Genomic DNA, 56910 nt, shown 5'->3' with positions numbered 1-56910 from the left:
CGAGGGCATCGGCCTAGCCGACCTCAGCAAGCTGGTGGGCCTGCACAACTCCACCACCTTCCACCTCGCCAAGACGCTGGTCTCGCTTGGCTATCTCCGGCAGGAGCGGGATTCGAAGCGCTATCGCGTCGGCCGGCCGCTGTTTGCGCTGGCGGCAAGCGCGCTCGATGAGATCGAGATGGTGAATCTCGCCACCCCGATCCTGGAAGACCTGTCGCGGGAAACTGGCGAAAGCGGCCATTTTGCCGTGCGCATGGGCGATTCCGTGGTCGTCATTGCCCGCACCAGCGGAGCCGGTGCGTTCCAGTTGACCGATCGCGTCGGCGTGGTGCGCCCGGCGCATTGCACCGCGCTCGGCAAGATCATGCTGGCCTCGCTGCGCCCCGACCAGTTGAAGCGCTTTCTCGAACGGGTGGAACTGAAGCCCTCGACAAAAAAGTCGATCACCGATCCCGCCGTGCTGCTGCGCGAGATCGCCGAAATCCGCCGCAGTGCAATCGCCTTCGATGACGGCGAATTCAACGCGGAAGTCCGCTGCGTCGCCGTGCCGGTCTATCATTTCACCGGCGAGGTGATCGGCGCGCTCGGCATTTCCGGCCCGATCTGGCGCATGACCGACCAGGCGGTGCAGAGCCGCGCCAAGCTGGTGCAATCGGCCGCCAGCCGGCTGTCGATCGAATTCGGCGCGCGGGGTCTGGCGAAATTCTCCTGACCCGACCGATCTAAATCCTCCCCACACCGCGAGAAGCGCGCCTGCGACGCATTTGGCGTTGACAGGAACGACTGTGTCCGGAAATATCCTACAATAATAAAAGAACGTCTCTCACATTGTCGCATAAGCTGACATCGACGGGGAGAACGTCAGGGCGAACTCTCGGGAGGAGATCAGTCATGACCCGCTACAGCCGACGCACTCTGTTGAAAGCCGGCGCCGCCTTTGCCGGCGCATCCGCCATCGGATCGCCGGCCATCCTCCGCGCACAGGCCGCGCGGATAAAGATTGGCCATCTGGTGCCGCTGACCGGCTTCCTCGGCGCGATCGGCAGCTACGCGCAGTTAGGGGTGAAGATGGCGGCGGAAGAAATCAACGCTTCCGGCGGCATCATGGGCAAGCAGATCGACCTGATGTCGGAAGACTCGGTCAATCCCGCCACCGCCTCGACCAAGGCGCAACGCATGATCGAGCAGGACGGCGCGGTGCTGCTGTTCGGCGAAATCTCATCCGCCTCGTCGCTGACCATCATGCAGGTCGCCGAGCGCAACAAGAAGGTGTTCTTCTCGACCGGCGCGCGCTCGGACGCGCTGCGCGGCAAGGACTGCAACCGTTACTCCTTCCACTGCGATATCCCGAACACCGTGATGGTCAATGCCGTCGGCACCGCGCTGAACCAGAAGGGCATGGTGAAGGGCAAGAAGTTCGTTACCCTGACCGCGGATTATATTTTCGGCCACGACCTGTTGAAGGCCGCGAAAGCGTTCTTCAGCGCCAACGACGCGACGCTGATCGGCGACGAACTGATCGCGACAGACGTCACCGACTTCAGCCCGTATCTTCTGAAGGTGCGGCAGGCCAAGCCCGACGTCGTCTGCTGCAACCTTGCCGGCAACCAGGTCACCAATCTCGTCAAGCAGTATGCCGAGTTCGGCTTCCCCTACCCGCTGGTCGGTTTCAATCTCAACACCGGCGATGCCTGGGCGATGGGCGAAGGTAATCTCTCCGGCACCTGGCCGACGGTCTGGTACCACACGCTCGATAATCCGGCGTCGAAGGCCTTCGTCGAGGCCTTCAGCAAGAAATACGGCAAACCGCCGGAGAACCATGCCTGGATCGAATACATCACGCTGAAGATGATCGCGCAGGCGATCACCGATACCAAGTCGACCGAGAGCGACGCCCTGATCGCCTATTTCGAGAAGCAGACACAGTTCGACATCATGAAGTCGCGCAAGGGCTACTTCCGCTCCTGGGACCATCAGCTCGTGCAGGAGGCCTATCCGTTCACCGTAAAACCGAAAGGCGAGATGAAGGACAAGTGGGACATGCTCGTGCTCGGCGAGGCCGTGCCGGCCGCGGGCGCGGAGCTTGAAGCCATCTACCCGACGAAGACGCAAAATCCCTGCAACATGAAGGCATAGAAGCCCGATACGGGCGTCGGGCCCACTGGCGCTAGCGGCGCCGGCATACAACAGCCGGCGCCGTCTCTTTTTCAAGGCGCGTTCTAACGTCGCGGATCGCACATGCAGTTCGGTTTTCTGCTCGAACAGGTGGTGAATGGCCTCGTGCTTGGAGGCTATTACCTCCTGATTGCGCTTGGCCTGTCGCTGATCTTCAGCGTCGGCGGCATCGTCAATCTCGCGCATGGCGCGTTCTATGCGCTCGGCGCCTATGTCTCCGTCGAGATCACGAAATATCTCGGCTTCGGCTCGGCGATAGTGCTGTCGCCGATCGCCGTGGCGCTGCTCGGGATTCTCTTCGAACGCTTCATCCTGCGAAGGTTCTACGACGCCGATCCGATCCTGAGCCTCTTGGTGACGTTCGGCCTCGCCATGGTCACCGAGCAGGCGATCCGGATCATCTGGGGCGCGCCGCCGATCTCGGCGGCGATCCCGCAGAGCTTTCGCGGCTCGGTCTTCCTCGGCGACTTCCTGTTTTCGCGCTATCGCCTCCTGATCCTCGCCGTTGTTGCCGCGGTGCTGCTCGGCGTCTGGCTGTTGCTGCACAAAACGTCCTTTGGCCGCGTCGTGCGCGCCGGCATCCAGCGGCCGGACATGGTCGCAGCACTCGGCATTCGCCTGCAGCCCTACATGACCGCGATCGTGATGCTCGGCGTCGGCATGGCAGCCCTTGGCGGTGCGTTCTTTGCCCCGATCACGATCGTGCATCCGGCGATGGGCGCCGAGATCATCACGGTCGCCTTTGTCGTCGTCGTGATCGGCGGCCTCGGCAGTTTCTGGGGCGTGGTGCTTGCGGCGATGCTGGTCGGCGTCGTCAGGGGCATCACCATTCATTTTGCGCCCGCCGCCGGTGAAGCCTCGATCTATGTGCTGATGTTCCTGGTGCTGATGGTGCGGCCGCGAGGGTTGCTTGGCGAGCGGATCGAGAAATTCGAATGACAACCAATTTCGCCAAATACCGCCCCCTGTTGATGGCGACGCTTGCCGTCATCGTGCTGCCGTTCGGCCTCTATCTGCTCGGGCTCTCGCTCAACACCGGCACCATGGTCGTGGCGCTTGCGATAGCTGCGATGGGGCTCAACCTCTGCATCGGCTACACCGGGCTGGTGTCGTTCGGCCACGGCGCCTGGTTCGGCATCGGCGCCTATGCGGCGGGGCTGATCCAGCGCAACTGGTTCAACAACGACATCTTCCTGCCGCTTGCGCTGGCTGCGATCGTCGTCGCTGTCATCGCGACCTTCGTCGGCTTCGTCATCCTGCGACGCCGCGGCGTCTACTTTTCGCTGCTGACGCTGGCGCTGTCGGCGCTGACCTACACCATCGCCTTCCGCTGGACCGCGGTCACCGGCGGCGAGGACGGGCTCGGCGGATTGAAGCGCGGTCACCTCGGCCCGTTCAGCCTCGATAGCGCACTGAGCTACTACATCGTCGTCTCCGTGCTCTGCCTTGGCGTGCTCTATCTGCTGCTGCGCCTGGTCCGCTCGCCATTCGGCCACGTGCTGATGGCGATCCGCGAGAACCAGTTGCGCGCCACGTTCCAGGGCTATCCGGTCGAACGCTACAAGCTCGGCGTGTTCGTGATCTCGGCCGTCGTCACCGGCTTCGCTGGCGGTCTGATCGGCTTCCAGAACTATCTCGTGTCAGCCGAAGCGGTCTCCGTCCCCTTCTCCGGCGAGTTGCTCGCCATCGTTGTGATCGGCGGCATGCGCAGCATGCTGGGACCCGCGATCGGCGCGCTGTTCTTCATCCTGTTCCGCGAATTGTTTTCGATCTGGACGCCGAATTGGCTGCTCTGGTTCGGCCTCGTCTTCGTCGCCTTCGTCCTGTATTCGCCGGGCGGCCTCGTCGGCATCTGGGCGACGCTGTCAAAGCGCTGGTGGCCTCCGCCGGAAGAGACCGCCGCGATGAGCCGGCGCAAGATCTACGAAGGCCTGCCGCTGCCGGCCTTCCTGCGCCCGCAAGCGCTCGACGGCACCGTGCTCGCTGTGCAAGGCGTCTCGAAGAGCTTCGGCGGCATCCGCGCCGTCACCGACGCAAGCCTCACAGTCGGCGCCGGCGAAATCCACGCATTGATCGGGCCGAATGGCGCAGGAAAGACCACGCTGTTCAATCTGGTCTCCGGTCTCTATCCGACCGATGGCGGCACCATCAAGCTGAACGGCCGCGAGATTCAGGGCGTGCCTTCCGACCTGATCTGCCATCAGGGTCTGGCCCGCTCGTTCCAGATCACCAATTTGTTCAAAGGCCTCTCGATCTACGAGAACCTGCGACTGTCGCTGCAGGCGCAAAGCCCCGGCCGCTTCAACCTGTGGCGCGATATCGACCATTACAGCGATATCCACGCCGAGACCGCGGAGCTGATCAAATTCCTCGGCCTTGAAGGCATTGAGACCATCGAAGGCGGTGAACTCTCCTATGGCGGGCAGCGGCTGGTCGACCTCGGTATCGCGCTCGGCTCCAAGCCGCAGGTGCTGCTGCTCGACGAACCGCTGGCCGGGCTTGCCGCCGCCGAGCGCGAGCGCGTGTCGAACCTCGTCAAGAACATCGCCGCCAACATTCCGGTCCTGATCGTCGAGCACGATATCGATCGCGTGCTCGGCTTCTCCCGCGCCGTCACCGTGATGAACCAGGGCGAGGTGCTGATGACCGGCACGCCCGAGGCCGTGCGCGCCGACCGCAGGGTGCAGGAGATCTACACCGGCACCGGCGTGCCCGAGGTCGAGCATCTCAGCAGCGAATATGCGAAGGCGAGTGTAGCGCCGGTCCTGCGCTTCGAGCGCGTCAACACGTTTTACGGCAAGAGCCATATCCTGCACGACGCCACGCTCGACGTGCGCGAGGGCGAGATCGTCGCTCTCCTCGGCCGCAACGGCGCGGGGAAGTCGACGCTACTGAAGACGCTCGCCGGTCTCGTGCCGCTGTCGTCGGGCAACATCGAATATGCCGGCGTCGACATCTCCCGCCTGCCCGCCCCCGATATCGCGCGCGCCGGCATCGGTTACGTACCGCAGGGCCGCGGCCTGTTCGCCGGCATGACGGTGCGCGAAAATCTTTCGCTCGGCCGTCTGGCGCGTAAGACCGACGGCAGCACCGGCGTGGTGTGGACCGAAGAACAGATCCTCGACTATTTCCCGCGCCTGCGCGAGCGCATGGATGTCGCCGCCGACTATCTCTCCGGCGGCGAGCAGCAGATGGTCGCGGTCGCGCGCGCGATGTCGGGGAACGTCAAACTGCTGCTGCTCGACGAGCCGTTCGAGGGACTGGCGCCGGCAGTGATCCTCGAACTGTTCAGGGTGTTCGACCGGCTGCGGCAGCACATCTCCATCGTCATCGTCGAGCACAACCTCGACCTCGTGCTGGCGCTTGCCGACCGCGTCTTCGCGCTGGAGCGCGGCGCGGTATTCCATGAGGGACCGGCACAGCCGCTGCTGACCGATCTGGAATACCGGAAGAAGATTTTGTGGCTGTAGCAACATGCACGGCCGTCATTGCGAGCGAAGCGAAGTAATCCATCGGGCCACAAGAAAGTATGGATTTCTTCGTCGCTTCGCTCCCTTGCGCAAACGCTTCGCGTTTGTCGCAGGCAACGACGGCCCCGTAAGGAGGCAGTGATGCGAAGTCTGATGACAGCGGTGATATCGAGCGCAATAGCCCTGTGCACATTGCGCGCCAGCGCAGCCGACAACCCCATGACCATCGCCGTCTTCACCAAGAACCGCACCAACCCGGCCTACGAAGCTTTCCGCATTGCTTCCGACCAGATCGCCCGCACGTCGGGCGTAAGGGTGATCCACCTCGTCCCGGACAAGCCCGACAACGTCGACGAACAGAAGGCGATGGTGGAACAGGTGCTGAAGGAGCGACCCGATGCCATCATCTTCATTCCCGTCGACGACGTCGCCATGATCGATTCCGTCAGGAAGCTCAACGACGCCAAAATCCCGATCGTGCTGGTTTCCAATCCGCTGCCCGGCAGCTTCGTCACCTATGTCGGCGCCGACGATTTCGAGATCGGCTACCGCGAGGCGCGCTATCTCTTCGAAAAGCTCGGCGGCAAGGGAAAGATCGTCGTGATCGAGGGCACGCCGGCCGCGCCGACCAACCGCGAGCGCGTGCGCGGCTATCAGCGCGCCTTCGCCGAGTTTCCCGGCATCCAGGTTTTAGGATCGGGGATCGGCAATTATCAGCAGCCGGATGCACGGCGCGTGATGGAGAAGTTTCTCAGCGAGCACAAGGAGATCGACGCGGTGCTGTCGGCGAACGACAGCATGGCGCTCGGCGTACTGGAGGCGCTGAAGGCCGCCAACCGGACGGCGACCGTAATCGGCATCAACGGCATTCTCCCCGCCGTGAAGCAGATCGAAGCCGGCGGCATGCTCGCCACCGTCGACTTCAACATGTTCAAGATCGGCTGCACGGCAACAAGGGCCGCGGTGCGTCACCTCAGGAAGGAGCCGCTGCCAGAAAAGGTGATGCTGCCCGCGGAAGTGATCGACAAGACCAACTACAAGGCGTGGCTGGTTCCGGTCGACCAGCGTGCGTGCCCCGAATGGTCGGACGTCGCGCGCTGATGCGGTTCGGAACAGTGACCGACTAGCGGTACGACCGCAGCCGCAAGAGAAGGTTGCCGCTGCCGGGCGCGGGCGTATATTGGAGCGATGGCTGTCAGCTCACCCGATCTGAAAGCATTCTTGCTCGCCACGCCTTTCTTCGGCGGCCTCTCCGACGCCAGCCTCGACCGCCTGATCTCCATGCTGGTCGAACGCCGCTTCGACGCCGGCGCCACGATCGTCGCCGAGGGCGAACCGGGACGCTCGATGTTCATCGTTCTCTCGGGCGAGCTCGTGGTGAGCAAGCTCGGTGAGGCTGGGCGCTCGATCCGGATGTCGGGCCTCGAGCCCGGCGATTTCTTCGGCGAAATGACGCTGATCGAAATGCAGAACCGATCGGCCACCGTGGTCGCGGAGAGCGAAACCGTGCTGTACGAACTGACGGCCGGAAACCTCTACAGCTACTACAAGGCCGACATCCACGGCTATGTCATCGTGATGCAGAATATCAACCGCGAACTGTGCCGGCGGCTACGCCGCGCCGACCGTCGCATTGCCGAGCTGATTCACGGGCAGTAGGTGATGCCGATACATCCCGCAGCGGCCCGTAGCGTGACTGACGCCTAGACCGTCATCAATCTGTAGCATCCCTTAATTAGCATTTTTTCAGGTTGTTTAAAAAATGGTAAGTGAGGGAATTGAAGGAATGCGTATTCTAAAGGTGCAAGCGCTAAGCTGCGCGGTTTTATTGTCTGTGATTACCGCGGGAGCCTCAAACGCCGCCACGATCCAGAACTTCGATAGCGGTTGGTATACGAACAGTGGTTTCACCGCTGGCGTCACCAACATCAACGTCGGCTCAAGCAATCTCAGCGGCGCAGTATATCATAACTGGCTTGCCTTCAACCTCGCGGGTTTGGCCAACCAGAACGTAACATCAGCGACGCTCACGTTCTATGGCGGGAATGGAGTCAATACCTCTGCGACCAGCGAGACCTTGGGGCTTTTCGATTATACCGGCAGCATCAATGCCCTCATCAGCAATTCACAGAACAATGTCGGCATCTACAATGATCTGGGCAACGGCAACAGCTACGGCACGGCAGTCGTCTCTGGCGGGCCCATACAGCAGTTCTCGGTAACGCTTTCACAGGCGGCAATTGCCGCCTTGAATGCTGCTGCGCATAATCAAAGCGACAACAGGTTTGTGATCGGCGGTTCGCTGCTTTCCATCAGTGGTCCATTTGCCAATGAGCAGTTGTTCGCGATTTTCGGACCGCAATCCGCACTGGCTCCGGCCGCGGTCCTGAACCTCGAAACGTCTGTGGCGGCTGTCCCTGAACCATCGACCTGGGCCATGATGATCCTCGGCTTCGCTGGCGTGGGCTTCATGGCCTATCGCCGCAGGCAGAATGGGCCTAAGCGTCGTTTCGCCCGATCGTGGCGTACTTCGAATTTGGAAAGCCGCCTTCGGGCGGCTTTTCGTTTGGCTCACAAGCAACTCGATGTCTCATGTTGGCCCTTGGCGTCGTTCCGCCGCGATACGGAATTGGGTCCACCATCGGCGCATATCGGACATCGAGTGGCGATCGAACTGCTTTATGGGTATGCGCCCTAATGTTCGTCCGGCCGTGTCCGCGCGATGATCTCGGCCGCGCCCTTGTCCAGCAACTCTAGGCCGACCGCGCGGCCGAGTTCGCGCGGCCGATCCGCCGCGCCCTGCCGCGACACCTCGATGAAACGGTCGCCGGCTTCATCCAGCACCGCCGCCGTCAGCGTCATCTCGCGGCCATCAAGGGTGGCGTGGCCGGCGATCGGCGAATTGCAGTGGCCGTTGAGCACCCACAGCACCTCGCGCTCGGCTTCCGCACAGAGCCGCGATGAAACATCCTCGATCTTCGCTAGCCGCCCGCGCGTCAGCCAGTCCTTCTCGACGCATTCCACCGCGACGATGCCCTGCCCCACCGCGGGCAGCATCTCGCGGACCGAAAAATCATGGACGATGCGGGAAGCCATTCCGATCCGCTCGAGGCCCGATCGCGCCATGACCAGCGCATCGGCCGGACCCACCTCGCCGCCGTCGGGCAATCGCTGCTTGTCGCCGCGATCGAGCTTTGCCACGCGCGTATCCGCCGCGCCGCGGAAATGAATCACAGTCACGTCCGGAAACAGCCGGCGTAGATAGGCCGCGCGGCGCACCGCATTGGTGCCGATCTTGAAGCCCTTGCCTTTTGCTGCACGAAACTCATCGAGCGAAAGGCCGGGGCGCAGCACCAGCGCATCGTTGGCGGCGTCGCGCGGCAGCGTCGCGGCGATGATCAGGCCCGGCGTTTCCTCATTGCCGGGCACGTCCTTCAGCGAATGCATCGCCGCCTGCAATTGCCCGGCCCGCATCGCCTCGCGAATTTCAGCGACGAAGGCGCCGCCCTTGCCGCCATGGCGCAGCAGCTTGCTGGTCTGGTCCTGGTCGCCGCGGGTTTCGAACTTGACGATCTCGACGTCGAGCGCGGGATCGGCCGCGCGCAACAGCCGCGCAATCCCTTCCGTCTGCGCCAGCGCCATCGCGCTCTTGCGCGTGCCGATCTTCAAGCTCTGTCCTGACACCCTGTCTCCGTTCCGGCGAATTGCGGCTGTTTCGAGCCTTACGGGATAGAGCAAGCAGCCTGTCAGAACAATGATTTTGGCGCGTGCACATGACGGTGCTTACTGCCGCCTGCGGACCGCTGTCGCCACCGTCAAGGCGAACGCGCCGAAGCAACGCATTCGTTGAGCTACGTCAATATCGGCCTTTCCCCCTCGCCAAGGGTGGTTCCGGCAATGCGGCGAGGCGAGAGACCAAACCATGAACATGCTGCTCAAGGAAATCCGCCACAGCCCGCTGCTGTGGCTATTGGTCTTCGTGCCGATCGTGCTGGCAGTAGAAGTGCTGGCGCCGTCGGCCCACACCGCTTTGTTCGTGCTCGCCGTCCTCGCCATCGTACCGCTGGCCGCCCTGCTCAGTCATGCCACCGAAAGCGTCGCCGAGAAAACCGGCGATGCCATCGGCGGCTTGCTCAACGCGACATTGGGGAATCTGACCGAGTTGATCATCGCGATCGCGGCGCTTTATGCCGGCGAATACATGCTGGTGAAGGCGTCGATTGCCGGCGTGATCGTCGCCAATGCGCTGTTCATGCTGGGCGCGTCGTTCCTGCTCGGCGGGCTGCGTTACCGCACCCAGGAATTCAACCGCGCCGGCGGAAGGCTGCATGCGGCGCTACTGTTGATGGCGACCGTTGCCCTGCTCACGCCCGCCGCAGTCGCAAACCTCGATCTGGCCCAAGGCACGGCGGTGACGCAAAAGCTCTCGACCGGCCTCGCCATTCTCCTGATTGCGGCCTACGCGCTCAGCCTGCTGTTCTCCCTGAAGACACACAAGGATCTGTTCGCCGGCGAAGACCACGCCGAGAAGGACGAGGAAATGCTGCCGATCGGCGTCGCCGTCGGCACGCTGATCGCAGTGACGGTGCTGGTGGCGCTGGTCAGCCACATCTTCGTCGGTTCGGTGCAAAAGGCCGGCGAGACACTGGGAATGAGTCCGGCATTTGTCGGCTTCATCGTCGTTGCGCTGGTCGGCGGCGCCGCCGAAATGGCGGTGGCGTTCTCCGCCGCGCGCAAAGACCGCCTCGACATGAGCGTCGGCATTGCGCTCGGCAGCGCCTCGCAGATCGCGCTGTTCGTTGCGCCGGTGCTGGTGCTGCTCAGTTACGTCATCGGACCGAAGCCGATGGACCTGCAGTTCTGGCCGGGCGCGGTCGTCATGGTGATGATCGCGACCGTCACCGCATGCTTCATCACCAACAGCGGACGCTCGGCCTGGTTCATCGGCGCGCTGCTGCTGTTCATCTACGCCATCTTCGCCATGACGCTCTACGTGGTCCCGCCGGGAGCGCACGTCGCTTCATGAGCGGTCAGGTTGGGTGGCTGCACCGTTGACCAGCCATTCCAAAACGCCGATTGTGCGCTGCAGCACCGTGAATAGATTGCCCCGTGCAAGAGGATTTTTCGTTGTCCGATACCAGTGCCGATGCCTTGGCCGCTTCAGGCCACCGCCCGATGGGCTTTCCCGAATTCGTCATCGTGATCGCCTCGATCATGGCGCTGAATCCGCTTGCAATGGACATGATGCTGCCGGCGCTGCCGAACATCGCATCCGCCTTCCACATCACGTCAGTCAACCGGCCGCAGATGGTGCTGTCGATCTTCCTGGTCGGCTTCGGCGTCGGCCAGTTCGTGATGGGCCCCTTGTCCGACCGGTTCGGACGGCGGCCGGTCCTGCTCGGCGGCATGGCCGTCTATTGTGCCGCCAGCCTGCTCGCGATCGCCGCGCCTTCGTTCGAAACGCTGCTGCTGGCCCGCGCGCTGCAGGGCCTCAGCACCTCGGCCACCCGCGTGATCGCGACCTCGATCGTGCGCGACTGCTATGCGGGGCGGCGCATGGCGAGCGTGATGTCGCTGACGATGATGATCTTCATCGCCGTACCCGTCGTCGCTCCGGCATTCGGCCAGGCTGTGCTCTTGGTGTCGCACTGGCGCGGCATCTTCATCGTGCTGATGCTGTATGGCGTGGTGGCGCTGATCTGGAGCGCGCTGCGCCTGCCGGAGACGCTGGCTCCCGAGCGGCGCCGCTCGCTCGCCGTCGGCGAGGTGCTCGATGCCTTCCGCCAGACCGTGACCAACCGCCAGACGCTGGGTTATGCGTTGGCCGCCGGCGGCGTATTGGGCTCGCTGTTCGCCTTCGTCTTCATCTCGCAGCAGGTCTTCACCGGCATCTATCAGCTCGGGCATTATTTTCCGGTGGCGTTTGCCGGCGTCGCCGTCGGCACCGCCATCGCCGGCTTCGTCAACTCCCGCCTCGTCGGCCGCCTCGGCATGCGCGTGATCTCCCACGCCGCGCTGATCGGCTTCGTGGTCATCGCCGCGACCATGCTGGTCGCGGCAAAACTGCAGATGCTGCCGTTGCCGCTGTTCATGGCGCTCTCGGCTGCGATGATGTTTGCGTTCGGGCTGATGATCGCCAATTTCACCGCGCTCGCCATGGAGCCGCAGGGCCATATCGCCGGCACTGCCGCGTCGCTGTACGGCTCGATCACCACGCTGCTTGCCATCGGCATCGGCGCCAGCATCGGTCAGGGCTATGACGGCACGCTGGTGCCGTTCGCGACCGGCTTCCTGCTCTGCACGCTGGCCGCGCTCGCCGTGGTGCTGGTGGTGGAGAAAGGCCGGCTGTTCAGGCCCTACGGCTTGAAGGTGTGACCCGTCGCATACGCGTTCGCGCCCGTCTTGCGATCGCTCCCTTCGTTCCGCCCCGGCCGCATGGCTGATTTCCGCTCCACGCTGGGCGCGCTATCCGCCGAAGCTGATAAATTCCCCGCTCACATCGCCTTCAGGATCGGAAATAAAAATGGATAACCGCAGCACTATCTGGCGTGGCGTCGACACCATCAAGCCGCGCTTTGTCGCCTTGAGCGACCGGGTCTGGGCGATGCCCGAAGTCTGCTACACCGAGGCGCGCTCGTCCGCCGAGCATCTCGCCGAACTGCGCCATCAGGGTTTCCGCATCACCGAGAACGTCGCGGGCATTCCGACCGCCCTGATGGGTGAATGGGGCGAAGGCGGACCCGTGATCGCTTTCCTCGGCGAGTACGACGCGCTGCCCGGCCTCAGCCAGGAGGCCGGTGTGGCGGAGCCGAAACCAATCGAGACCGGTGGTCACGGCCATGGCTGCGGCCACAATCTGCTCGGCTCGGCCGCACTGCTGGCCGCCACCGCCGTGAAGGATTGGCTCGCCGAGCACAAGGTGCCCGGGCGCGTGCGCTATTACGGCTGCCCCGCGGAGGAAGGCGGCGCCGCCAAGACCTTCATGGTGCGATCGGGCGCCTTCGACGACGCCGACATCGCGATCACCTGGCACCCCAACAGTTTCTGGGAGGTGGCGGTGACGCCATCGCTCGCCAACACCCGCGCCGATTTCATCTTCACCGGCCGCACATCGCATGCCGCGGCCTCGCCGCATCTCGGCCGCAGCGCGCTCGATGCGGTCGAACTGATGAATGTCGGCGTCAACTACATGCGCGAGCACATGCCGAGCGACGCGCGCGTTCACTATGCGTTGCTCGATACCGGCGGCATCGCCCCCAACGTGGTGCAGGCCCATGCCCGCGTGCGCTATTCGATCCGCGCCCGCGACCTGCCCGGCATGAACGAGCTGGTGGAGCGCGTCCACAAGATCGCGCAGGGCGCGGCGCTGATGACGGAGACCAAAGTGGAGATGAAGATCATTTCCGCCGTCTCCAATTTGTTGCCGAACACCCCGCTCGAAGCGGCGCTGCACAGCATCATGGAGGACCTCGGCCCGCCGCATTTCGACGACGCCGACAAGGACTTTGCGCAAAAGATCCGCGCGACGCTGACCGAGAAGGACATCGCCAGCGTTTATTATGCGATCGGGATGGAGCCGACCGACCGGCCGCTGGCGGATTTCATCGTGCCGATGGACGCCAAGCGTAATCCCCTGATCGGCTCGACCGATGTCGGCGACGTGAGCTGGGTCGTGCCAACGGTTCAGGTCCACGCCCCGACGGTCGCGATCGGAACCCCCTTCCACACCTGGCAGGTGGTGGCGCAGGGCAAGAGCCCGCACGCCCACAAGGCCATGGTGCAGGCCGCCAAGGCGATGGCGGGCCTCGGCGTCAGGGCGCTGACGGAACCGGACTTGATCGCCGCCGCCCAGGCCGACCTGAAGAAGCGCACCGCCCGCACCCCCTACGTCAACCCGCTGCCGGAGAGCGTCGCGCCACCGCTGGACATGTCGCTGACCTGACCTGGTCCGGGCGAACAAATTTTTTGCAGTGCGGGGCGCGATTTCGCGCGGTTTTGACGCGCCCCGGCCGCCGGATTGCCAAAGCGATGTGCGCCGCAGCGTGTTTCTGCCCAAGCAAAAATCACAGCCGCCTTCCATTCTGCCAATTGTCGACAGCCAGCCGTTGACCTCCGGCGCATTTAATGTGCCTCTTACCGCCGAACTTTCAGGCCGCCGCCTCCGGCGCGCCTCAAACACAAAGAACCGGACGGGGACAACGATGCTGGATACCGAACTGCGAACCATGATCGACGAGGTGAAGGACGGGCGCATGGACCGCCGCGGCTTCATCCAGCGTATGCTTGCTGTCGGTCTCACCGCGCCGATGGCTACGCAGCTTCTGGCGATCGGCGGCGTCGCCATGGCCGAAGGTCCTTCCGTCTACAAGCCGACCAAGCGCGGCGGCGGCGGCGCGCTCAAGCTGCTCTGGTGGCAGGGACCGACCCTGCTCAATCCGCATTTCGCCACCGGCACCAAGGACCAGGACGGCTCCCGCCTGTTCTATGAGCCGCTCGCCTGCTGGGATCCGGACGGCAACATGAAGCTGGTTCTGGCCGCCGAGATTCCCTCGCTGCAGAACGGCGGCCTGTCCGCCGACGGCATGTCGGTGATCTGGAAACTCAAGCCCGGCGTGAAATGGCACGATGGCAAGCCCTTCACCGCCGATGACGTGGTGTTCAACTGGGAATACGCCCGCGATCCCGCCACCGCCACCGTGACAATCGGCGTCCACCGCGACATCACCGTCGAGAAGGTCGACGACCTCACCGTCCGCATCAAGTTCAAGAAGCCGACGCCGTTCTGGGCCGACGCCTTTGTCGGCGCCCCCGGCAGCATCATCCCGAAACATCTGTTCGCGGATTATAAAGGCGCCAAGTCACGCGAGGCGCCGAACAATCTGTCGCCGGTCGGCACCGGCCCCTACAAATTCGTCGAGTTCAAGCCGGGCGACGTGATCCGCGGCGAGATCAATCCAGACTACCACATGCCGAACCGTCCGCACTTCGACACCATCGAGATGAAGGGCGGCGGCGATGCCGTCTCGGCTGCGCGCGCCGTCATCCAGACCGGCGAATATGATTTCGGCTGGAACATCCAGGTAGAAGACGACGTCCTGCTGCGGCTGGAAAAGGGCGGCAAGGGCAAGACCGTCTATGCGGTCGGCGGCGACACCGAATTCATCGCGCTGAACTTCACCGATCCCAACACCGAGGTCGACGGCGAGCGGTCCTCGATGAAGACCAAGCATCCGCTGCTCTCCGATCCGGCGGTGCGCAAGGCGCTCTCGATGCTGGTCGATCGCGAGGCCGTCAAGAAAGTCATCTACGGCCGCGCCGGGCGCGTCACGCCCAATTTCCTCAACGGCCCGGAGAAATTCGTCTCCAAGAATACGACCTGGGAATTCAGCATCGAGAAGGCGTCCAAGCTGCTGGATGAGGCCGGCTGGAAGCCAGGCGCCGACGGCATCCGCGAGAAGGACGGCAAGAAGCTGAAGCTTCTGTACCAGACTGCGATCAACGGCCCGCGCCAGAAGACCCAGGCCATCGTCAAGCAGGCCTGCCAGAAGGCCGGCATCGACGTGGAATTGAAATCGGTGGTCGCCTCGGTGTTCTTCTCCTCCGACGTCGCCAATCCCGATACCTACGCCAAATTCTACGCCGATCTGGAGATGTTCCAGATCCCGATGAGTCAGCCCGATCCGGCCCAGCACATGCGCCGCTATCACTCGCGCAACGTCGCCACCAAGGAGAACAAGTGGCAGGGCGTGAATTTCCCGCGCTGGGTCAACAAGGACTATGACGCGGCGATCGACGGCGCCGAGGCCGAGACCGATCTGGTCAAACGCGCCGCGCTCTACATCAAGGCCAACGACATCATGATGCAGGACATCGTGTTCATTCCGGTGATGCACCGCTTGAAGGTGGAAGCCTGCGCCAACACGCTGCGACCGGTGGTCAGCGGCTGGGCCAACGAAACCGACAATCTGTTCGACTGGTACCGGGAGGCGACGGGCTAATCATCGAAGGGATTGTTCCCTCATGAGTCAGTATGTCCTGCGTCGCCTCCTGATCGCCGTGCCGAGCCTGCTCGGCATCTCGCTGGTTCTGTATATCGTCCTGGCGCTTGCGCCGGGCGATCCCTTCAGTGAACTGGCGACCAACCCCAACGTGCCACCCGAAGTCGGGGCGGCGCTTCGTGCCAAGTTCGGCCTCGACGATCCGATCTACCTCCGCTACCTGCGCTGGCTCGCGGCGATGGTGCAGGGCGACTGGGGCTTTTCCTTCGTCAGCAGGATGAACGTGGACACGCTAATCCTGCAGCGCCTGCCGACCACGCTCTACGTGATCGGCTCGGCGCAGATACTGGCGCTGCTGATCGCTATACCCGTCGGCGTGTTCGCCGCGACCCGGCCCTATTCGATCTTCGATCAGATCGCCAATACATTCGCCTTCATCGGCTTCTCGCTGCCGACTTTCTTCACGGGACTGCTGTTCATCCTGGTGTTCTCGATCACGCTGGACTGGCTGCCCTTCGTCTATTCGAGTGACATCAAGGCAACCGGAATACGCTGGCTGTTCGAGCAGATAAGGCAGGCCATCATGCCCGTGATGGTGCTCGGCCTGTTCCAGGCGGCGTCGATGACGCGCTTCGTGCGCTCGGCGATGCTGGACGTGATCCGCCTTGACTACGTGACCACAGCCCGCGCCAAGGGCCTCGGGCAACCCCGGGTGATCGTCAAGCACGCGATGCGCAACGCGATGATCCCGGTCGTCACCCTGGTCGCGCTGCAGATGCCGGCCGTATTCGGCGGCGCCATCGTCACCGAGCAGATCTTTCGCATTCCGGGCATCGGCTCGCTGCTGATTTCCTCCATCCTCTCCAACGACACGCCGGTCGTGATGGCGGTGACCTTCGTGTTCGCCTGTCTCGTCGTGCTGTTCAACCTGATCGCGGATATCCTTTATGGCTGGCTTGACCCTCGCATCTCCTTCCGCTGAGCGGCGGCCGGCCTGGTCGCCGTGGCGCGAGACCTGGCGGCGCTATCGCCGCCACAAGCTCGCCGTGATCAGCGCCTTCCTGCTGATTGTCCTGATCGTGGCGGTGGTGTTCGGCCCCTTCGTCTGGCGCGTCAGCATCAATGAGATCGATTTCAGCGCGCGCCTCGAAGGCCCCTCGCTCGCCCACCCCTTCGGCACCGACGATCTCGGACAGGATATCCTCGCCCGCATGATCTATGGCGGCCGCATCTCGCTGGCCGTCGGACTCGCAGCGATGGCGGTCGCCGTCCTCGTCGGCACGCTGATCGGGGCGCTCGCCGGCATGTCGCGCGGCGCGCTCGGGCACGCGCTGATGTGGCTCACCGACCTCTTCCTGTCGCTGCCGCAATTGCCGCTGCTGCTCCTGCTCATCTACCTGTTCCGCGACGGGCTCAAGGCCGTGTTTGGTCCCGAAGGCGGCATCTTCATCCTGATCGTTCTCGTCATCGGCGGCCTGCGCTGGATGCCGGTCGCGCGCCTGGTGCGCGCGCAATTCCTCTCGCTGCGCGAGAAGGAATTCGTCGAAGCCGCACGTGCGCTCGGCGCCAGCCCGTTACGGCAGGTGGTGCGGCACATCCTGCCCAACGCCGTCGGCCCCGTGATCATCGCCGGCACCATCGACGTCGCCGCCGCGATCATCGCCGAATCGACGCTGTCGTTTCTCGGCCTCGGCTTTCCGCCTGACACACCGACCTGGGGCCGGCTGTTGTTCGACGCCAAGGATTTTCTCGACATCGGTCCGCATTGGGCGCTATTCCCGGGCGGCGCGATCTTCGTGGCGGTGGTCGCCATCAATTTCATCGGCGACGGCATGCGCGACGCCCTCGATGCAAGGCGGGTGATCTGATGGCGCCGCTGCTCGAAATCAAGGGATTGAAAACCCACTTCTCTACCGACGACGGTATGCTGCAGGCGGTCGACGGCGTCGACATCGCGATCAACAAGGGCGAAACGCTGTGCGTGGTCGGCGAGTCCGGCTGCGGCAAGACCGTCACCGCGATGTCGATCCTGAAGCTGATCGCGATGCCGCCGGGCCGCATCGTCCAGGGCCAGATCCTGTTCGAGGGCCGCGACCTCGTGCCGCTCACGAGCCACGAACTCGACGACATCAGGGCCAAGGATATCGGCTTCATCTTCCAGGAGCCGATGACCTCGCTCAACCCGGTGCTGACGGTCGGCGAACAGGTTGCCGAAAGCCTTCGCCGGCACGAGGGCCTGTCGAAGAAGGACGCGCTCGCCCGCACCGTGGAAATGTTCAAGCTGGTGCAGATACCCAATGCCGCGGGCCGCGTGCATGATTATCCGCACCAGTTCTCCGGCGGCATGCGTCAGCGCGTGATGATCGCGATGGCGCTGGCCTGCAAGCCCAAGCTCGTCATCGCCGACGAGCCGACCACCGCGCTCGACGTCACCATCCAGGCGCAGATCCTCGATTTGCTGCAGGACATGAAGGACCGCTTCGGCATGGCGGTGATGCTGATCACCCACGCCATGGGCGTGGTGGCGGAAACCGCGCAGCGCGTCGTCGTCATGTATGCCGGCAAAGTGGTGGAAGAGGCCGACGTCGACAGCCTGTTCGAAAACCCGCGCCATCCCTATACGCAAGGCCTGATCCGTTCGATCCCGCGCATCGACCTCGACAGCAAGAACAAGACCCGGCTGGAAGCCATCGGCGGCTCGGTGCCGATCCTGATCAATCCCGCGCCCGGCTGCCGCTTCGCGCCACGCTGCCGCTTCGCCTTCGATCGCTGCGCGGCAGAGGAGCCGCTGCTGCGCGAGGTCGCGCCCGGCCATCGCATGGCCTGTCATCTCGGCGAGAAGCAGGGAGCTGTGGCATGAGCGAACCCCTGCTCCGCGTCACCGGCCTGAAAAAGCATTTTTCGGTCAAGGGTGGACTGTTGTCGCGTGAAGTCGGCCGCGTTCATGCGGTGGATGGCGTCTCCTTTGCAGTCAATCGCGGCGAAACGCTCGGGCTGGTCGGCGAGTCCGGCTGCGGCAAGTCCACCACGGCGCGCTGCGTGCTGCGCCTGGTCGAGCCCAGCGAAGGCGAGGTCGTCTTCGACGGGCACGACGTGCGCGGCCTTTCCGGCGGCGATTTGCGCGCGATGCGGCGCAACATGCAGATCGTGTTCCAGGATCCCTTCGCCTCGCTCAATCCGCGCATGACGGTCGGCGCGATCCTCGGCGAAGCCTTCACCATCCACGAACTCACCTCCTCAGCCAGCGAGCGCGACGACCGGGTGGCGAGCCTCCTGGTCAAGGTCGGGCTGAAGGCCGAGCACATGCGGCGCTATCCGCACGAATTTTCCGGCGGCCAGCGCCAGCGCATCGTGATCGCGCGCGCGCTCGCGGTGGAGCCGAAATTCATCGTCTGCGACGAGCCGGTCTCCGCGCTCGACGTCTCCATCCAGGCGCAGGTCATCAACCTCTTGGAAGATCTGCAGTCCGAGCTCAACCTTACCTACCTGTTCGTCGCCCACGATCTCTCGGTGGTGGAGCATATTTCCGACCGCGTCGCGGTGATGTATCTCGGCCGCATCGTCGAGCTGGCTGACGCCAGCGAGCTCTACCGCAATCCCCGGCACCCCTATACGCAGGCGCTGCTCTCCGCCGTGCCGGTGCCGGACCCGAAGGTGAAGCGCAAGCGGATCCGCCTGCAGGGCGACGTGCCGAGCCCGATGAACCCGCCGCGTGGCTGCCACTTCCACACCCGCTGCCCGATTGCCGAGCCGCGCTGCCGCGAGAGCGCGCCCGAATTGAAGCAAGGAAGCGACGGGCATTTCGTCGCATGTCATCTGGCCTGAGAGCGGCGCCTGATATTACTGGACCATACGTCCCTCATGGTGAGGAGCGCAAAGCGCGTCTCCGGATGATGCTTCGCATCGCTGGGAGAACCATGAGGCCCCATCGGTGGCCTACATCCTTCGAGACGCCCGCGCTGCGGGCTCCTCACAGGATGAGGGGATAGCTCGGCAGCGCAGATTCAATCCCTGGAAATAAACGCGGCCCCGCCCCGGCAGCGGTGCAATCGCTTGTTGCCGGGGCGGGGCCGAAATCAGATGTGGGCGTTAGCGCTGAACGCCGTTTTTGCGAATCAGGTCCGATAGTTGCGACAGAAGCTCTCGAAGCCTGGCATTTTCCTCGATCAGCGCGTTGGCTTCGTCGGCCCGCTCGTCGCGGCGAAGGGCAGGCTCATCCCCGCGAAGGGCATTCTCAAGCAATGAAAGTGCGTCATCGGTCGGTTCCTCAACCCAAAATGAAGGTTCAGCGCGGCGGTCTCGCTTATTAAGCTGCGGATGGTCTACTCGCATGATTGATACTCCAATTTTAAAAAGCGGAACGTGCCCCCAGTCACCACGTCGCGCGCGGAGAATGAGGTGAGTCGGCCGGCAAATTTGCGACCAAAATTAGAATCGAGCGGAAACGACCCCGGCGCTAAAGCGGCGTGATTGCGGCAAATCGTTAATCGGCGCGGGGCAAAAGCAGCAGCCTGCGCGTGCGATTTAAAGGAATGTTGCCAATTGATAGAGCCGGTAAAGGACTTCCAGCCCAATGAGAACGAGGGCTGCGATCATCAGATAATAGCCAAAATGCATGCGGAAATTGAAACCAATGCCTCTCGCGGCCTGTGCGAATTTTACGCCAAGCCGTAAACCAAACCCGATACGCGTCGGAAGGGACAAGCCTCCGGCGAACTATGCCTCGGCAATCAGAAATGAGAAGGCCTCCGCCGCCGCGGAAGTGACGCCCTGCCCGTGCCTTTGTCGTGAGCCCTCTTCTTGACCGGAGGTCTCTGTTCGACGCCAGCTCACCTGCTCACACACCGTGGAAAATCTTGATTCCCCACAGCACGATGACGATGGCCAATACCAGCGTAGCCGCCGTCAGTACACTTTCTAAGGAAGCGACTCTCATACTAACTCTCCGCTTCCCAGCCCCGCTAACGGTCTAGGCGATTCGTTGATTCGACTGCAATCGCGCCATCACAATGCTTTGAACGTTGCATCGTGGTTGTGTTTTACAGGTCACACATCTGGGTATGGCTGTGCGTTGCTCCGCCACGATGGACGCAGCCGCGTGCCTCCCGCATGCGGAATGCCCGCTTCTCCCGGCGATTTTCGATTAAAGAAGGTTATTCAGGCTGGCTTGCCGGAACGTACGAAGCGGGAGGAACCGGCGTGCTTCGCCGCCGTTCGGCGTGCGCCGCCAGGCGATCGTATTCTTCTGCCACCTTGAGCAGGCGCCCCTGGTCCTTGGCCGCCGTCGCGGCTAACGCCCTCGTCTGTTCCGCGCGCTTGCGCCAGTGATCCGCGTTAGTCAGGAAATCCGTCATCGATACGCCCCTACGGTGGTCGCTCCCCAGCCCACCGCCGATGTCAGAAAGGACGGCGATACGTCAAAAATTTGGCCTAATCCGATCTGCCGTGTGACTCGAACAACAGAGGCGCCATCCAGCGAGCCTTTTCGCCGTTGCTTTTCCGACGCAAATTTGCCCCGGACTCAATGAAAACTGGGTGGTCGAAAATGGCGACTGTGCCACCTTGTGATCAGGAAATTGTCATGAGTACCGAACCTCTACCGCTTGGCAAACAGGTCCGCGTCGACGCCTTCCGTAATGTCGGACGTCGCGACAACGTCGTGCCACTGCGCGAGCGCAATAGCGTGGCCCCGGCACAGGAAGTACCGCTCCGGGGTGAGGCGCTGCTCGCCGCGCTTTCCCCTCTGCTCGACGAAGCCGACGGACTTCGCCGCGACAAAGCGCGGCAACAGGACACCGGCAACGTGCGGCAACTGCTCGAGGAGAACGCCAAGCTGCGGCACCTTGCAGTCAGGCTGTCAAATCTGCTCGGCGATCTCCCCGAACGGGGTACCTGAGATCGGCACTAAAGCGTGATGACTTATCTTCGAATCGTCATCCCGCTTTATCTTGTTGTTTGAGCATGATCTTTTCGGAAAACCGCTACACGCTTTTCCGGATCGTGCTTCAACGCCGATCAGGCGTAGGTCGCGGTCACGCTCCCGAACGGGCCGAAATCCGCGACGAAGGTATCTCCCGGCTTCGGCCGCAGCATGCCGGTCAGCGTCCCCGTGCTGACGATCTGCCCCGCCTTCATGCCGACGCCGGTGCGCGACAGTTCGTTGGCGAGCCAGGTCAGCGGCACCATCGGATGGTCGAGCAATTCACCCGCCGTGCCCTTTCGCCGCAGCGTGCCATTGCAGCTCAACACCACTTCCTGTCCGGCGATGTCGCGCGTCTTCCAGTCGGGGATCGCCTCACCGCAGGCGATGATGCCGCTGCCCGCGCCGTCGGCGAGGATCGCGGGCAGCGGCGGAAACGCCGCGTCGTGGACGAAGCGGCATTCAGCGAGCTCGATGCCCGGATGCAGCGACACCACCGCCTCGGTGACTTCCTCCATGGTGTAGGCCCTCTCACGCGGCGGCAGGTCGGCGCCGAGTATGGCCTGATATTCGACTTCAGGAATCGGGCTGCAGACCTTGGCATGCTCGACGGTAGCGGGCGACGGCACGACCGGCATCATCACCCGGCCGTAGATCGGTGAGTCCGTACGCAGCTGACGCTGCAGCCCCTCCTTCATCGCGGCGATCTTCCAGCCGACCACGTCCCAGCCCAGCTCTTCCGCGACCATGCCGGCGACGCGATAGGCCGTCGCGTTGTCCGGCGGCACGAGACGTTGATCGAGGCCGCTCTGCTGGCGTCCTTCACGACGCAGCGTCGCGAGCAGGCGTGCGAGTTCGCGTTGAAGCGCAATGTCCATGATCTACCCCTGCACCAGCGCGGCAGCCTGGCTCATCGTGACAGGCGCGTCGCCAAGCAACAGATCGATCGCTTCGTTCTCCCAGCGCTGCGCCTGCAGATTGGCTTGAGAATGCTCGGCCAGACGATGCTCGAGCACGAAGCGAGAGAGCAATAGACGCCGCGCATCGCCGCCGGCCTGGCCGAGCCGCGTACCTTCGGATGCCAGCAGCGCAGCCGTCGTCGCGTGATAGAGTTTCCCGGCGGCGATCCGGCAAAAACGCTCGTTCTCCGGATCGGCCGCAACCTCTTCCGCAAAGCGCATGGCATCCGTCAGCGCGCCGGAAAGGCGGGTGCGGAACTGGCCCGGCATGCCAGCCGTGTCCTCCAACTGGCGGCCGAGATCGTCGCGCAGCGCTTCGTGGCCTCGCACCTTGCCGACCGCGCGCTGCACGGCATCGAGCGCGTTGATGTTGCTGGTGCCTTCCCAGAGCAGGCCGAGATGGGCATCGCGGATGAGCCGCGCGTTCGGCCAGTCCTCGATGTAGCCGTTGCCGCCGCGCGCCTCCATCGCACCGGTGGCGACCGTGACATTGTCCCGGCACGCGCGATACTTTGCGATCGGCGTCAAGAGCCGCAGCACCTTGTCGGACGACGTCGCCGCGTAGAGCAGCGCCGACAGCGCCTGCTCGGTCGGCACCATCAGCTTGAGCAATTGCCGCCGCATCAGGGGATGGTCGATCACGGCACGCCCGAAGGCGTTGCGATGCCGCGCGGCGATCATCGCCTCGTTCAGGCAGCGCCGCATCATGCCGGCGGCGCGCGCCAGATGCGACACGCGGCTCGAATTCACCATCACCAGCATGTGCTTGAGGCCCTGGTCGAGCTCGCCGAGCTGGTGGGCGACCGCGCCCTCGAACACGATCTCGCCGCTCGCCATGGTGCGGCTGCCGAGCTTGTCCTTCAGCCGCATGATCCGATAGGAATTCCGCCGTCCATCGGGCAGCACCTTCGGCATCAGGAACAGGCCGAGGCCACGCCCGCCGGCCACCGCCCCCTCGGGCCGCGCCAGCAGCACCGCGAGTTCAGCGTCGACGTTGGAGCAGAACCACTTCTCGCCCCACAGCTTCCAGTCCTTGCCGTCCCTGACAGCAAGGAGTTCGCCGGCGCCGACATCGGAGCCCCCGGTCTTCTCCGTCATGAACTGCGCGCATTTGAACAGCGTGGCGGGATCCTGGCTCCACATCCGATCGAGGTAGCGCTGACGCAGCTCATCGTTGCCGAAGCGGCGTACCAGTTCGGACGAGCTGTCGGTGAGGTTGACCGGGCACAGCAGGCCGAACTCGGCCTGCGCGAACAGATAATGAAAGACGTACTTGGCGAGCGGCGGCATCGGCGCCGGCCAGCCCATGACGCCGGCGCGGTTGCACATCGCGTGCATGCCGAACTTGCCGAACGCGATGCTCTCCATCTCGCGATAGGCCGGATGGTATTCGATCCACTCCTCGTCGCGGCCATAGCCGTCGCGCGGATGCAGCACCGGCTGATGCCGCTCGGCCTGATCGGACAAATCATGCAGCCGCCCGCCGGCGAGTTCGCCGAGTTCCGCAAGATGCGGCGAGAGATGCGCCAGCAGCGGCGCCTCCATGTAATGCGGCAACAGGTCCCGCAGGCTCTGGTCGAGCGAATAGAAGTTCAGCCCGCGGCAGGTCGGCGCCAACGCGCCGGAACGCCGGGCCACCGCCTCGCGCCTGGTCAGATCGACATGAATGGTCATGGGCACCTCCCTCGGCTTCGCCTGCCGGGCTCAAGCAGCCCGGGGCGAAAACCGGGGTACGGCTTGCGACATATCCGTGCAAACGACTTCTTGGGTCGGCGCCTTGAGCCAGAGTCAACACCCGTTTGCCCCCCGGTCCTTTTCCACTAAACTTGCCCGATGGCATCACGACGACTTCCTCCCTTGCATGCCGTGCGGGCGTTCGAGGCCGCCGCGCGGCATCTGTCGATCACCCGGGCGGCGGAGGAGCTGAACGTGACGGTCGGCGCCGTGAGCCGGCACGTCCGCGCCCTTGAAGCGCGCATGGGGACCGCCCTGTTCCTGCGCGGCTCGCGCGGGCTGGCCTTGACCTCGGCCGGGAAAACCTTTGCCGACTCCGCCCGCGAGGCGCTGGATCGGATCGCCGACGCCGCCGACGGCTTGCGGTTGCGGCGTTTCCGGCGGCTGACCGTCGGGGTCTATGGCTTCTTCGTCTCGCGCTTCCTGCTGCCGATCTGGCCGACGCTCCATGCCGCCTATCCCGAGCTCGAAGTCGACCTGCACACCAGCTCCAATCCGCTCGACCTTCTCGCCAGCCGTTACGACGCGGTGATCGCCGTCTCCGACGGGCAGCCGCGCGCCGGGCTGGTCACCCATTCCCTGATGCCGATCGCGACCGTGCCGGTCTGCGCGCCGGAGTTCTTGAACAAGGGCGCGGTGGATTTCGCTGCCGTTCCCCTCCTGCATGCGCGGCCGCGTCCGGACGACTGGCGCCGCTGGCTCGATTACGCGCAATTCGCTGATGTCCCCGTGCAGGGTGGCAGCAGCTTTGAAAGCCTCGGCCTGACCATTGAAGCCGCAGCCGCCGGCATGGGCGTCGCCATCGCCATCGACGGCCTGCTCGCGCCCGATCTCGCCCGCGGCAACCTGGTCAGGGCCCATCCGATCATCCGCCCGACGCGCCGGCAGTTCGTCCTCGAATACGAGCAGCGCATGGCCGACGATCCCGCCGTCACCGCTTTCGTCGCCTGGCTGAACGGTGCACGCGGCGAGCCCGCGCTGAAAAAGGGCACGGCGAAGAAGGCGGCCGTCAAGGCGGGCGCGGAATATGCGCGTTGAGTTTTACTCAAAGCGCGTTCGAAAAAGCTCGTTTGCCAGCCTGACACGGCTCTGACACAGACGCTTCAACGATCCAGCGCGTATGGACATCGGAGGAGCAGGCATGACGGCGCCCGAAAGCGAGTGGCAGTATCCCTACGGCACGACGCAGCGCTACCACCTGCAGCACGTCCACCTCTTCGCGTCGGACATCGACGCGACGATCGAGTTCTACAGGAAATGGTTCGATGCCGAGGTGATCTGGGACGGCGGCGTTGTCGGCGCGCGCAACGTCTTCATCAAGATCGGCATCGGCGCCATGCACCTCTACGACCAGCCGCCGCGCGGCGACGGCAAGAACGCGGTGCATCATCTGGGCATGCAGGTCGTCGGAGTTCGCGAGGTATATGACCGGATGAAGGCCGCAGGCCTGCACATTCCGAATCCGATCCGGCCAACCGGCGGCGGAGGCGGCTATTTCATGCTCGGCGCGCCTGATGGCGTCGTGATCGAAGTGTTCGAACCCGGCGCGCTGCGCGAAACGGTCGTGCGGGATTATTACGGTTTTGGCGGATAGGCCGCCGCTTTAAGCGCAGCACCTGCCGGCGGGGAGACAAGTCTCGCTATCCCCTTTTGCTCGACGAGTTCCAATGCGGCTTCCATCTGCCGAACCCGCCGCAACAGCAACTCGCGGGCCATGCCGGGCTGTGCCTGATTTGCCGCCTCTCTAAAGCACTGAACCTCTTCCGCCAATCGCTTCTCGAAAGTCTTCTCGTGCTTGACGCGCCGTGTCTGCATGCCCGGTGCTCCTCGTTTACGAGGGACCATTAATCCAGCGCGGCACCATCCGTCTGTTCGGAAACAGACTCTTCGGCCAGGCTGCCTGAAGTTCCGTTTCAGTTCGTCATGGACTGGAACAAGCAGCTCCACCCTCTCTGTACAACTCGGCCCCGTAGTTCCCTCGTCTTGCCAGAACGTGATTCGTCTGGCGTCCTGACGTCAAAGCCGTTGAGGAGGGAACCATGCTCAAGACTGTTCTGGTGATGGCAGCCATCACCATCATCGCGGGCATCGCGACCGTCGCAATTTCGGAACTCCTCAATCGGCGGCACCCGCAAGTCGGCCCGCCGCCGCGACGCCGGGCGTTCTAGCCACGGGCCACGCCGGCTACCTCGTCACTTCGCACCGGCCTTTTCCAGGATCGCAACCATGTCGCGATAGCCACGACTTCGCGCCAGCGCGAGCGGCGTCGAACCGCTGCCGTCGGGAATATTGACGTTGGCGCCGGCCTCGACCAGCGCGCGCAAGGTCTCGGTGTGGTTCCTGCCGCCATCGCCGAGCACGATCGATTCGATCAGCGCGGTCCATTGCAGATTGTTGACGTGATCGAGCGGCGCCTTGGCGGCAATCAATGTCCGCACGATCTCGGCGTGGCCGAGATGCGCGGCCGCTATCAGCGCGGTGCCATCATAACGGCTGGTAACGGCCTTCGGGTTGCCGCCGCCCTCGAGCGCGATCCGGAGCATCGGCACGTCGTTGGCGACCGCGGCGATGGTGATGATATCATAGCGGTCGATCTCCAGCTTGTTCGGATCGGCGCCAAGCCGCATCAGGGCGCGCGCTGCCTCGTGCTTTTTCTGATAGACCGCGACATGCAGCGGCGTGCGATGACGCGCGTCGACCACCTCCTTGTTTTCGCCAGCCGCGATGCGCCGTTCGATATCGGCGACATCGCCTCGCGCGGCGGCCGCATGCAAGCCCCCATAGCCGCGCAACTCAGCCTCGGTCGGCGCCACCTGCGCCGATGCAGGCAGGACGATCAGGAACGCGACAACGAGCCCGGCGATAAAACGCATGGAGAAAAGCTCCGACCACTGGCCATCGAGGAAAACATAGCAGCAGTGCTACGGCGCACAAATCGAGTTTGCGCCGGCTAACGCGGCGTTCCTTCGGGCTGCGGCCAAGCGGCAAATGCGCGGTCGGCGCTGACGAAGCGTCACTCGCCTTGATTTCATCGGCAAGCGCTATTTTGCTTCCATCCATATGCCGGAATCGGAGTGCTCGCGGATATGGCTGACCAGAAAATCGGAAAACACCCTGATTTTGGCGGGCAGCCTGACGCGATTCTGATAGGCGACATTCATCGTCAGGAGCGGCAACTCCCAATCGAGCAGCACTGGAACTAGCTTGCCGGCCAGGATGTCGCCCTGGACGATGTAGAGCGGCTGGATGAGAATGCCGAGGCCCGCAAGAGCTGCGCCGCGAATGACCTGGCCGTCATTGCTGTCGAGCGTCGGCGTGACGCGAATGGTCTGCGTCGCGTTTCCCTTGCGCAGCCGCAGCGAATAGGGATCGTTGGCAAGGCTGTAGACCAGCATGTTGTGGCGCTCGAGGTCGCCGGGCGCCTCCGGCCGACCGCGGGACGCGATATAGGACGGCGCGGCAGCCAGAACTCGACGCATCTGGCCGATGCGGCGCACGACGATGTTGGAATCCGGCTCTTGTTCGCGTGTGCGGATGGCAACGTCGATGCCCGCCTCGATAAAGTCGGGATAGCGGTTGGCGGCGATGATCTGTACGTTGAGCTTGGGGTAGAGCGCGCGGAAAGCGGGCAGCATCGGCGCGAGATAGATCACCGCAAAGGACAGCGAGCTCGTCACACGCAACATCCCCTGTGGTGATACCGCTCGATCGCTGACCGCGTCCTCGGCTTCAGCCAACTCGCTCAAGATCGAGCCGCAGCGCTGCAACAGCTCTTGCCCGGCCTCCGTCAGCCACTGCCGGCGTGTGTTGCGCTCGATCAGCCTGACTGCGAGCCGCTCCTCCAGAGCGCTGAGGTGCCGGCTTGCAGCTGCATTCGACATCCGCAGCGTCTCGGCGGCCTTGGACAGGCTTCCCAGGTCTGCTGTCTTGGCAAAGACTTCGAGTTGCAGCAGCCGATCCATTTTTTCACAAATCGGAAAAGAGACTTTCGATTTTTGAGCTTTATTTCCGATTTATGCAAGCCAAAATGCCAGCAACCGACGAATGCAGGGCGAGAAATCAGGAATGTCCGGTCCGATCAGACATATCGTCATGTGGCGCCTGCGCGGGGAGACCGCGGAGGAGCGCGCTGCAGCGCGATCCAAGGTCAAGTCGCTGTTCGAGGGCCTCAGGGGTCGGATCGACGGCCTCACCAATATCGAAGTCGGCCTGGACGTCAGCGATGTCGATTATGCCTGCGACGTCGTGCTGGTTTCCGAGTTCGCCGACAGTGCCGCTCTAAAAGCCTACGCCAGCCATCCCGAGCATCTGCGCGTACGCGAGGAATTGGGCGACCTGCGGATCGGCCGCTTCCAGGTCGATTACCCGATTTCATAGGCTTTTCTCATGATCGGTTCGTTCACCTTCGAGAGTCTGCCATGCCGCGTCGTATTCGGCAGCGGCACGCTGAGTGCGGCCAAGGCGGAGGTGGAGCGTCTTGGTGGCAAGCGCGCACTGGTGCTGACCACGCCGCAGCAGGAGACGGAGGGCAAAAAGCTCGGATCATCTCTAGGAGCGCTCTATGCCGGCATCTTCTCCGGAGCCACCATGCATACGCCGGTCGAGGTGACCGATCAGGCGATCGCGGCGATGAAGGCATGTGGCGCCGATTGCGTCGTCTCACTCGGCGGCGGGTCGACGACGGGATTGGGCAAGGCGCTTGCCTTGCGTACCGGCATCAACCAGCTCTGCATCCCCACCACCTATGCCGGCTCGGAAATGACACCGATCCTCGGCGAGACCAGGGGCGGGTTGAAGACGACCGTGCGCGACCCCGCCGTGTTGCCCGAAACCGTGATCTACGACGTCGACCTGACCCTGACGCTTCCGGCGAGTCTTGCCGCGACCTCCGGAATCAACGCCATCGCCCATGCTGTCGAGGCGCTCTATGCGCGCGATACCAACCCGGTAACCTCCATGATGGCGGAGGACGGAATCCGTGCGCTGGCGCGCGCCTTGCCTGCAATCGCGGCGGAACCTGCCGATCGCACTGCCCGCAGCGAAGCTCTCTATGGCGCCTGGCTGTGCGGCGTGTGCCTCGGCACCGTCGGCATGGCACTGCATCACAAGCTTTGCCACACGCTCGGTGGCACGTTCGACCTGCCGCATGCCGAAACGCACACCGTCGTTCTCCCCCATGCGCTCGCCTATAACGCATCGGCGGCCCCGGACGCCATGGCTCGCATCGGGCGGGCGATTGGTGCCGTCGATGCGGCGCAGGGACTCTATGAACTCGCAGCGAGACTGAATGCGAAGCTGGCGCTGCGCGACATCGGGATGCCCGAGAGCGGGATCGACAAGGCAGCGGATCTTGCCGTGACCAACGCCTACTGGAATCCGCGTCCCCTCGAACGTAACGCCATCCGCGATCTGATCGCACGCGCCTGGTCGGGCGAAGCACCGCCCGCGACGAAGGCGAGCGCCTGAACAACACTCGATGCGTCCTGTCTTGCTCGGCAAGCCAAGCGTTGATTCAAGGAGCCTTCATGCGAAACTTCAACGAGAATACGATCACCAATGCGGTGCTTGAGCGGATCAGCGGCGCCAGCGAACCGCGCGTCCTGCAAATCAGCGAAGCGCTGGTACGGCATCTTCATGCCTTTGTGCGCGAGGTGCGTCCGACCCAGAAGGAATGGGAATACGGCATCGACTTCCTCACGCGCACCGGCCACATGTGCAACGACAAGCGCCAGGAATTCATCCTGCTGTCGGATACGCTCGGCGTATCAATGCTGGTCGATGCGATCAATCATCCGGTACCGGAAGGCGCCACTGAAACCACGGTACTCGGCCCCTTCTTCGTACAGGCCGCGCCGGAGAAACAGAATGGAGACGATATCTCCGGCGCCATGGAAGGTGACGCCATGATCGTGACCGGTTCGGTTTCGTCTGTCGATGGCAAGCCACTCGCCGGCGCCGTGGTTGACGTCTGGCACTCGGACGACGACGGCTATTACGACGTGCAGCAGCTCGACAAGATCGGCGACCTGGCTATGCGGGCCCGTTTCCATACCGACAACAACGGGCGATTCCATTTCTGGTCGATTAGGCCGGCGGCTTATCCGATTCCGCACGATGGCCCCGTCGGCCAGATGCTGGAAGCGCAGGGCCGGCACCCCTGGCGACCCGCGCATGTGCACTTCATGATCTCGGCACCCGGATACGAGCAACTCGTGACACATGTGTTTGTGGCTGACGACAAGTACCTCGATTCCGACGTCGTATTCGGCGTCAAGGACAGCCTGATCCGGGAGTTCGCTCGCCGACCACCAGGCTCCGCGCCGGATGGTCGTATGATGAACACGGACTATTTCCACCTGAACTACGATTTCGGGCTCAAACTGGCGACGCGCGATGCCCGGGCGGCTTGATCCGGTTTTCGTGCTCGAAGATACGACGATCGCGCCGGAATGACAGGCTTTGCACATGAACGAGAGAAATGAGTTCCGGGCAATGGGCTGACGACAACCGCTCAAATCTGGAAAAGGCGATGCCTGCTGCATCCGGGCGCGTCACACCGCGCGGTTCTGAGTAGGAGAGCGCCCGCCCCCATCCGCGACGAGAACCGCTCCTGTGACAAAGGACGCGTCGTCGGATACCAGGAAGAGGCAGCAAGCGGCAATTTCTGCAGGCGCCGCCATTCGTCCGAGCGCGATCCGCCGCTCGACCGATTGGAATTCAGCTTCCGCCGTCGTGCCGTTCTGTTCCGCAAGCAAGCGCATTTCGTAGGCGCTCATCGGCGTTCGCACCCAGCCCGGTGCAACCGCATTGGCGCGTATGCCGTCCGAGCCATGCGCATAGGCGAGCGAGCGGGTATAGGCGACGACGGCCGCCTTGCTCGCCGCGTAGCTCGCGCTGTCCGGGCTTGCATTGAATGCCGCAACGGAAGCGATGTTCACGATGGCCCCGCCCCTCTCGCTGAGCAGCGGCAAGGCGGCGCGGCACACTCGCATCGTCCCGGTCAGATTGACATCGAGCGTCCTGGCCCAGACCTCGTCGGACACGTTCACAGGTTGATCCGGAACGATCAGGCCGGCCGCGTTCACCACGATATCGAGCCGTGAACCACAATCGTCGATCGCCCGTGCAATATCGGCGATCTTCGTGACATCGCCGTGGACCGCTTGACCGCCGGCTTCTGCGGCGGTCTCGTCGAGATCGGCGCCGCCAAGGCCGAACAACACGACGCGCGCGCCGTTCCGGGCCAACAGCAACGCCGTTGCCCGGCCGATGCCGGTTGCCGCGCCCGTGACGAGCGCCGTCCTGCCCGCAAGCCGCGACATCTACAATCCCCATTGCCGTTCGACGGCAAATCCGGTCTCCGGCAGGCTCGCGCCGCCGTCGACGACAATGGTTTGCCCGGTGACATATTTGGCCTCGACGGAAGCGAGAAAAAGCATGGCGCAGCCGACATCGTCGGGGCTCCCCATGCGCCCGACCGGGATGAAGCGTTCGAGCTTCGCGCGGTTCTCCGGTGCGCTCATGGTGCCGCGGCCCGGTTTGGCAATGAAGCCGGCTTCAACGCCGTTGACGGTGATGCCATCCCGCGCCAATTCGAACGCGGCGCCACGAATGAATGCGTTGACGCCGGCCTTGGCCGCCGAGTAGTGCGCGCCGCCACCCATCGCAAGGCGCGCAGACACCGAGGACGTCACGAGGATCCGTCCAAAGCCGTTCGCGCGCATATGCGGGATTGCAGGCTGCGCCAGCCAGAAGCTCGGATTGAGATTCAACGCCAGCGCTTCGTCCAGCCCGGCTTCATCGAGTTCTTCGAGCGACGACCACGGGCAGCCGCCGGCATTATGCACGACGATATCGAGCCGGCCATGTTGCGCGGCGACGCGTTCGACCATGACACGCAGGCCGTCGCGGTCGAGCTTGTCGAACGGAATGCAATGCACCGTCAATCCGTCGGCCACGAGCTCCCCTGCCAGGGTTTCCGCAACATCCTGCGTCCGGTTCGCGATCACGACGGTGGCGCCAGCCTCCGCAAACCGTGTGACGATTGCAGCGCCGATGCCCCTGCCCCCACCGGTGACGATAGCGACCCTTCCCGAAAGGTCGAACGGCTGCTTTGGCATCAGATCACCCCGGATTGACGCAGCAGATCGATGAATTGCGCGAAGACCGCGGTATGTCGCTCCACATCGCGCGCCGATGTCGCAGGGCACATCAGCAGCATGGTGTGGAACGGGGTCACCAAAATACCTTCGTTCATGTAGAACGCATGCAGCAGCGTCTCCAAGTCCGGCTGCCGGCCGGCAATGACATCGGCACCGCTGCGCGGCGGATGCGGCATGAACATGATCTCGGCGCGCGCCCCGATCTGCGTGACATGCCAGGGGAGACGGTTGGTCTCGATCAGCCCGCGGGTCTCGCTCGCCAGCCGTGTCGCCGTCGCAATCATGTGTTGGTAATTGACGGGCGTCAGCACCTTCTCCAGCACGGCGCGCATGGTCGCAATCGTCAGCGCATTTCCGGCGAGCGTGCCGCCGAACCCAAGATGGGCGGATTGCCGCTCGCGCGGATTGACGTACGGCACGATCTTCCACAGACGTTCGGCGATCTCCTGACCCAGGCCGAAGACGCCGGCGGGAATACCACCCGCGATCGCCTTGCCGGTGACAAAAATGTCGGGCTGCAAACGGTTGGCCTGGGTGTAGCCGCCCGGTCCGCAGGACAGCGTATGCGTCTCGTCGATGACGAGCATGGTGCCGGCGCGCCGGGTGAGGTCGCGCAAGGTGTGGTGAAACTCGGCATCGACAGGGATCATGCCGAAATTCGTCATCAGCGGCTCGGTCAGCACGCAGGCCACATCGTCATGCGCCAGCGCCGCCTCCAGCGCCGCGACATCGTTGAACTCGACGACACGGGTCACGGCGTCATGATCAATGCCGTTGGGATGGATCATGTTGCGCATGCCGACGCGACCGTTGCGGATCTCGACATGCGCCTCCTCGACTCCGCCGTGATAACAGCCGGAGAACACCAGCACCTTGGGGCGGCCAGTGATCATGCGCGCGATGCGGATCGCGGCGCGGTTGGCGTCGGTCGCCGAGGTCGTCAACGTCCAGTGTCGCGGACCGAAGCGGCGGGACAACTCCGCGCCGACCCACAGACTGTCCTCGGTCGGCAGCATCGTCGTCGTGCCGCGCCTGAACTGACGCAGCGCCGCGTCGGTAACTGCCTCGGGTGCGTGGCCGCACATGCCGCCGGTGTCGCCGAGACAGAAATCGACATAATCGCGCCCGTCAATGTCGCGGATATGCGCGCCACTCGCCTCATCGACATAGATCGGGAAGCCTCCGGCCCAGCGACGCATCCAGTGCGACGGACCGCCATAGAGAAAATGCCGCTTTCCCTGCTGCCATGCTTCCGCCGAGCGCGGGTGGGATTCTCGAAATCGATCCTGCTCGGCGTCGATCAGGCCGCCCAAAATGTCCGCGCGCTCCACAGTTGTAACGGTCATAGCGCGATCCACGCCGTCTTGAGATCGGTGTAGGCGTCGAGCGCATGAAGCGATTTATCGCGCCCGAATCCTGACTGCTTGAATCCCCCCAGAGGCACGCTGATATCGGCCCCACCATAGGTGTTGACATGAACGACGCCGGCATGGACGGCGCGCACCATACGGTGGGCGGTCGACAGGCTACCGGTCCAGACCGCCGACGCGAGCCCAAAGGACGACGCGTTCGCGAGACCGACCGCCTCTTCCTCGTGGTCGAAACGGGTGACCGCGAGAACGGGTCCAAACACTTCCTCCTGCCACAAATCCATCTTCGGCGTGACATCGGCGAAGATCGCGGGCGACATGAAGTTCCCGCCACTCTCGATGCGGATCTGTTTGCCGCCGGCCAATCGTTTCGCGCCCTGCGCCTCGGCGCGGGTGGCCGCGCCGAGATTCTTGCGCAATTGCGCCGCGCTCGAAATCGCACCGATGTCCGACGTCAGGTCAAGGGGATCTCCGACCCTGAGCTTCGCCGTTGCTACAAGCAGCTCACCCATGAAATGTTCGTAGACCTGCGACTGCACGATCAACCGCGAGCCGGCAACGCAGACCTGACCCGAATTCCGGAAGATCCCGTTCGCCGACACTTTTGCCGCATGCTTGATGTCCGGAACGTCGGCAAAGACGATGTTCGGAGACTTTCCGCCGAGTTCGAGATGGACGCGTTTCAGGTTCGACCGCGCGGAGCACTCCAGCAACCGCCGGCCAACCGCACCCGAGCCGGTAAAGGCAAGCACGTCGACATCCATGTGCAGGGCGAGCGCCTCGCCGGCCGACGCACCGCGGCCGGTGACGACATTCAAGACGCCATCGGGCAGGCCCGCCTCGCTCGCCAGCGCCGCGAGCCGCAGCAAGGTGAGCGATGCGATCTCCGGCGGCTTGACAACGACCGAGTTCCCGGCCGCGAGCGCCGGGCCGATCTTCCAGGCGCCGATCATCAGCGGAAAATTCCAGGGCACGATCACGCCGACCACACCGAGCGGCTCGCGATGGACGAGGCCGAGGACATCGCGGCCGGTCGGCGCAATCTCGCCATAGATTTTGTCGATCGCCTCGGCGTAGTAGCGGATGGTTCCAGCCGCCGAAAGCGGCTCGGCCTTGTAGGCCATGCCAATCTCGGTGCCATTGTCGCGCACGCCGAGCACGGCGATCTCGAGCGCGTGCTGCTCGATGAGATCGGCAAAGCGCAGCAGGACTTTCTTGCGCTGCGCAGGCGCCGCCCTCGACCAGCTTCCCTCGTCGAAAGCCCGTCGCGCGCGCTTCACCGCCAGGTCGATATCGGCAGCACCGCCGTCAGCGATCGTCGTCAGCACCCGGCCATCGATCGGCGACAAGACGTCCAGCCGTGCTTCGCTGATCGCCGTCATGGGCTGGCCGCCGACGAAAAGCTGTTGGGCCGGAATGGCGGCCGACCGCAATCGATCGATCTGGGCTTGCTGCATTTGATCCAATGGAGCCGGTTGGGTAGCAGACACCTGCGGCGTCGCTCGGATGCCACGATCCTCGCCATTTCAATGCCTTGGCAGCAATCAACCGATAGGTTGATGCCATGGCGACCCGCCGGCCCATAGCGTGGCTTCGATGGCCGAACGGCTTGCCCGCGCGTTGCCAACCAGTCGTTTGCCCCTCCCACGCGCCCGCCGGCCAGCACTGACAGGTCATGCCAAGATGAAGCCGCGAATCCTCCTGATCGGAACCGGAGACACCAAGGCCGACGAGCTCCTGTTCATGAGCGACTGCATCGCCAAGGCCGGCGGCGAACCGATCATGATGGACATCAGCGTGCTCGGCGATCCACCCTATGCGGCCCGTTACGACAAGCACGCGGTGGCGGCGGCGGCGCAGACGACCATTGAGGTGATTGCCGCCAGTGGCGACGAGAACTCGGCGATGTCGCTGATGGCGATCGGCGCCGCAAACCTGACCCGCGACCTCGCGCAAGACGACGCCATCGACGCCGTCATCGCCATCGGCGGCACCATGGGAACCGACCTCGCGCTCGACGTCGCGCAGGCGCTGCCGTTGGGGATGCCGAAGCTTATCGTTTCGACGGTCGCATTCTCCCACCTGATCCCGCCCGAACGCATCGCCGCGGACCTGATGATGATCCTGTGGGCTGGCGGACTTTACGGCCTCAACGGCACATGCAAGGCGGTGCTGACGCAGGCCTGCGGTGCGATCGTCGGCGCGGCGCGGAGCACCATCAGGCCGCGGAACGAGCGGCCGGTGGTCGCGATCACCTCGCTGGGAAAGAGCTGCCTCAGCTATATGGTGGAACTGAAGCCGCAACTCGAACGGCGCGGCTACGAAGTCGTCGTCTTCCACACCACCGGCATGGGCGGCCGCGCGATGGAATCGATCGCTGCGCAAGGCGGCTTCGCGGCAGTGCTGGACCTGAGCCTGCAGGAGGTCGCCAACCAGCTCACGGGTTCGGTGGTAAACTCGGGCGCGGACCGGCTGGAAAACGCAGGCAAGGCAGGAACCCCGCAGATCGTCGCCCCCGGCGCCATCGACATGGTCGATTTCCCGGCGTGGCTGCCGACGCCGAAGGAATTGGTCGAGCGGCCCTTTCACGCCCATAACCGCTTGCTCGCATCTGCAACCTCCCGCCCCGACGACCGCCGCCGGATCGCGCGGGCGATTGCGAACAAACTGTCGCAAGCCAGGGCACCGGTCGCATTCGTGCTGCCGGCCGGCGGCATCCAGCAATGGGATCGCGAGGGCGAAGCCTTGCACGATCCCGAGGGCCTCTCCGCCTTCGTCAGCGAGATGCGATCGGCGGTCGCGCCGCCCGTCGAGTTGCATGAGATCAAGGAACACATCAACAGCGCCGCGTTCAACGAAAGGGTGCTGCAAATCTTCGACAAATGGGTCGCGGCCGGCATCGTCCCCGCCGGCAAGACGACGGTCGCGGCGTGAGAAACCCCGCACAGGCGCTGGTGCTGGATTTCGGCGGGGTCATCTCGAAGACATTGTTCGAAACCCATGACCTGACCGAGCAGGCGCTCGGCCTCGCTCCGTGCACGCTGAAATGGCTCGGCCCGTTCGCACCGGACAGCGACCCGCTCTGGGCTTCGATGCAGCGCGGTGAGATTTCGGAGCGTGATTACTGGCTGATGCGCAGTCGCGAGGTCGGGCGCATGCTCGGCGAGGACTGGCCGGATATGGAAACATTCGTGAAGCGGGCGCGTGGCGCCGACCCCGCGACGGTGATCCGCCCCGAGGCGGACCACGTGATCCGGATCGTTGGTGATGCCGGCTTCAGGCTCGCCATCCTCTCAAACGAACTCGACCTGTTCTATGGCGTCGACTTCCGCAGCCGGCTCCCCGTTCTGGCGCGGTTCGACGCGATCGTCGATGCAACGCATACCAATATCCTGAAGCCGGACCCGCGCGCCTATCATGGTGTGCTCGATGCGCTGGCGCTGGCGGCGGAAGATTGCGTCTTTGTCGACGACCAGCGCCGGAACATCGCGGGCGCAGCCGCATGCAACATGCGCACGGTTTTGTTCGACGTGAGGAATCCCAGGGCGTCGTATAGTGAGGCGCTCCGTCATTTCGGACTGGAATACGATTGAGCCGGACAGAGGGCCACCATGCGCGACAAGAATTTCCTGGTTGAGAACAACGCCAAGCCGATCTGGCACCCGATGGCGCATCCCGCCGAGATGCGGGCGCAGCCGCCGCGCATCATCATGAAGGGCGAAGGCGTTCACGTCACCGACATCGACGGGCGCACCGTTCTCGACGCCGTCGGCGGCCTGTGGAACGTCAATCTCGGCTATAGCTGCGATCCCATCAAGAAGGCGATCACGGACCAGCTCGACGCACTGCCCTATTATTCCGGCTTCCGCGGCGCTTCGACCGGCCCCTCGATCGAACTCGCCTACGAACTCACCGAATGGTTCAAGCCGGAAGGCATGGTCCGCGCCTTCTTCACCTCGGGCGGATCGGACTCCGTCGAGTCGGCGCTGCGGCTCGCGCGGCAATACTGGAAGATCAAGGGACAGGCCGATCGCACCAAATTCCTGGCGCTGAAGAAGGGCTATCACGGCACGCATTTCGGCGGCGCTTCCGTCAACGGTAACGCCAATTTCCGCCGCAACTACGAGCCGCTGTTGCCCGGCGTATTCCATATCCCCGCGCCCTGGACCTACCGCAATCCCTTCAATGAGACCGATCCCATCAAGCTCGCGCAGCTTTGTGCGGCCGCCATGGAAGACGAGATCACCTTCCAGGGTGCCGATACGATCGCAGCCTTCATCATGGAGCCGGTGCTGGGCGCCGGCGGCGTGATCGTGCCGCCCGACAACTTCATGAAGCTGGCGCGCGAGATCTGCGACCGCCATGGCATCCTGATGATTTCAGACGAAGTCGTCACCGGTTTCGGCCGCACCGGCGCTTGGTCGGGCTCAAGGCTGTGGGGCGTGAAACCCGACATGATGACGATCGCCAAGGCGATCACATCAGGATACTTCCCGCTCGGGGCAACGCTGATCGGCGAGAAGATCGCGGAAGCCTTTGAGGCGGATACGACCTCCTTTAGCTCGATCGGGCACGGTTACACCTATTCAGGGCATCCGGTCGGATGCGCCGCGGGCGTCGCGGCGCTCGCCGAGACCCGGCGCCTCAAGCTCGACGAGAATGCCGCCGCGCGCGGCAAGGACCTCGCCGACGCGCTTGCGCAGCTCAAGGCGCGGCATCCGAGCGTTGGCGACGTACGCAGTAAGGGACTGATGGCCGCGATCGAGCTGGTTGCCGATCGAGACAGCAAGAAGCCGGCGGACAAGAAAACGATGGCGAAGGTCGCTGACGCTACCTATGAGGCCGGCGTGATGGTCCGGGTGTCCGGCAACAACATCATCCTGTCGCCGCCCCTCATCCTGACATCGGCCGATGTAACCAGGATGGCCGAGGGGATCAGCGCCGGCCTTTCAGCGGCCAGCTAAGGCGCTCGCGCAGCCAATGGCGCGCTCGAACAGCGCGCCATTGGCACGGTCCCTGTCGAGACAATCGGCGAGCGACGCCGGAGACATGGTCGGGCTGGTGCAGAACACCCGCATGAAATCGGCCGCGAGCGCGATCTTGCGTGTAGCCGGCTGCTGGTTCCAGTCATCCGCGCTCAGATAAAGCAAGGACGTTTCCTCGCCGACGACAGCGGAAGATGCCGTCGCGCCGCCGGCCGCCACCATAAGCGGCAGCAGGACGCAGGTGACGGCGCAAAGCCGGTGCATACGGCGGATCATTTCGCGCCCTTTGCTTCGACCACAGGCGGCACGTCGAGCGCCGGATTGCGGTCGAAGAAGTTGAACGGACGCAGGCGGAAACCGTGCCACAGGCCCGGCATGACAGGCCAATCCTCGGCGCGGGGCACGTGGCGGAAGCCGACCGTGTACCACATCACGAGATCGCGATCCTCGATCGGGCGTTTGGCTGCAACCCATTTCGGCAAACCATCGACATCGGCGTTCTGGTTGGGATAGAGACCCGCCGCATATTTCTCTTCTTTATCGTATGCGGACGCCCACAACGTGTAGCCGCTGAAGCCGGCGCGAAGCTGGATCGGGTCGTCCTTGGCGAGCAAGGAGGTGTCGGAATGGCCGGGCATGAGCTGATAGCTGGTGCGGTAACCCAGCTTGTTGGTCTTGCCAGCGCTTTCGATCCTGAACTGGGCCGCATTCAGCGGCGTCGTGACCGGCCCCTCCGTTGCGACGGGCCGTGTCTCGACCTGCCATAGGCTTTTTCGCGAGCCCTCCCCGGTCAATCGGCGAACGCCGAAGCGATCCTCGACCAGGCGGTTGCCGGTGCCGTCGACATCCATGTCGATCCGGAACGTCATGTAGTGATCGTGATTGACCGCCAGCAGCCGCTCGTCGACCAGCGTGCCATAGGCCGTATCCTGCGCCGCGGTCGGATCGCTCATGTTTCGGCTCGTCACGCCCTTGGTGGCGTCGATGCCGTAGGCGCCGAGTTTCACATCGATGTTGCCGGCGCGGTCAAACACATAGTCAACGAGATAGTCATAATTGCCGACGACCGGCGCCATCCGCACCACGAGTTCGGTATTGGGCCGCGTCTCGACGGTGCTGTTGATCATCTCGGCGTGACGCCAGATCGGATCCCCGGTCGGCCGCTCGAAAATGCACACCGCCCCCCGCGAAACGATCGGCGCTCCCTTGTTGCCAGATATCGTCAAATCAAGGAAGTGCGCACTGCCGGGACAATCCTCGCGGGGGCGCAACTCGCTCGACAGCACGCCAAAGCCGTATTCGCCGATGTCCATATAGGCCCGGAACTGCCATGTCTGCATCGGATCCATATAGGGGACGAACATCTCGCTCGCCGAAAGCTGGTAGGCGATGTCGCGCTGCGTGCCTCGGTCGTCGTATCGTATCAGCGACAGCACCGCACCGACGCGCGGCTCGAGGCGAACATGGAAAGACCAGTTGTCCCAACGGACCTGCCCGCCCTCCACCGTCACGTTCGTGCCCTGCGGCGATGAAATCTCGATCGGCCGCGGCACGGCGCGATACTTGCCGGAATCGGCATAGGCATGCGATGGCGTGTTCGCGGGCGGCGGGACCACGCCGAGATCGGTCACCGACACCACCTGCCTGGCGCTGAGGTCCACCAGCGCGATCAGGTTCTCGATCGGCTTGCCCCACAGGTTATTGCCGGCGCCCGTCGTATCGACACAGGGCACGTTCAAGAGCCGATGGCCCTTGAGCGCGGGATCGACAACAGGACCGACGGTGAGCGGAAGGCACAGCACATTCTTGAAGTCCGTGATGCCGCGCTTGGCCATCGCAGCGATCCATCGCGGATCAAGCTTCGGCAATTCGCCCGCGGACATCAATTCCTCGATGATCAGTGCTGGCTTCCGATCCCCGATCTCGTCCCAACGGACCAGGCTCCGCGCATTGAGATCGAGCCGCGCTTCGTAGAGACGGCCGTCATTGAGCAGCGTCGCCACGGCACGGCGCTTGAATGCCTGTCCAGGACGCCACGCCCGAACCTCATCCTTGGCGTTCTCATCCAGCGTCATGAAGACGATGCGGCCGGCATCGCCGAACTTCCCGGCGCCGCGGAGCACGTCGACGCCCGCCCGTATCTCGTCCGCAGTCAACCCATCCATGGGGTGGGTTGGGGACGCCAATGGCGAGATCCTGGTTTCGGCGTGCGACGCGGCGGTCGAGGCAAGAACGCCGGCGACCAGGCTGCCGAGAGCCCGGCTGCAAAGCCGTGATGTTCGTGATCTCCAAGCCATGCCGCCCTCCGCCATCGATCCGTCGTCTCAGCTTCTCTATAAAGATGGCGGCGGCATGAAAGCAGTCAAGCCGGCCGTTTCATCTCAATAAACAACCGCTCTTCTCAGAAGCCCAGCGCCAATCCATCCTTGCGATGGTCGGAGGCACCGAACAGCACGCCGCGCGCATGATCGATGCGGATCGCCTGGCATCCGCCGATCGGCTCTTCGGAGAAGCGCGCATCATGTCCGCGCGCCAACAGATCGTCCCGGATTGCGGGAGCAATCGTTGACTCGAGCGAGAGCACGCCGTCGAAGGCGAACGAGCGCGGCGCCTCCGCCGCGGCCTGGATATCCATCTTCATGTCGAAGATGTTCGACAGCAGATTGGCATGCCCTGCGGCCTGATAGTGTCCACCCATCACGCCGAACGACATCACGGTACGGCCGTCCTTCCGCAGCATGCCGGGAATGATGGTGTGCATCGGGCGCTTGCGCGGCCCCAGCGAATTGAGATGCCCGGGCTTGGCCCGAAAGCTCCAGCCGCGATTGTGCAACAAGATCCCCGACTTCGGTGCGTAGATGCCGCTGCCGAACGGATAGAACAGCGAATTGATCAGCGAGATCGCGTTGAGGTCGCGGTCAACCACGGTGACGTAAACCGTGTCGCGGTGCTCGATGTCGTCCCAGGTTGCCGCTCCGGATGCGCGCGTCATGTCGATCCGCTGGCGGATCCTCCCGATGTAATCCTCGGTCAGGAACGACGCCGGATCGATATTGCCGGTCGCGGGGTCACAGAAGAATGCATCGCGCGCGCGGTAGGCAGCCTTGGTCGCTTCGGCGAGAAGATGGATGCGGTCAGCCGGCGTCAGCGCGCCGACATCGAATCCGGCCAGTGTCCGCAGGATCATCAAGGCGGCAAGACCCTGCCCGTTCGGCGGACATTCGACCACGTCGTGATCGTGATAACGCGCGGAGATCGGAGTCACATAGTCAGACGTCTGCGCGGCAAAGTCATCGGCCTCATGGGCGCCGCCCAATCCCCTGAGAATGCCGACCATCTCGTCGGCGGCCTCGCCCGCATAGAATGCGTCACGCCCGTGACGCGCGATGTTTCGAAAGGTCTTGCCAAGGGCCAGCTGTACGCGGATGTCGCCGACCGCCGGTGTTTGATCGCCGGGAAGGAAATGCGCCCTGGCATTGGCATCGATCTCGATGCGGGCGCGAAACCGGCGCCAGTCCTCCGCGACGCGCGGCGTGATGCAGAACCCCTGCTCCGCAGCCGCGATCGCCGGACGAAAGATCTCCTCGAGCGATTTGCTGCCGTGATCGGCAACCAGACGGCACCAGGCATCGATGGCGCCCGGCACGGTAACCGACTCCGGAGAGGTCGGCGGAATGTCCCGCTGCGCCCCGTGCGCATATTTGCCGCTATCGGTCCTTGCCGGCGTGCGGCCCGATCCGTTGAGCGCGATCGGCTCGCCGCCCTTTGGCGAATACAGCGCAAAGCAATCGCCGCCGATCCCGGTCATCTGCGGCTCGACGACGCCTTGCACAGCGACTGCGGCGATCGCCGCATCGACTGCGTTGCCGCCGGCCTTCAATATCTCGACTGCGGCAAGCGTCGCCTGCGGGTGCGATGTCGCGGCCATGCCTTTTTCCGCAACCGCCACCGAACGGGCAATGGCCATGAAATCACGCATGTCGTTTCCTTGAAGCTGAGTTGGTGACAGCGGGAGCCGCTCGCCAACACTGTCGAAAACGACGCCGATCATTCGGAGTCTCGACTTACCGCGCATGCGGTAGCAATCAACCGAACGGTGGATGGAATGGCAACCCAAAGCCCCGCCGCAGCAAGGGCCCGCGCAAGCGAACGGCGCTAACGTTTATTCGGATACAGGACGTCGTACCGTCAGTGCGGCCGCGACATCAGCGCGACGACGGCTGAGCGCGTCTCGACGCCGAGCTTCTCGAAAATATGGATCAGGTGCGTTTTCACGGTCGCAAGGCCAATGTTCAAGCACTCGCTGATCTCGCGATTGGTCCGGCCGCAGCACAGGAGCTCGACGACCTCGAGTTCGCGTGCCGTCAGGCCATAGCGTGCGGGCTCGTCCGACGTGGATGACAGGCGGCTGGTCAGGTTGAACTCGAGATAGTCGTGGATCTTTTCGGCGATGTTCATGGTGCCATCGGGAATCTTGCAGCCCTGCCCCCAAAGCACACACATTCCGGCAACGATCCGGTCGTTGCGGCGGAAGAAGAATTCGATCATGTCGGCGATGCCGCATTGGCCGGCGAAGGTGCGATAGGTGGCCGCGTCGGCGGTCCCGCATTGATCGATAGCGACGCTGAGCCGCGCAAACGGCTGTTTGGCCGCAGCGCGCGGATGCAACGGATCGAGCCGATTCATCCCAGCCAGATACTGGTCGTGAAAGCCCGTCGGAACGCCGCCGCTGAGCACAAAGCGATTCTGATTGAGGTGGCTGTCGACCTCATAAAACGCGGTCGCAGAACCTTCGAGAATCCCCCTCGCGAAATGGATGGCTTGCGTGGTTGCCTGATCCGATCGGCCCAATAGCGCAATCATGGCCTACCTCCCGACTGTTCCCTCGATGGCGGACGTCTGCGCGTCGCAGCCAGCGACGCTGGGACAGGCGCGCCGCATAGTCAAGCAAAATGCAGGCCAAACGGTCGCCCCGTGGATGTTCGATGCGGTTACGACGACGTAACCGGTCGAGAGCCTCCACCATCCGGTTGATTGCGGGCCAGGCGACGCATGCAGAATTCTGACGCTGTTTCGAAGCCAGTGCCGGACCAGGAATGAACTCACGCCACATCATGGCCGCCTTCCCGCCGACCGCCGACGCGCAGGTGACGCTCGCGAACTGGCGGCAGCATCCGTTCAGCGAATGGGCTTTCCGCAACGTGCGCGAATTGCTGCCCACAGCCAACATCGCACGCTCCCGTGAACCGACGTCGCTTTCCTTTGCGCAAGCCTATCTGGAGGACGTTGCCTTTGCGAACCCGCGTGGTGAGACGATCGATGTTGGCGAGGCCCTGCGGACGAGCCACACTGACGGTTTCGTGGTGTCTCACCGCGGACGGATCGTCGCCGAGTGGTACGCCCATGGCCTGACGCCGGACGCACCGCATCTGATTTTTTCCGTCAGCAAGTCGATTGCGGGAACGCTGGCCGGCATCCTGGTCGACCGCGGCAAGCTCGACCCCGATGCCCCCGTTACGCAGTACATCCCGGAGATGAGAGGATCGGTCTACGGCGACGGGTGCACGGTGCGACACCTGCTCGACATGAGCGTCGGCATTCACTTCGACGAAGACTACATGGCGCGCGAGGGCGACGTCATCAATTACCGCCGTTCCACCGGATGGGAGCCGTTCGATGCAACCGTCCCGCCGACCCACCTGCGCCAGTACCTGCAAACGCTGCGGCCGGACGGCAAGCCGCACGGCCACGCCTTTCACTATGTTTCGACCAACACCGACGTGCTGGGCTGGGTCTATGAGCGCGCCTGCGGAATGTCCTACGCCAGGATCGTCTCGCACTATCTCTGGGAACCGATGGGCGCCGAGCACGACGCCTATATCACGGTCGATTCCCGGGGCGCGGCGCGTGTCGCCGGCGGCATATGCGCAACCGTGCGCGATCTCGCCCGCTTCGGCGAGATGATGCGCAATCACGGCGTCAGCAACGGACGGCAGGTGGTGCCGAGCCGATGGATCCACGACATCAGGCACAACGGCAATGCCGAAGCGTGGTCGCGGGGCGATCTGACGAAGGTGTTTCCGAACGGCAATTACCGCAGCAAGTGGTACACGATCGAGCGTGGCCAGACACCCTTCGCCGCGATCGGCATTCATGGCCAGTGGGTCTACATCGATCCGGCGAACGAAACGGTGATTGCGCGCGTCTCGTCACAGGCTTTGCCGATGGATCTGGATCTCGATCACATGTGGTTGCGCGGCTACCGCGCCATCGCCAGCAGGCTGAGCGGCAAGGCCTGAGGGAATTTCCGGTCGCGACAAGGAGGAATGGGTCATGGGGCAATCGATCGATCGGCGTCACCTCTTTCGGATCGGCGCCGGCGCGACGCTGGGCCTTGCAATGCCGCGCATCGCACGGGCGCAGTCGTCGAAGACGATTACGGCTGTCATGCATGCCCCGCTGCGCGCCACCGATCCGATCATGACGACGGCGTGGACCGCGCGCAACCACGGCTACATGATCTACGACACGCTGTTCTCGACCAATTCGAAGTTCGAGATCAAGCCGCAGATGGTCGAGGCCTGGGAGGTCTCCGCTGATAGCCTCACCTACACCTTCCGCCTGCGGCCCGGCCTCAAATTCCACGACGGCACTGCGGTAACGTCATCAGACGTGATCCCGTCCCTGCAGCGCTGGGCCAGGCGCGACACCATGGGGCAGAAGCTGTTCGAATTCGTCGCCGAACTGAAGGCCGTCGACGAGCGGACCTTCCGCATGGTGCTGAAGGAGCCTTGCGGATTCGTGCTCGCTGCGCTGGGCAAGCCGACCGCCAACGTGCCGTTCATCGTGCCGGCCCGGATCGCCGCGACGCCCGCCGACCAGGCGATCACCGATCATCTCGGCTCCGGACCGTTCCGTTTCGTGACATCGGAATTTCAACCGGGATCGAAGGCCGTCTACGAAAAGAATCCGGACTATGTTTCGCGCGACGAGCCGTCCGACGGCACCGGCGGCGGCAAGGTGGTGAAGATCGGCCGGTACGAATGGATCAGCATTCCGGACTTCCAGACCGCGACCAATGCGCTGGTCAACGACGAGATCGACTATTTCGAGGTGCCGCCGCACGACCATCATCCGATGATCAAGCGTGCGTCGAATGTTGAGTTCACGGACTACAATACGCTCGGCTTCTCCGGCATGTGCCGGATGAACTGGCTCGTGCCGCCGTTCGACAAGCCGGAGATCCGCCAGGCCGTGCTTCATGCCGTGAACCAGAAGGACTGGCTCGACACGCAGATCGGAAATCCCGAATACTACAAGATCACGCCGGCGATCTTTGTTGCCGGCGCACCGTTCGAAAGTTCAGTCGGCTGGTCGACAAAGGCGGATACGGCAAGGGCGAAGGCACTTCTGAAGGAAGGCGGCTACAAGGGCGAGCCGATCACAATCCTGCATGCCACCGATGCGCCAATCATCACCGCGCTCGGCACGGTCACCGCCGAGGCGCTGCGCTCGATCGGGATGAACGTCAACCTGCAGGCCATGGATTGGGGATCGGTGGTCGCACGGCGCGCCAAGCAACAACCGCCGGCCGAGGGCGGCTGGTCGATCTACCACTCGACCTGGGCGTGCGCCGACCTCATCAATCCGATCGGCAATGCCTGCATCAACGGCAGGGGCAAGAACGGCGGTTTCTTCGGCTGGGTGGAGGACGCCGAGCTCGAGCGACTGCGCGACAGCTTCGCAAGAAGCGCGGCGCCGTCCGACCAGAAGGGCCTTGCCGACCGCATCCAGGCTCGCGCCTACGAGGTGGTCACCCACGTGCCGACTGGACAATACAACCAGCCGGCCGCGAACCGGAAAGCCCTGAAGAACATCGTCAGGGCCCCCGTGCCGTTGTTCTGGAACGTGGACAAGACAGGTTGACGCCGGCGGGATGGAAGTAGCTTTCCCACTCACACGATGAAAACAACTCTCGCTTCGCTTCGGAGCGGAGTTTGAATCTGCGGAGAAATTTCGCGTCGCAAACCGCGATGCCGGCGGACAATGGGTTGCGGACCGTTCGGCCTGGAACGACGACGCCATGATCATTGGTGGATTAACTGATTGACGTCGCGATCGCCTCGATCGCCGCCCCTCGCCCGATTTGTCGCCTGGACCGCCTGCATTACCAGACTGGACACGGCGGTGATCGAAACGCCTGCCCCAAATCGTCCGGCATAGGCTCCCCGTTGCCAGAGCCAGTTACAGGAAATCCCATTTTGGAAAGCCCCGTCCTGCCAAGAGCGGCGACGCGGAACGTTTGGGGGGAAGCGTCAGGCAGCTATGCTGCGGCCGCGCCCTATTTCGCTGCGCATTTCATTGCGCCCGAAAACCGCAGTTACTATAAGTACTTGAAAGGATGGTCGGAGTGGCAGGATTCGAACCTGCGACCCCTGCGTCCCGAACCCGGTTATTGCTGCGTATAGCATTGAAAAACCTAGATTTTTGATTCTGTTCGTAGACCATTATCCCCGTTCGTTTACCGGATAGCCGGGGTTATTCTGGGGTTGGCCTTCCTGAGACCGGATTGATTCCGACCGGCGATTTTCGGTTGGTTGCAGGGACGTGACCGTCTCGAATTGCTTTTTCAGGCCGTAGCTTGAATGGCCAGCCCTGCCTGCTCCGAAGGCAAAGGTCACATGTTCGAATCGTGTCGGGTGCGGCGAATGTCTACGGTTTCTTTCCCTCCAGGGATGCGATCACGTCACAACGGAAGCCTATCGCCTTGCCACCGCTGGCGACCAAACTGTTGTCCGCAGCGGCGCGCACGGCCGCCTCGTTGACATCGGCAAGAGCCACAGCAGCTCCGGCCTCGGCGAAGGCTCTGGCGGTCGCAAGGCCCATGCCCGAGGCGGCGCGGTTACCAGAGCCACCTTGCCATCCAAAGACATCATGAAATCTGCTCCTGTAAGAGTTACTGCGGTACGCCATCGACAGCGAAGATGCGAAAACTGCCGTACTTTTCTCCGATGGCGCGGGCGGTGGTGTATTCGGGCGAGTGTCGCCACTTCATCATTTGATCGAGCGAATCCCACTGTACAAGGACGACGCGCCCCTTCGGCGGATCGCCATCGATCGAACTTCTGCTTCCACCCCCGAGGTAGCGTCCTCTCACCGCGCGCGATATCGCCTGTGATGACGCCGAGCGCGGCGATCGTTGAGGTATTGACCTTCGTCAACTACCCATTCGATCAACCATTCGGTTTTTTGAGAGGCGGAGATCGGCAATCAGCTGTTCCGGGCCAAAGCGCGACGATCGAATGCGCAACTCTCAACAGTCAATCGGCTTGAGATATTGATGGCTATCAAGGCTTGCCGATACTTCTCGCCTATTCTCCATCACCGCACGGGCATCGATGAATGTTTCAGTGGCCAAAACCCACCACATTGAACCAAGGAGATTACCTATGGCAGCAGGCAATCGCGCCGTCACATTCTTGGGACCACACAAGATGGAGGTCCAGGACAAAGGATACCCGAAGCTTCAGGACCCGAAGGGCAGGAAGATCGAGCACGCTGTCATCCTCAAGATCATCACGACAAACATCTGTGGCAGTGACCTGCATATCTATAACGGCCGCTTCGCGGCCCCGAAGGGAATGCAGATGGGTCATGAGAACACCGGCGAGGTGGTTGAGGTAGGATCGCATGTCGAGCGCATTAAGGTCGGCGATGTCTGCTCCGTGCCCTTCAACGTGGCTTGCGGCACATGCCGAAACTGCAAGGAACGCCACACGGACGTATGCCTTAACGCTAACGAGGAACTCGGATTTTGCGGCGCTTACGGCTTCAATCTTGGCGGCTGGCAGGGCGGCCAAGCCGAATATATGCTGGTGCCGTGGGCGGACTTCCAGTTGCTGAAATTCCCCGACAAGGAACAGGCCATCGAAAAGATCAGGGACCTCACCCTGCTCTCCGATATTCTGCCCACCGGGTATCATGGCTGTGTCGAGGCGCGGGTTGGAACGGGTTCTACCGTGTACATTGCCGGCGCCGGGCCGGTCGGTCGCTGCGCCGCCGCGAGCGCGCAGCTTCTCGGAGCGTCTTGCATCATCGTCGGCGACCACAACAAGGCCAGGCGCGATCTGGTGAAAGAAGCCGGTTACGAGGTCGTGGATCCGTCAAGCACCACTCCTGTCGCCGACCAAATTGAAAAACTTCTCGGCACGGGCTCGCGCTGGGTCGACGCGGCCGTCGATTGTGTCGGCCTCGAGTGCCATGGCTACGGGCAGGACGGCAGCTCCAAGAACGTGGAGGAAGCCGTCATCAATACGTTGATGGAAGTGATCAAGCCCGCGGGGGCGATGGGCATCCCCGGGGTCTACACCAACCTGGATCCGGGTGCGCCCACAGAACTCAACAAGAAGGGCCTGATGGCCCTGGGCTTTCCCGCAGCCTGGGTAAAATCGCCGACATTCACAGCCGGTCAATGTCCCGTCATGCACTACAACCGCGATCTGATGATGGCCATCCTGTGGGACCGGATGCCTTACCTAACACCGCTCCTGAACACCGAGGTGATCCCGCTGGAGCGGGCAGTCGAGGCATATCAAGTCTTCCATGACGGATCTCCCAAGAAATTCGTGATCGATCCGCACAACACGACCAAGCTGATGTCGACCGGTAAAGCTGGCGAGCGCGCGAAAGTTCACGCCTCAGCACACCATGGATAGCGGGACCGGGCCGCCGCGGGCTGCCAATGCTTCGAATCGATGAAGCCTTCGGATAGCCAGCGGAATCCCGGCGCCGAACGATGCCGGACGCAATGCCCATACGGCGTGACGAAGCCTCACGCTGTGTCGGGTGCCCAACACTTTTTTAGCTGGCTTGGGATCCGAGGACGGTCAAATGATTACTGATACCTTCGATCGCCGAACTATAGCCAAAATGGAAGTCGCCCTCGAGCGTGCGTGCTTACTTCTTCCGGCTGGCAGCGAGAAACACAATGCCCGGCGGATCATCGCCAGCAAAATAATTGAATGTGCCAATCGTGGTGAAGCCACCTTGAGCAGGCTTACGGAGGCCGGTTACGCCTCTGCGATGCAACTGACTGCTTCCGCCCAGTACATAGGGAGGAAAGAGGCCGCCAACTAGAAGTTCTTACTTCCGGTTGATCGTGTGGTGCGGCAATGCGCCATATCCGCTAACGGCCTTAAACAGACGTTACGGCGCGTCCGCGCCAAGTCCGTTCATACGACGAGCAAATCGCTTTGGATGGATATCGAAGTAGCACCCGGCGCGAAGGCTCTCGAGAGCGTCCACGAATGCGATGTCGCCGTCATCGGTTCGAGTATTGCGGGGATCTCAGCGGCGTACGAGCTCTGCAAACGGGGTAAATCCGTCGCTGATGGCAGCCGGCCTGGTACCGGCGCACAATGTTTTTCAGCTTCGACTCAGAGACAACAAAGATGCAGGGTTACCGCCTATATGTTGGGGCCAGACGGCCACGTTCAGAATCGTGCGAGTTCCTTGTGCCGCCCAACTCAAGAACTGAGGCAAGGTATTTCGCCGTTCGGCTCTGCGTTACAGATGCGACCTGCTTGGGCGGTCCAGAAGCCACTATGCGGCCGCCCTCGTCGCCTGCTCCGGGCCCGATGTCGATGATCCAGTCGCTGGACGCGGTTACGCTCATGTCATGCTCGACGACGATGACCGTGTTGCCGCCTTCGACAAGGCCGTCCAGTTGCTTCATCAGCTTCGCCACGTCCGACGGGTGCAGGCCCGTCGTCGGTTCATCGAGCACGTAGAGCGTCTCGCCTCGCTGCGCGCGCTGCAGCTCGGTAGCAAGCTTGACGCGTTGCGCCTCCCCACCGGACAGCTCCGTAGCCGATTGCCCCAAACGGATGTATCCCAGACCGACTTCGCGAAGCACGCCTAGCGATCGTCGCAGTGGATCGTCGTCCGCAAAGAAGCCGAACGCTTCGTCGACGGTCATAGCCAGCACGTCCGCAATGGACCTGTCCCGGATCTTGACCTCCAGCGTCTTGGCATTGTACCGGGCGCCCTTGCAGGTGGGACAAGGCGCATACACGCTAGGCAGGAAGAGCAGTTCGACGCAAACGAACCCTTCGCCCTGGCATGTCCCGCAACGGCCCTTGGCCACGTTGAAGGAGAACCTGCCCGCGTCGTACCGCCTGGCGCGCGCCTGCTTGGTAGCGGCGAACAGCTTCCGGACGTGATCGAGCAAACCGGTGTAGGTCGCCAGATTCGACCGCGGCGTACGGCCGATCGGCTTCTGATCGACGACCACCAGCCGTTTGATGTTCTCCAGACCGCCGGCGATCTCGCCACCTATCGTCTCCACCTTGGCTACCAACCCGTCGTCATCGTCGGGAGGTTCGCTGCGCTGACCTATTTCGTCGCTGACTGCTTCGACGAGGAATTGGCTCATGAGGCTCGACTTGCCCGACCCCGAAATTCCCGTGACGCTTGTGAAAACGCCCAGGGGAATGTCCACATCCAGACGATCGAGATTGTTGCGCTTCACTCCGCGGAGCTTGAGCCAGCCGTGGGGGTCTCGGGGCGTCTTGGCAATCCTGTCGGCTTGGTCGAAGAGGTAGGGTCGTGTACGAGACTCCCGCACGTCTGCGAGGCCCGCCAGCGGGCCGCTGTACATGATTTGGCCGCCCTGCGCTCCGGCGTCGGGACCAACGTCGACGATCCAGTCTGCATGCCGCACGACATCGAGTTCGTGCTCGACGACGAATAGCGAGTTTCCGGACGATTTCAGGCGTTCTAGGGCGCGCAACAGCGCCTCGGTGTCCGCCGGATGCAGCCCGGCCGACGGCTCGTCCAGGACGTACACGACTCCGAACAGATTAGACCGCACTTGCGTCGCCAATCGAAGCCGCTGCAATTCCCCAGGCGACAACGTCGGCGTACTGCGCTCGGGGGTCAGATAGCCGAGACCCAGGTCGAGCAGGACCTCAAGGCGCGCCAACATATCTTCTGTTATCCGCTGCACGACAAGTGCCTTCTCGGGATGGTCGGCGAATTCCTTTTTCCGGCCATCCAAATGCCGGCCGAGTACGCCGCGCAACTGCTTCAACGGCAATCGCGACAATTCCGCGATATCTAATCCGGCAAAGGTGACCGAGAGAGGCTCGGGCTTGAGCCGCTTGCCTTTGCAGACAGGGCAATCCGAGCTTGAGAGAAACTGCGTCACCCGACGCTTCATCATCGCGCTTTGCGTAGTGGCGAACGTCTGCAGGACATACTTGCGGGCGCCTGTGAAGGTTCCCTGGTAGCTTGGCTCCTCCTTTCGCTTTAGCGCCCGCTTCGTCTCGGCGCGCGTGTATCCTGCGTAGACCGGCACGGTCGGCTGCTCGTCGGTGAACAGTATCCAATCGCGATCCTTCTTCGGAAGCTCTCGCCACGGCCGGTCGACGTCGTAGCCGAGGGTCACTAGGATGTCCCTCAGGTTCTGGCCTTGCCAGGCGCTCGGCCACGCAGCGACAGCCCGCTCCCGGATGGTCAACTTGTCGTCGGGCACCAGCGAACGCTCGTCGACCTCATGGACGCGGCCGATGCCGTGGCAATTCGGACAGGCGCCCTCCGGTGTGTTCGGCGAAAACGACTCCGCATAGAGAAGCGGCTGTTTTGGCGGATAGTCGCCCGCGCGCGAGTAAAGCATCCGCAGCAGATTGGACAATGTCGTGACGCTGCCGACCGAGGACCTGGTCGTCGGCGAGCCGCGTTGCTGCTGCAGCGCCACGGCCGGCGGCAGCCCCTCGACCGAATCCACCTCTGGGACCGCCATCTGGTGGAAAAGGCGACGGGCGTACGGCGAGACGGATTCGAGGTACCGCCGCTGGGCTTCCGCATACAGCGTCCCGAAGGCCAGCGACGACTTCCCGGATCCCGATACGCCGGTGAAGACCACCAAGGCGTTGCGGGGAATTTCGAGTGAGACGTCCTTGAGATTGTGCTCGCGAGCTCCACGAATCCGCACGGAGCCGTTGTTGGTTTCTGTACTCCGTCCGCCTTCACTACTGACCAGCGACTTATCCATCCGACCTTCCTCGCCGCTCGCGAAGGTCGCAGCGGTTTCGATAAGGAAAGTCTTCTAGAACTGGGGGGTTCCGTAACAAGCGCCCGCCGCGTCATCCTCTGCATGAACCATCTATCGCCACTGGACCCAAGGGAGCATGAGGCGCTGATCCCGCTTTTGATCAAGCTGCGCTGGATCGCCTCGCCGCCGGTTGACCGTCGTCATGGTGAAACCAAACGCGGCAACCTAGATTACCCAATCCAGACGGGTGGGGGGAACCAACAGGAGGTTCTCCCATGAGGATTAATTGGCTTTACACGACAGCGATGGCGTTGGTGATTGGCGCCGGTGCCGCCATTGCGCAATCGCCGGAAGGTTCGCAGAAGCGCGAGGAGAGCCCCCGCGCCCAATCACCGGCGTCTCACTCTAGGGAAATGGACCGTCCGGCCGCCCAGTCGAAGGATATGGATCGCGGCGGCGCGGCCGATCGCATCAAGGAGCGCGCGCAGTCCGAACCGAAGGGCAGCGCCAAGGACATGCAGCGCGGTGAGGCCCCGTCGCCGGCCGAGCGCAGCAAGCAGGCACAGGAGCCGCAGGGCCGCGAGTCCAAGGAGCCGACCCGGCAGAGCCAGGATCAGCCCGGCCGTGGCGAGCGCGCGCCCTCGAGCACGGCGCAGCAGAAGGACCTGCAGCAGGGCCGCGATGCCAAGCCGGCTGTCGACCAGAAGCAACAGGCCGAGGAAAAGCTGCGGGGCCGCGAGGGTCAGCCCAAGCAGGACCGCGCGCAGGACGCCACCAGGCCGGCCGATACCAAGCAGCAGCAGACCCAGCAGCAGATCGATCGCGATCGCAAGGAGCAGCGCGATCAGGCCGCCCAGCCCTCCAACTCCTCGCCGCAGCAGAGCGCGCGGCCGGCCGACAACACACAGAACCAGAAGACCGGCCAGGCGCCGGATCAATCGAACCGCCAGACTTCTTCGACCGCGGTCAACGACGATCAGCGCAGGCAAGTCGTCGATCAGCTGCGGCGCGACCGGACGGTCACCAGCCAGAATCTCAATGTCGAGGTCAATGTCGGCACGCGGTTGCCGCGGGGCGTGCAGGCGCGCCGGTTGCCGCCCGATATCGCGCGGATCATGCCGCAATACCGGGACTATGAGTACACGGTGATCGACAACCGCGTTGCCATTATCGATCCGCGGCGGCGCGAGGTCGTCGATATTTTCGACGACGGACCGGGCTACAGCAGAGCGGCCGCTTACGGCCGCGACCGTGTCGTCATCAGCGATGACACGCGCAGGCGGTTCAGGGAATTGGTGCGGAGCTCTTCGACGACGGTCGGGTCGACCTCGCCTCCGGGCGGCGGAGCCGGAACCTCGGCGTCGAACTGTCTGTCGCTGCAGCCGGTGCCGGAAGAGCTGGCGCGCAACCATCCGGAGCTCGCCAACTACCGCTATCTCGCCATCGGCGACGAGGTGGTTCTAGTTGACCCCCAGCAGCAGAAGGTCGTCCAGGTGATCGACTGAGGCCGGCTGTTCTCCCTCTCCCCGTTCTCCACGGGGAGAGGTCGGGGTGAGGGCTGCACGTGCGGCAGCCTGGTTTGCAAAAACCTTGATGTAATCAACGTCGCGGGCCGGCTTGCTGGTATTGACATAGACAAAAACGGTCATGGCTGATCCCTTCGAGTTTGCGCGGCCCAGTGCGGATCCTTTCGCGTTGGATTGAACTTGCGGACGTGGTTGCGGGTCAACGCCCGCAGGCCGTCGATGCGCGCCAGTTGGCCGGGCCTCCGCTCTCCACCACTAGGATCAGCGCCTCCATGGCGGCTTGCCATTCCGGCAGGATATGTTCCGCCTCGGGCAGCTTGGCGGTGTTTGGATGAAACTGGCGGGATCCGTGAACAGGGATGGCAGGGCATCGGCTAGCGCCGAAGAAGAAATCAAAGAAGCGCGCTTATGAGACCTGGGAGCGCCATGACAGGCCAAAAGGTAAGGAAGACGAGTTCTGGCAGCAAGCAGAGCAAGAACTGCGAAACGAGGATAAATCGTCCCCCAGCCGCACGCCCGGCACGTTCTTGAATTTAACGCAGAGCGGCGCCCTCGGCCCTGGTGCGCTGAGCGTTAGCAGTGCAGCACAGGGACTCAAACTGAGCTTAGGCCAGTCAGTCGCTCGACAAACGGTAGGAACCAATCCTAACCGCCGTTTTTTAAGTCACGTTCGGTTGCGTGGAGTTGGGTCATGCGTGCGTCACCCTCGATTATCCCCGGCATCGACCGGGATGTTTATCTGGTCCTCGACGACTTCGGCCGAATGGGTTGTGCCTGGCGCGACACAAACGTGGAAGACACCGATCTTGAAGCTGTCATCCAGGATTTGTTAGAAGGCCAGTACAGCAACCCGGTTCGCGTCGTTGGTTTTAACCTCTCGGAAGGTTGGGTTCGCGACGTTTCCGAAGAGATAGCGCTTAGGCTGTGCCAGCGCTGCGCCGATGAGGACCGCGAGCTGCCGGATTCGCTGCATCAGCTCGTCGAGAAAACGGCAGCCAGAGCTTAGGCCGGAAAGTCTTTGCGAGTGAAACCGCCGCGGACACGAGCAGCGCCGCAATTCGACGGCCAATTCCCCCAGGGGCGTCGCATGAACAGACCAACCGATGAGCCAGCGTCCCGAACGCAATGAGCGTTTTCTAAGTTGTTGATTCTCATGCTGTGAAGAACGGTTGCGCCAAGTTTTGATCGCGATCGATTCACCCGATTCGCTGAGATTTCGTTGCAGCGTTCTGAGCAGAACGTGAGCCGCAATGGCCCGGCCCGGCCTCAAAAACGTACTTCTGTGATGACCGGGGCGCTCGGGACGATCGTCGACTAGCGGCTGGCGGCAAATTGTCGCAAAGCCGGCCGCATGCGAGTGTAGTTCTTCCGATTTGCCGAACGTGCAATAGTTCACCGACGGTTCAGCTGGCCTGTGAATATAAAACGGCGGCCATGCCGAGCGGTCCCTAGAGGGAGGGATGCTGTTCCGACAGGCTAGGAACCCGGGCACCCTCCCCGGGTTCCGCTTCGGGCTTATTGGAACGTAGCCGAACGATTGGCGTCGTTTTCCAGAGCTATCTGCCATTGCCCGGCGTAGCGGTGCTGGCCACCCGCACCTACACGCGCTTCTATCCTGGCGGGATACTTCAGCTTAATCGCCCGCGCACATGGCTGGCCGGCTGTGGGGCGTGGTCGATAGCACGACGTCATTCCCCTTTAATGCAGCTTGCGCTTCGCCTGCGGCGCCTCGAACTGGGCTACCTCGGCGGTCTGCGGCGCCTTGCCGTTGAAGGTCAGGACATTGCCCTCGGCCGAGATCACGACGCGATCGCCGTCGGCGATTTCGCCGGCGAGGATCATCTCGGCGAGCGGATCCTGCAGATGGCGCTGAATCACCCGCTTCAGGGGCCTCGCGCCATAGGCGGGATCCCAACCCTTGGCAGCCAGCCAGTCGCGCGCCGCGGCGTCGAGCGCCAGCGTGATCTTGCGATCCTCCAACAGCCGCTGCAGCCGCGCGAACTGGATCTCGACGATCCGGCCCATCTCGCTCTTCTGCAGGCGGTGGAACAGGATGATCTCGTCGACGCGGTTGAGGAATTCGGGCCGGAAATGCGCCCGCACCATCCCCATCACCTGCTCGCGCACCTCGGACGTATCCTCGCCTTCCGGCTGGTTGACCAGAAACTCCGAACCGAGGTTCGAGGTCATGATGATCAGCGTGTTGCGGAAGTCGACGGTGCGGCCCTGGCCATCGGTCAGGCGGCCGTCGTCCAGCACCTGCAGCAGCACGTTAAAGACATCAGGGTGCGCCTTCTCGATCTCGTCGAACAGCACCACTTGATAGGGCCTGCGCCGCACCGCCTCGGTGAGCGCCCCGCCCTCGTCATAGCCGACATAGCCCGGAGGCGCGCCGATCAGCCGCGACACCGAGTGCTTCTCCATGTATTCCGACATGTCGAGGCGAACCATCGCGGTCTCGTCGTTGAACAGGTATTCGGCGAGCGCCTTGGTCAGCTCGGTCTTGCCGACGCCGGTGGGTCCCAAGAACATGAAGGAGCCCATCGGACGGTTCGGGT

Annotated in this window: 52 protein-coding genes and 1 pseudogene (2 of these 53 only partly in view); 32 read left to right on the top strand and 21 right to left on the bottom strand. The window is 63.3% G+C overall.

From position 1 onward, the window contains the following. From CQ12_RS16820 to CQ12_RS16790, 7 genes are all read left to right on the top strand, one after another. On the top strand, positions 1-712 hold the 3' portion of the coding sequence (locus CQ12_RS16820; protein WP_083519326.1) for an IclR family transcriptional regulator. Its footprint begins 182 nt before the window's first position; only the last 712 of its 894 coding nucleotides appear in the window; the start codon falls outside the window, past its left edge; the stop codon is at positions 710-712. 179 nt (positions 713-891) lie between these two features. Continuing rightward, positions 892-2136, top strand: a complete 1245-nt coding sequence (locus CQ12_RS16815; RefSeq protein WP_057836395.1) for an ABC transporter substrate-binding protein — start codon at positions 892-894, stop codon at positions 2134-2136. Between the two features lie 102 nt (positions 2137-2238). Further along, positions 2239-3114, top strand: coding sequence for a branched-chain amino acid ABC transporter permease (locus CQ12_RS16810; protein ID WP_057836394.1), 876 nt, complete (start codon positions 2239-2241; stop codon positions 3112-3114). After that, positions 3111-5645: a branched-chain amino acid ABC transporter ATP-binding protein/permease gene (locus CQ12_RS16805; RefSeq protein WP_057836393.1), complete on the top strand. Its 2535-nt coding sequence runs from the start codon at positions 3111-3113 to the stop codon at positions 5643-5645. Before CQ12_RS16810 ends, CQ12_RS16805 begins: the two co-directional genes overlap by 4 nt. Before the next feature lie 141 nt (positions 5646-5786). Next, entirely contained in the window at positions 5787-6746 is a 960-nt protein-coding gene (locus CQ12_RS16800; protein WP_057836392.1) for a sugar ABC transporter substrate-binding protein, read from the top strand. Between the two features lie 87 nt (positions 6747-6833). Beyond that, entirely contained in the window at positions 6834-7304 is a 471-nt protein-coding gene (locus CQ12_RS16795) for a cyclic nucleotide-binding domain-containing protein (RefSeq protein WP_057836391.1), read from the top strand. Positions 7305-7431: 127 nt separating this feature from the next. Further along, the gene (locus CQ12_RS16790; RefSeq protein WP_083519322.1) at positions 7432-8343 is read left to right on the top strand and encodes a PEPxxWA-CTERM sorting domain-containing protein; all 912 of its coding nucleotides are present in this window, start codon (positions 7432-7434) and stop codon (positions 8341-8343) included. Here the strand turns inward: CQ12_RS16790 and hemC are convergent. Then, positions 8340-9314, bottom strand: coding sequence for a hydroxymethylbilane synthase (gene hemC, locus CQ12_RS16785; protein WP_083519321.1), 975 nt, complete (start codon positions 9312-9314; stop codon positions 8340-8342). The genes CQ12_RS16790 and hemC overlap by 4 nt on opposite strands. Positions 9315-9567: 253 nt before the next feature. Here hemC and cax point away from each other — a divergent pair, with 253 nt between their 5' ends. The 8 genes from cax to CQ12_RS16745 all read left to right on the top strand — a co-directional run bounded on the left by cax (position 9568) and on the right by CQ12_RS16745 (position 19468). Next, on the top strand, positions 9568-10671 hold the full coding sequence (cax, locus tag CQ12_RS16780; protein ID WP_057836389.1) for a calcium/proton exchanger: 1104 nt from the start codon (positions 9568-9570) through the stop codon (positions 10669-10671). A 101-nt stretch (positions 10672-10772) separates the two neighbouring features. Next, the gene (locus CQ12_RS16775; RefSeq protein ID WP_057836448.1) at positions 10773-12020 is read left to right on the top strand and encodes a multidrug effflux MFS transporter; all 1248 of its coding nucleotides are present in this window, start codon (positions 10773-10775) and stop codon (positions 12018-12020) included. Between the two features lie 148 nt (positions 12021-12168). Further along, complete coding sequence (locus tag CQ12_RS16770; protein WP_057836388.1) at positions 12169-13587, top strand: M20 family metallopeptidase; 1419 nt, start codon at positions 12169-12171, stop codon at positions 13585-13587. A gap of 259 nt (positions 13588-13846) precedes the next feature. Beyond that, a complete protein-coding gene (locus CQ12_RS16765; RefSeq protein ID WP_057836447.1) occupies positions 13847-15643 on the top strand; it encodes a peptide ABC transporter substrate-binding protein in 1797 nt (598 codons plus the stop codon). A gap of 22 nt (positions 15644-15665) precedes the next feature. Further along, on the top strand, positions 15666-16625 hold the full coding sequence (locus CQ12_RS16760; protein WP_057836387.1) for an ABC transporter permease: 960 nt from the start codon (positions 15666-15668) through the stop codon (positions 16623-16625). After that, entirely contained in the window at positions 16591-17511 is a 921-nt protein-coding gene (locus tag CQ12_RS16755) for an ABC transporter permease (protein ID WP_057836386.1), read from the top strand. Before CQ12_RS16760 ends, CQ12_RS16755 begins: the two co-directional genes overlap by 35 nt. Further along, positions 17511-18503: an ABC transporter ATP-binding protein gene (locus CQ12_RS16750; RefSeq protein WP_057836385.1), complete on the top strand. Its 993-nt coding sequence runs from the start codon at positions 17511-17513 to the stop codon at positions 18501-18503. Before CQ12_RS16755 ends, CQ12_RS16750 begins: the two co-directional genes overlap by 1 nt. Next, a complete protein-coding gene (locus CQ12_RS16745; RefSeq protein WP_057836384.1) occupies positions 18500-19468 on the top strand; it encodes an ABC transporter ATP-binding protein in 969 nt (322 codons plus the stop codon). Before CQ12_RS16750 ends, CQ12_RS16745 begins: the two co-directional genes overlap by 4 nt. Positions 19469-19732: 264 nt before the next feature. On the opposite strand, the gene CQ12_RS43835 is transcribed toward CQ12_RS16745, so the two are convergent. Beyond that, positions 19733-19975, bottom strand: a complete 243-nt coding sequence (locus tag CQ12_RS43835) for a hypothetical protein (RefSeq protein ID WP_065751548.1) — start codon at positions 19973-19975, stop codon at positions 19733-19735. An 821-nt stretch (positions 19976-20796) separates the two neighbouring features. Continuing rightward, positions 20797-20997 (bottom strand): hypothetical protein, encoded by a 201-nt coding sequence (locus CQ12_RS43830; RefSeq protein ID WP_157088263.1) that lies wholly within the window; start codon positions 20995-20997, stop codon positions 20797-20799. Positions 20998-21224: 227 nt separating this feature from the next. Between CQ12_RS43830 and CQ12_RS43825 the strand changes: the two genes are divergently transcribed. After that, positions 21225-21539 carry a hypothetical protein gene (locus tag CQ12_RS43825; RefSeq protein WP_157088262.1) on the top strand — a complete coding sequence of 105 codons (315 nt, stop codon included), beginning with the start codon at positions 21225-21227 and terminating at the stop codon, positions 21537-21539. 119 nt (positions 21540-21658) lie between these two features. Here CQ12_RS43825 and CQ12_RS16735 read toward each other — a convergent pair whose 3' ends face one another. Both CQ12_RS16735 and CQ12_RS16730 read right to left on the bottom strand, forming a co-directional pair. Next, entirely contained in the window at positions 21659-22441 is a 783-nt protein-coding gene (locus CQ12_RS16735; protein ID WP_057836382.1) for a 2-keto-4-pentenoate hydratase, read from the bottom strand. A 3-nt stretch (positions 22442-22444) separates the two neighbouring features. After that, the gene (locus CQ12_RS16730) at positions 22445-24196 is read right to left on the bottom strand and encodes an acyl-CoA dehydrogenase family protein (RefSeq protein ID WP_057836381.1); all 1752 of its coding nucleotides are present in this window, start codon (positions 24194-24196) and stop codon (positions 22445-22447) included. A 192-nt stretch (positions 24197-24388) separates the two neighbouring features. Between CQ12_RS16730 and CQ12_RS16725 the strand changes: the two genes are divergently transcribed. After that, the gene (locus CQ12_RS16725; RefSeq protein ID WP_245309967.1) at positions 24389-25294 is read left to right on the top strand and encodes a LysR substrate-binding domain-containing protein; all 906 of its coding nucleotides are present in this window, start codon (positions 24389-24391) and stop codon (positions 25292-25294) included. A 103-nt stretch (positions 25295-25397) separates the two neighbouring features. Next, positions 25398-25850, top strand: a complete 453-nt coding sequence (locus CQ12_RS16720) for a VOC family protein (protein WP_057836446.1) — start codon at positions 25398-25400, stop codon at positions 25848-25850. On the opposite strand, the gene CQ12_RS16715 is transcribed toward CQ12_RS16720, so the two are convergent. After that, positions 25832-26071 (bottom strand): hypothetical protein, encoded by a 240-nt coding sequence (locus tag CQ12_RS16715; RefSeq protein WP_057836379.1) that lies wholly within the window; start codon positions 26069-26071, stop codon positions 25832-25834. The genes CQ12_RS16720 and CQ12_RS16715 overlap by 19 nt on opposite strands. Before the next feature lie 224 nt (positions 26072-26295). Here CQ12_RS16715 and CQ12_RS47255 point away from each other — a divergent pair, with 224 nt between their 5' ends. Further along, positions 26296-26424 (top strand): hypothetical protein, encoded by a 129-nt coding sequence (locus CQ12_RS47255; RefSeq protein ID WP_283807377.1) that lies wholly within the window; start codon positions 26296-26298, stop codon positions 26422-26424. Positions 26425-26448: 24 nt separating this feature from the next. On the opposite strand, the gene CQ12_RS16710 is transcribed toward CQ12_RS47255, so the two are convergent. Beyond that, a complete protein-coding gene (locus CQ12_RS16710) occupies positions 26449-27129 on the bottom strand; it encodes an ankyrin repeat domain-containing protein (RefSeq protein ID WP_057836378.1) in 681 nt (226 codons plus the stop codon). 168 nt (positions 27130-27297) lie between these two features. Beyond that, entirely contained in the window at positions 27298-28218 is a 921-nt protein-coding gene (locus CQ12_RS16705) for a LysR family transcriptional regulator (protein WP_057836377.1), read from the bottom strand. A gap of 103 nt (positions 28219-28321) precedes the next feature. On the opposite strand from CQ12_RS16705, the gene CQ12_RS16700 reads away from it, so the two are divergent. The 3 genes from CQ12_RS16700 to CQ12_RS16690 are packed head-to-tail and all read left to right on the top strand — an operon-like array spanning position 28322 to position 30666. Further along, positions 28322-28633: a Dabb family protein gene (locus tag CQ12_RS16700; protein WP_057836445.1), complete on the top strand. Its 312-nt coding sequence runs from the start codon at positions 28322-28324 to the stop codon at positions 28631-28633. 9 nt (positions 28634-28642) lie between these two features. Then, positions 28643-29722 carry a maleylacetate reductase gene (locus tag CQ12_RS16695; protein WP_057836376.1) on the top strand — a complete coding sequence of 360 codons (1080 nt, stop codon included), beginning with the start codon at positions 28643-28645 and terminating at the stop codon, positions 29720-29722. A 59-nt stretch (positions 29723-29781) separates the two neighbouring features. After that, positions 29782-30666 carry an intradiol ring-cleavage dioxygenase gene (locus tag CQ12_RS16690; RefSeq protein WP_057836375.1) on the top strand — a complete coding sequence of 295 codons (885 nt, stop codon included), beginning with the start codon at positions 29782-29784 and terminating at the stop codon, positions 30664-30666. Positions 30667-30807: 141 nt separating this feature from the next. Here CQ12_RS16690 and CQ12_RS16685 read toward each other — a convergent pair whose 3' ends face one another. The 4 genes from CQ12_RS16685 to CQ12_RS16670 are packed head-to-tail and all read right to left on the bottom strand — an operon-like array spanning position 30808 to position 35245. Further along, complete coding sequence (locus CQ12_RS16685; RefSeq protein WP_057836374.1) at positions 30808-31578, bottom strand: SDR family NAD(P)-dependent oxidoreductase; 771 nt, start codon at positions 31576-31578, stop codon at positions 30808-30810. Further along, entirely contained in the window at positions 31579-32376 is a 798-nt protein-coding gene (locus CQ12_RS16680; RefSeq protein WP_057836373.1) for an SDR family oxidoreductase, read from the bottom strand. After that, entirely contained in the window at positions 32376-33764 is a 1389-nt protein-coding gene (locus tag CQ12_RS16675; RefSeq protein ID WP_057836372.1) for a transaminase, read from the bottom strand. The genes CQ12_RS16680 and CQ12_RS16675 overlap by 1 nt, the downstream gene beginning before the upstream one ends. Beyond that, complete coding sequence (locus tag CQ12_RS16670; protein ID WP_057836371.1) at positions 33761-35245, bottom strand: aldehyde dehydrogenase family protein; 1485 nt, start codon at positions 35243-35245, stop codon at positions 33761-33763. The genes CQ12_RS16675 and CQ12_RS16670 overlap by 4 nt, the downstream gene beginning before the upstream one ends. Before the next feature lie 226 nt (positions 35246-35471). Here CQ12_RS16670 and CQ12_RS16665 point away from each other — a divergent pair, with 226 nt between their 5' ends. Genes CQ12_RS16665 through CQ12_RS16655 form a run of 3 tightly spaced genes read left to right on the top strand, consistent with a single transcriptional unit; the run spans position 35472 to position 38752 of the window. Then, positions 35472-36722, top strand: coding sequence for a Tm-1-like ATP-binding domain-containing protein (locus CQ12_RS16665; RefSeq protein WP_057836370.1), 1251 nt, complete (start codon positions 35472-35474; stop codon positions 36720-36722). Next, a complete protein-coding gene (locus tag CQ12_RS16660) occupies positions 36719-37381 on the top strand; it encodes an HAD family hydrolase (protein WP_245309959.1) in 663 nt (220 codons plus the stop codon). Before CQ12_RS16665 ends, CQ12_RS16660 begins: the two co-directional genes overlap by 4 nt. 18 nt (positions 37382-37399) lie before the next feature. Beyond that, positions 37400-38752, top strand: coding sequence for an aspartate aminotransferase family protein (locus CQ12_RS16655; protein ID WP_057836368.1), 1353 nt, complete (start codon positions 37400-37402; stop codon positions 38750-38752). Here the strand turns inward: CQ12_RS16655 and CQ12_RS16650 are convergent. The 4 genes from CQ12_RS16650 to CQ12_RS16630 all read right to left on the bottom strand — a co-directional run bounded on the left by CQ12_RS16650 (position 38738) and on the right by CQ12_RS16630 (position 43636). Then, on the bottom strand, positions 38738-39049 hold the full coding sequence (locus CQ12_RS16650; protein WP_157088261.1) for a hypothetical protein: 312 nt from the start codon (positions 39047-39049) through the stop codon (positions 38738-38740). The two genes, CQ12_RS16655 and CQ12_RS16650, sit on opposite strands and share 15 nt — an antisense overlap. After that, the gene (locus CQ12_RS16645; RefSeq protein WP_198164180.1) at positions 39046-41070 is read right to left on the bottom strand and encodes a copper amine oxidase; all 2025 of its coding nucleotides are present in this window, start codon (positions 41068-41070) and stop codon (positions 39046-39048) included. The genes CQ12_RS16650 and CQ12_RS16645 overlap by 4 nt, the downstream gene beginning before the upstream one ends. 104 nt (positions 41071-41174) lie before the next feature. Then, on the bottom strand, positions 41175-42752 hold the full coding sequence (locus CQ12_RS16635) for a gamma-glutamyltransferase family protein (RefSeq protein WP_057836444.1): 1578 nt from the start codon (positions 42750-42752) through the stop codon (positions 41175-41177). A 209-nt stretch (positions 42753-42961) separates the two neighbouring features. Next, a complete protein-coding gene (locus CQ12_RS16630; protein ID WP_057836364.1) occupies positions 42962-43636 on the bottom strand; it encodes a response regulator transcription factor in 675 nt (224 codons plus the stop codon). A gap of 233 nt (positions 43637-43869) precedes the next feature. Between CQ12_RS16630 and CQ12_RS16625 the strand changes: the two genes are divergently transcribed. Both CQ12_RS16625 and CQ12_RS16620 read left to right on the top strand, forming a co-directional pair. Continuing rightward, complete coding sequence (locus CQ12_RS16625; RefSeq protein WP_057836363.1) at positions 43870-45072, top strand: serine hydrolase domain-containing protein; 1203 nt, start codon at positions 43870-43872, stop codon at positions 45070-45072. A gap of 34 nt (positions 45073-45106) precedes the next feature. Then, positions 45107-46699 carry an ABC transporter substrate-binding protein gene (locus CQ12_RS16620; protein ID WP_057836362.1) on the top strand — a complete coding sequence of 531 codons (1593 nt, stop codon included), beginning with the start codon at positions 45107-45109 and terminating at the stop codon, positions 46697-46699. A gap of 816 nt (positions 46700-47515) precedes the next feature. Here the strand turns inward: CQ12_RS16620 and CQ12_RS16615 are convergent. Beyond that, positions 47516-47706, bottom strand: a pseudogene (locus tag CQ12_RS16615) (SDR family NAD(P)-dependent oxidoreductase); the annotation flags it as partial. Between the two features lie 23 nt (positions 47707-47729). Beyond that, complete coding sequence (locus CQ12_RS42355; RefSeq protein ID WP_283807382.1) at positions 47730-47942, bottom strand: DUF1330 domain-containing protein; 213 nt, start codon at positions 47940-47942, stop codon at positions 47730-47732. Between the two features lie 280 nt (positions 47943-48222). Between CQ12_RS42355 and CQ12_RS16610 the strand changes: the two genes are divergently transcribed. Together CQ12_RS16610 and CQ12_RS16605 are read left to right on the top strand one after the other, a co-directional pair. Next, complete coding sequence (locus CQ12_RS16610) at positions 48223-49488, top strand: glutathione-independent formaldehyde dehydrogenase (RefSeq protein ID WP_063799755.1); 1266 nt, start codon at positions 48223-48225, stop codon at positions 49486-49488. A 175-nt stretch (positions 49489-49663) separates the two neighbouring features. Further along, positions 49664-49909 carry a hypothetical protein gene (locus CQ12_RS16605; RefSeq protein WP_057836360.1) on the top strand — a complete coding sequence of 82 codons (246 nt, stop codon included), beginning with the start codon at positions 49664-49666 and terminating at the stop codon, positions 49907-49909. A 322-nt stretch (positions 49910-50231) separates the two neighbouring features. On the opposite strand, the gene CQ12_RS16600 is transcribed toward CQ12_RS16605, so the two are convergent. Continuing rightward, complete coding sequence (locus tag CQ12_RS16600) at positions 50232-52826, bottom strand: excinuclease ABC subunit UvrA (RefSeq protein ID WP_057836359.1); 2595 nt, start codon at positions 52824-52826, stop codon at positions 50232-50234. 275 nt (positions 52827-53101) lie between these two features. On the opposite strand from CQ12_RS16600, the gene CQ12_RS16595 reads away from it, so the two are divergent. Further along, entirely contained in the window at positions 53102-54331 is a 1230-nt protein-coding gene (locus CQ12_RS16595) for a DUF1236 domain-containing protein (protein WP_063799754.1), read from the top strand. On the opposite strand, the gene CQ12_RS43820 is transcribed toward CQ12_RS16595, so the two are convergent. Then, positions 54287-54475 carry a hypothetical protein gene (locus CQ12_RS43820; protein WP_157088260.1) on the bottom strand — a complete coding sequence of 63 codons (189 nt, stop codon included), beginning with the start codon at positions 54473-54475 and terminating at the stop codon, positions 54287-54289. The two genes, CQ12_RS16595 and CQ12_RS43820, sit on opposite strands and share 45 nt — an antisense overlap. 236 nt (positions 54476-54711) lie before the next feature. Here CQ12_RS43820 and CQ12_RS47250 point away from each other — a divergent pair, with 236 nt between their 5' ends. Both CQ12_RS47250 and CQ12_RS16590 read left to right on the top strand, forming a co-directional pair. Then, the gene (locus CQ12_RS47250) at positions 54712-55185 is read left to right on the top strand and encodes a DUF2934 domain-containing protein (protein WP_283807376.1); all 474 of its coding nucleotides are present in this window, start codon (positions 54712-54714) and stop codon (positions 55183-55185) included. Beyond that, a complete protein-coding gene (locus CQ12_RS16590) occupies positions 55074-55358 on the top strand; it encodes a hypothetical protein (protein ID WP_283807381.1) in 285 nt (94 codons plus the stop codon). Before CQ12_RS47250 ends, CQ12_RS16590 begins: the two co-directional genes overlap by 112 nt. 692 nt (positions 55359-56050) lie before the next feature. Here CQ12_RS16590 and clpB read toward each other — a convergent pair. After that, on the bottom strand, positions 56051-56910 hold the final stretch of the coding sequence (gene clpB, locus CQ12_RS16585) for an ATP-dependent chaperone ClpB (RefSeq protein WP_057836356.1). Its footprint extends 1780 nt past the window's final position; the window shows 860 of its 2640 coding nt (coding positions 1781-2640); the start codon falls outside the window, past its right edge; the stop codon is at positions 56051-56053.

The organism is Bradyrhizobium jicamae, from assembly GCF_001440395.1.
GTDB classification, from domain to species: Bacteria; Pseudomonadota; Alphaproteobacteria; order Rhizobiales; family Xanthobacteraceae; genus Bradyrhizobium; species Bradyrhizobium jicamae.
This window is presented reverse-complemented; position numbering and strand designations above follow the sequence as displayed.

Coding starts and splice junctions, on each gene's coding strand:
- CQ12_RS16815 (WP_057836395.1), top strand. CDS start 892: ATGACCCGCTACAGCCGACGCACTCTGTTGAAAGCCGGCGCCGCCTTT.
- CQ12_RS16810 (WP_057836394.1), top strand. CDS start 2,239: ATGCAGTTCGGTTTTCTGCTCGAACAGGTGGTGAATGGCCTCGTGCTT.
- CQ12_RS16805 (WP_057836393.1), top strand. CDS start 3,111: ATGACAACCAATTTCGCCAAATACCGCCCCCTGTTGATGGCGACGCTT.
- CQ12_RS16800 (WP_057836392.1), top strand. CDS start 5,787: ATGCGAAGTCTGATGACAGCGGTGATATCGAGCGCAATAGCCCTGTGC.
- CQ12_RS16795 (WP_057836391.1), top strand. CDS start 6,834: ATGGCTGTCAGCTCACCCGATCTGAAAGCATTCTTGCTCGCCACGCCT.
- CQ12_RS16790 (WP_083519322.1), top strand. CDS start 7,432: ATGCGTATTCTAAAGGTGCAAGCGCTAAGCTGCGCGGTTTTATTGTCT.
- cax (WP_057836389.1), top strand. CDS start 9,568: ATGAACATGCTGCTCAAGGAAATCCGCCACAGCCCGCTGCTGTGGCTA.
- CQ12_RS16770 (WP_057836388.1), top strand. CDS start 12,169: ATGGATAACCGCAGCACTATCTGGCGTGGCGTCGACACCATCAAGCCG.
- CQ12_RS16765 (WP_057836447.1), top strand. CDS start 13,847: ATGCTGGATACCGAACTGCGAACCATGATCGACGAGGTGAAGGACGGG.
- CQ12_RS16760 (WP_057836387.1), top strand. CDS start 15,666: ATGAGTCAGTATGTCCTGCGTCGCCTCCTGATCGCCGTGCCGAGCCTG.
- CQ12_RS16755 (WP_057836386.1), top strand. CDS start 16,591: ATGGCTGGCTTGACCCTCGCATCTCCTTCCGCTGAGCGGCGGCCGGCC.
- CQ12_RS16750 (WP_057836385.1), top strand. CDS start 17,511: ATGGCGCCGCTGCTCGAAATCAAGGGATTGAAAACCCACTTCTCTACC.
- CQ12_RS16745 (WP_057836384.1), top strand. CDS start 18,500: ATGAGCGAACCCCTGCTCCGCGTCACCGGCCTGAAAAAGCATTTTTCG.
- CQ12_RS43835 (WP_065751548.1), bottom strand. CDS start 19,975: ATGCGAGTAGACCATCCGCAGCTTAATAAGCGAGACCGCCGCGCTGAA.
- CQ12_RS43830 (WP_157088263.1), bottom strand. CDS start 20,997: ATGACGGATTTCCTGACTAACGCGGATCACTGGCGCAAGCGCGCGGAA.
- CQ12_RS43825 (WP_157088262.1), top strand. CDS start 21,225: ATGAGTACCGAACCTCTACCGCTTGGCAAACAGGTCCGCGTCGACGCC.
- CQ12_RS16735 (WP_057836382.1), bottom strand. CDS start 22,441: ATGGACATTGCGCTTCAACGCGAACTCGCACGCCTGCTCGCGACGCTG.
- CQ12_RS16730 (WP_057836381.1), bottom strand. CDS start 24,196: ATGACCATTCATGTCGATCTGACCAGGCGCGAGGCGGTGGCCCGGCGT.
- CQ12_RS16720 (WP_057836446.1), top strand. CDS start 25,398: ATGACGGCGCCCGAAAGCGAGTGGCAGTATCCCTACGGCACGACGCAG.
- CQ12_RS16715 (WP_057836379.1), bottom strand. CDS start 26,071: ATGCAGACACGGCGCGTCAAGCACGAGAAGACTTTCGAGAAGCGATTG.
- CQ12_RS47255 (WP_283807377.1), top strand. CDS start 26,296: ATGCTCAAGACTGTTCTGGTGATGGCAGCCATCACCATCATCGCGGGC.
- CQ12_RS16710 (WP_057836378.1), bottom strand. CDS start 27,129: ATGCGTTTTATCGCCGGGCTCGTTGTCGCGTTCCTGATCGTCCTGCCT.
- CQ12_RS16705 (WP_057836377.1), bottom strand. CDS start 28,218: ATGGATCGGCTGCTGCAACTCGAAGTCTTTGCCAAGACAGCAGACCTG.
- CQ12_RS16700 (WP_057836445.1), top strand. CDS start 28,322: ATGTCCGGTCCGATCAGACATATCGTCATGTGGCGCCTGCGCGGGGAG.
- CQ12_RS16695 (WP_057836376.1), top strand. CDS start 28,643: ATGATCGGTTCGTTCACCTTCGAGAGTCTGCCATGCCGCGTCGTATTC.
- CQ12_RS16690 (WP_057836375.1), top strand. CDS start 29,782: ATGCGAAACTTCAACGAGAATACGATCACCAATGCGGTGCTTGAGCGG.
- CQ12_RS16685 (WP_057836374.1), bottom strand. CDS start 31,578: ATGTCGCGGCTTGCGGGCAGGACGGCGCTCGTCACGGGCGCGGCAACC.
- CQ12_RS16680 (WP_057836373.1), bottom strand. CDS start 32,376: ATGCCAAAGCAGCCGTTCGACCTTTCGGGAAGGGTCGCTATCGTCACC.
- CQ12_RS16675 (WP_057836372.1), bottom strand. CDS start 33,764: ATGACCGTTACAACTGTGGAGCGCGCGGACATTTTGGGCGGCCTGATC.
- CQ12_RS16670 (WP_057836371.1), bottom strand. CDS start 35,245: ATGCAGCAAGCCCAGATCGATCGATTGCGGTCGGCCGCCATTCCGGCC.
- CQ12_RS16665 (WP_057836370.1), top strand. CDS start 35,472: ATGAAGCCGCGAATCCTCCTGATCGGAACCGGAGACACCAAGGCCGAC.
- CQ12_RS16655 (WP_057836368.1), top strand. CDS start 37,400: ATGCGCGACAAGAATTTCCTGGTTGAGAACAACGCCAAGCCGATCTGG.
- CQ12_RS16650 (WP_157088261.1), bottom strand. CDS start 39,049: ATGATCCGCCGTATGCACCGGCTTTGCGCCGTCACCTGCGTCCTGCTG.
- CQ12_RS16645 (WP_198164180.1), bottom strand. CDS start 41,070: ATGGCTTGGAGATCACGAACATCACGGCTTTGCAGCCGGGCTCTCGGC.
- CQ12_RS16635 (WP_057836444.1), bottom strand. CDS start 42,752: ATGCGTGATTTCATGGCCATTGCCCGTTCGGTGGCGGTTGCGGAAAAA.
- CQ12_RS16630 (WP_057836364.1), bottom strand. CDS start 43,636: ATGATTGCGCTATTGGGCCGATCGGATCAGGCAACCACGCAAGCCATC.
- CQ12_RS16625 (WP_057836363.1), top strand. CDS start 43,870: ATGAACTCACGCCACATCATGGCCGCCTTCCCGCCGACCGCCGACGCG.
- CQ12_RS16620 (WP_057836362.1), top strand. CDS start 45,107: ATGGGGCAATCGATCGATCGGCGTCACCTCTTTCGGATCGGCGCCGGC.
- CQ12_RS16610 (WP_063799755.1), top strand. CDS start 48,223: ATGGCAGCAGGCAATCGCGCCGTCACATTCTTGGGACCACACAAGATG.
- CQ12_RS16605 (WP_057836360.1), top strand. CDS start 49,664: ATGATTACTGATACCTTCGATCGCCGAACTATAGCCAAAATGGAAGTC.
- CQ12_RS16600 (WP_057836359.1), bottom strand. CDS start 52,826: ATGGATAAGTCGCTGGTCAGTAGTGAAGGCGGACGGAGTACAGAAACC.
- CQ12_RS16595 (WP_063799754.1), top strand. CDS start 53,102: ATGAGGATTAATTGGCTTTACACGACAGCGATGGCGTTGGTGATTGGC.
- CQ12_RS43820 (WP_157088260.1), bottom strand. CDS start 54,475: ATGACCGTTTTTGTCTATGTCAATACCAGCAAGCCGGCCCGCGACGTT.
- CQ12_RS47250 (WP_283807376.1), top strand. CDS start 54,712: ATGGCAGGGCATCGGCTAGCGCCGAAGAAGAAATCAAAGAAGCGCGCT.